Source organism: Aurantimicrobium minutum (genome assembly GCF_029892845.1).
In the GTDB taxonomy this organism is placed as follows: domain Bacteria; phylum Actinomycetota; class Actinomycetes; order Actinomycetales; family Microbacteriaceae; genus Aurantimicrobium; species Aurantimicrobium minutum_B.
Genome location: NZ_JARXVT010000001.1, coordinates 230,687 through 286,891 on the forward strand (window position 1 = coordinate 230,687; position 56,205 = coordinate 286,891).

Here is a 56,205-nt window from a genome sequence, read left to right on the forward strand (position 1 = left end):
CGGAGGCCGGCGAAGCTGGCCCTCTCGAGGATGACATGCTCGACGGTGCTGCTTCGGAGCGCACCAACTGCTCTCGCCTGAGCTGCCAGATCAAGATGAGCGACGCGCTCGATGGTCTCAAGGTGACCATCGCTCCCGAACAGGTCTAATTCCATGTCAGAGCACATACTCATCATTGGTGGCGGCCAGGCAGGAATGCAGATTGCCGTCACGCTCCGTGAGGAAGGCTTTGACGGCTCCGTCACCATTGTCGGAGAAGAACACCACGGTCCGTATCAGCGCCCGCCCCTCTCTAAGGCATACCTTGCTGGAGAGGCTGACGCTGAGACTCTGGAGCTGCGTAATCCCCAGTTCTATGTCGACAACAATATTGTCGTCATCCCTTCGGAGAAGGTTGTTTCACTCGCGTGGGGTGAAAAGCACGGTGTTGCCACGACCGAAACCGGTCGTGAGCTGCCCTTTGACAAGCTCGCACTTGCTACCGGCTCCGACCCCAAGCGGTTGACCTGCGAGGGTGCAGACCTCGATGGTGTGCTTTACATGCGTGGGCTGGATGACGCAAACGAGTTGAAAGCCCGCTGGGAGAAGATCCACAACATCGTGGTCATCGGTGGCGGCTTTATTGGTCTTGAAGTTGCTGCTGTAGCTCGCAAATATAACAAGCACGTCACTGTGGTTCACTCGCGCGACCGATTAATGTCTCGTGCTGTAGGTCCTGTGGTGAGTGAATTCTTCCTCGAAGCCCACATCAAGCGTGGTGCCGAGGTACTTCTTGACTCCAAGGTCACCAAGCTTCACGGTGAGAGCGGCACTGTCTCTGGAGTTGAACTCGCAGATGGCACCGTCATCCCCGCTGATGCAGTGATGGTTGGCATTGGTGTTTCCCCTCGCGGTGAACTTGCTACCCAGCTAGGCCTAGAAGTCAGCGATAACGGAGCCATTGTGGTCGACTCTCACGCTCGAACCTCAGACCCTCGTGTTGTTGCCTGCGGTGACGTTGCGTTGCTTCCTCACCCGTTGACTGGTGAGAACATGGTCATGCTCGAGTCCGTTCAGAACGCGGTGGACCAAGCAAAGCTTGCAGCAAAGTCATTACTCGGTGGCTCGGAGGAATATCACGCTGTTCCGTGGTTCTGGAGTGACCAGGCAGAGCTGAAGCTCCAGATGGCTGGCCTTTCGCAAGGATTTGACCAGCAGGTTGTCCGCGGAAACCCTGACGAAGACAAGTTCAGCGTTCTGTATTACAAGAATGGCCGCATCATCGCCGTTGATGCCGTCAACGACGTTCTCGACTATATGGCGGTGCGCCGTGCATTGACCGCCGGCCAGAACATCCCTGCCGATTTAGCAGCAGACTCCTCTGTTGCATTGAAGACACTCGTCACTGACTAACGAAGGCGCATGATGGAATTCACACACTCCCTGAAGGATGTTCCCACTTTGGGTAACGGGGCACTCCCCACTGGCACCTATGACAGCGTCGACAACATCTGGAAAGCCGTTGAGCCCTACACCCGCTCACGCATGAATGACATCCACTTGCCGCTGACACTCCTCTTTGCAGAGTTCTTGCTCGACGTTCACCCGGAGGCTGATCCACAGGTCACCCGCGTTGCAGCGATGCTGCATGACGCAGGTTGGGCTCGAGTCGATGAGGACAAGATTCTCTCCGAAGGTTTCCGCAGCGAAAACTTTATGACCAGCGATGTTCGTGTTCAGCACGAAATCTTTGGTTGTGACATTGCCCGTGAAATTCTTCCTGGCTGTGGCTATGACGATGAGTTCATCAAGAAAGTGACCGACATCATTGACGGTCACGACACTCGTCCCGTCAGCCACAGTATCGAGGACTCGATCATGCGCGACGCAGACCGCCTCTGGCGCTTCAACCCTGTCGGTCTGGGATTCTCGGCTGAATGGTTCGGTAAGACTCCTCAGCAGATTCGACTCAAGCTGGAACAAGACATCATGCCCGAGATGATTACCCCCACCGGCCGCGCCATGGCCGAAGCCGAGTTGCAGCACTCCATTCGTGTGCTCTGCCTCGACGTTCTCTAAAACTTCAGAAACACAATCGAAACGGATTCCCCATGACTGCATTAGAGATGTACACCGACGACCTGTTTTATGGTGGCCAATGGGTCAAGTCTGGTTCCGGTGTCTTCGTTGATGTGACCGACCCTGCGACGGAAGAAATCTGGGCACAGGTTCCCGCAGCAGACGAAGCCGACATCAACAAGGCAGTTGCTGCGGCATCTGCTGCATTCCGAGGTAAGGGATGGCGCGATATCAGCGCCGACGAGCGTGGAAACTACATGCGCAAGCTCGCTGATGAGTTCGAAGCTCGCGCAGAGGCACTCGCCAACATCATCACCAGCGAAAATGGAACACCCATTTCTGAGACCCGCTTGGCGGCTGGTCACGGTGCTGGTCTTCTTCGTTACTACGCAGGTCTGGGTGACTTTGTCGATAAGACAGACTCCCGCCCTTACCCTGACCGTCCAGGACACTACACGGAGGTTCACCGCCACCCACGTGGCGTTGCGGCACTTATTGCTCCCTGGAACTACCCCGTTGCTTTGGTCATGATCAAGCTGGCTCCCGCACTCATTGCTGGCTGCACCGTCGTGATTAAGCCTGCAAGTGAAACACCTCTCGATCTGCGCATCCTGATGGAAGCATCTGTTGCTGCAGGACTTCCAGAAGGTGTCATTAACCTGGTTACTTGTACTCGTCACACCGTGGGCGCTCTCGTGGAGCACCCTGACGTGGCAAAGGTTGCCTTCACCGGTTCAACCGAGGTCGGTCGCTTCCTGGCAGAGCAGTGCGGACGTCTCCTCAAGCCTGTGACCTTGGAACTTGGTGGCAAGTCGGCCAGCATCGTGCTGGAAGACGCTGACATGGAGTTCTTTGCCAAGTCGGTAACCCGTACCAGCCTTCGCAACACGGGCCAGACCTGTTACAACGCCACACGTATTCTTGCTCCCCAGTCTCGCTATGACGAGGTTGTGGACGCGGTTGCTAGTGCAGTCAAGAGTACTCAGCAGGGCGATCCTTTCGATGAAAAGACTGTCTTTGGTCCTTCTGCCTCCAAGAAGCAGTTCGACACGGTCACCAACTACATCAAGATTGGCCAAGAAGAGGGTGCCCGCGTGGCTACCGGAGGCTCAGGCCGCCCCGAGGGTCTCGACCGCGGTTACTTCGCTAAGCCCACTGTCTTTGCCAACGTGGATAACTCCATGCGTGTGGCACAGGAAGAAATCTTTGGTCCTGTTCTCGTTGTTGTTCCTTACAAGGATGAGCAGGATGCTGTGCGCATTGCGAATCAGTCGCCCTACGGCCTGGGTGGAAATATCTTCACCACCGACACTGACCACGGTGCTGAGCTTGCAGCTCAGATCGAGACTGGATCGATGGGAATTAACTTCTACGCATCTAACCTGGCAGCACCGTTCGGTGGTTGGAAGGATTCAGGTGTGGGTATGGAATACGGTCCCGAAGGCATCAATGCCTACACTCGCCTGCAGTCCATTCACCGCGTGGGTGAAGCCAAATAATTCTTAGCTGTTGTCAGCCTGTGTAAACAGATCAACCAGTTCTGTCATGCTGTTCACGATCAGTTCTGGCTGAACGGATGGGTCTGCATTCTCGGCATCTTCACGTGAGCTTGTGCCGGTAAGAACCAGGCCTGCCAAAGCGCCTGCATTGCGCGCCATGGTGGATTCGAGCTTGATGTCGTCACCGATAACCAGGATGTTCTCCTGAGGAGTACCCAAGACACGGCTGACCACATTCATCGAGTGCTGAGAAGGCTTACCTAGGATCTCGAAGTCCTTCTTGCCTGTGACGAACATGAGGCCAGAGGTAATAAAGCCAGAGACGCCCACGTTCAGGCGGTCAGCAGAAGCAAACATAGGCGCATAGCTGGTGCAGTAGAGCTCTGCACCATCACGGATAGCTTCAGCAGCGAGCTGGATCTTGTCCTTGCCGAAGTTGGTGTCCCACCCAATCACCACGGCAACTGCTCCGTGCTTGGCACCTCTGATGGCGGCAGGAACATCAACGACGTTCACGCCGCGCTCGCGGAAGTCTTCCAACATGCCTTCAGCGGCAAAGACAAGGATGGGCTGGTCGCCATACTTTTCCTTCATGACCTCGGCTGCGACAACTGCAGGGGTGAAGACGAGCTCATCTGGAATGTTAAAGCCCATGTCACGCAGGTGGTGAGCAATCTCCTTGGGACGCTGTGCTGTTCCGTTGGTGAACACACAATATGCACGGCCAGTGTCTTGGGCGAGCTTGATGGATTCAATGGCGCCCGGAAGCACACTTCCGCCAGCGCCGCTGGGGCCATCTGAGATGACAAGGCAGCCATCAATGTCGAACATGATGCCCTGGGTTGCCTTGAGGCGGGGGAGAAGGCTGCTGTTGGTCATGAGTATTCCTAGGTGTTATCGAGAGAGGGAAACAGTTGCGCCATCGCGCTGGACGGACAGGGATTTCCACGTTGGTAACGCATTTGCGGCATCGATGAACTCCTGAACGGAGTTCACAGAACCCGTTCCAGAAGACACACGAGCACCGGGTGACCACGCAGGAGCTGGTGCTGCGTTGATGGCAATCTCTGCTTGGTCGTGAGGCATCACGATGCGCAGAAGAAGATCTTCTTCGCTGAGCTTCTTGCCAAACTTACCGGTGTATTCGGTGTGAAGTTCTTCGAGGGTGCGCTCACGCTGTGCTGCCTTGAGCTCAGCAACGCGAGGGTTATCTGCCACGCGCTGCAAGATCTCAGGGATGATTTCGCCTTCGGGGGTGCCGAAGTCGCCAATGACAAACTTCACAACTTCGTCAGGGATGCGGCTGTATCGTTCCTGGCCGCTCTTTGCTGCCAAGACGTTCATCAGTGCCTGGCTTCCCACGAACTGGCTGAACGGGGTCACCATGATGGGATATCCCAAATCTGCACGCACCTGACCGGCTTCTTCAATCACGGCAGGAAGAGCATCGCTCATTCCGATTTCAGCCAGCTGGCGCTTGAGGGTTCCCATCATGCCGCCAGGAACCTGGTGACTGTGGAAGCTGAGGTCATACTCATTAGGGGTGCCAGGAAGAAGCTTTTGCTTCTTAGCGAAGTCCCAAAGCAGAGCAGAGCCTTCCGCGGCTGCATCGCGGTCGAGATCCACTTGAATACCGAGGGCATCGAGGTTAGCCAGAACATGCTCCAAGCTGGGCTGGGCAGTTCCGTTAGAGAGTGGCCCCATACCGGTGTGAAGAACATCCACGCCGAGCTCGGCTGCCACGAGGTAGAGATGCGGTGCGGCGCCGGTGGTGCAGTGGCTGTGGAGTTCGAAGGTCTTGGTGCCCAGTGCTGCACGCATTTTCGGAACGAGTTCCTTGGTGCGCTCTGCGGTCAGCAGGCCACCGGGGTCTTTGAGGTAGACCGAGTCAATGTCAGCGCAGTTCGCGTATGCCGTGGTCGCTGCCAAGAACTTCTCATCGGTGTGTACTGGGCTGGTTGTGTAAACCACACCGGCAAGCACATCAGTGATGCCCTCCTCTTTTGCCCAGCGAGCAACCTTCATGGTCTGCTCGATGTCATTTCCAGGCTCGGCAATCATGATGCGACTGAGGCCATGGCGAGCCATCACACGCAGCGACATTCGATACACCGACTCTTCAGCCTTCTCCCACGACATGAAGCGCATGCCGGTGGTGATGCAGGACAGGTGAGTGTTGGGGGCAGCTGCACGAACGCGACTAATGCGCTCCCACGGATTTTCACCGTGGAACTTGGTTCCCATCACCAGGTGAGTGGAGCTGGTGAAGTCCAGGGCGTGCAGACCCATGCGCTCATAGATAGGTGCCATGGCTTCGGCCATGCCGGTGGTGATGCCAGTGGCAGCCCAGAGGCTCTGGTTGCCGTCTCGAATACTGGTGTCAACGATCTTGACGGGACCCTGGCGACGCTTTTCGCCAGTCAAACTCATCTCAGTCATTGTTCGCTGCCTTTCGTTCTTCCCAAATCGGTCCAAACCAGCTGGTGGGGACTTCTCCGGCAATGAAATCATCGTGGGAGAGTACGTATTCGAGCATGGGGAGTGTTGTTTTGAGCCCTGCAATCGTCGTGTTTTGGGCTGCGGCAAGTGCGCCTGCGACGGCGGCCTTGCGGTCGTGTGCTCGCACAATCAACTTGGCCATCAGGCTGTCGTAATAGGGAGGGAAGCTGTAACCAGTCTCCACCTGAGTATCAATACGAATACCAGGACCCTTGGGCCAGGTGACTTCAGTCAAAACACCGGAGTTCGGCATGAAGTTGTTGTCAGGGTCTTCCGAGTTGATGCGCAGCTCAATCACGCTGACTGGTGGAACGGGGCCCACTGTTGGCAGCTCAGGATCCATGCCTAAAGCCAAACGAAGTTGAGCAGCAACCAAGTCCACGCCGAATGCTTCTTCGGTCACAGGGTGTTCAACCTGAATGCGGGCGTTGACCTCGAGGAAGACCACGTCTTCACTCTGGGTGTCGACGAGGAACTCCACGGTGCCTGCACCGCGATACTTCAATGCCTTCACCAAACGGCGTGAAGAGTCATGCAAAATCTTGCGGCGTGCTTCGCTGAGACCCGGGGCTGGGCATTCTTCAATGAGCTTTTGGTGGCGACGCTGCACAGAGCAGTCGCGGTCGCCGAAGATCCAGGCGTTGCCTTCACCGTCGCCGAAAACCTGTACTTCCACGTGACGTGCCAGACCGTAGTAGCGCTCGAGATAGAGAGCCCCATTGCCAAAGGCAACCTCTGCTTCTTGTGCGGCCTGCGGGGCAAGCTCTTCGAGCTCGTCGAGGTTAGTTACCAAGCGAATACCGCGACCGCCACCGCCGTGGATTGCTTTGATGAGCAGAGGGAAGCCGAGTTTCTCCCCCAGTGCGCGCACTTCGCTGGGGTCATTGATCTCAATACCCTGTGCAACAGGAACATCTGCATCAATGGCAACCAGTCGAGCACTTCCCTTATCTCCAACTGCACGCAATGTTTCAGGGCGAGGGCCTGCAAAGGCAATGCCTTCTTCTTCAAGAAGTTCACACAGCTTAGGTTGTTCACTCAAGAAGCCATAGCCCGGGTGAACAACGGCTGCGCCGGCGTTCACGGCGGCCTGCGCCACTTGCTCTGGGCGCAGGTAAGAGAGGTTGGCCTGAGCGGCACCAATCACGATGACCCGGTCAGCTGCCTTGGCGGCAGGGGAGTTGGCGTCAGCAACGCTGGCGGCAAGAACAGGAGATGCGCCAATGCGGCGAGCAGCCGCGATGATGCGCATCGCAATCTCGCCGCGGTTTGCGACGAGGACGACGGGCTTATCTGTGGTGGTCATGGCCGTGATTAGTTCAGTGTGATCTGAACGAGGGGCTGACCGAACTCCACAGCGTGGGAGTCTTCAACCAAGAACTCACCGAGTACTCCTGCCTTACCTGCCACGACGGGGTTCATCAGCTTCATAATCTCGATGATGCCGATGGTGGTCTCTGCGGTGACAGTGTCACCGGGCTTCACGAATTCGTCAGCACCAGGTGAAGGGCGGCGGTAGAAGACACCAATCATGGGTGCATCAACGGTGTCACCAGCAGGCGCAGCTGGCGCAGCGGTAACCACAACTGCAGGTGTGGCCGGAGCGGCAACAACCGGAGCTGCAACTGGTGCAACCGCAGTAGCGGGGGCCTCGGTGAAATTCTCATTCTTTGAGAGGCGAACTGAGACGCTCCCAAACTGAACGCTGGCGTTCTCGTAGTCGCTGTTGTTGAGCTGTTCAACCAGATCAAGTAGTTCTTGCCAGCTAGGAGTTTCAGACATGAGGACCTCGTATTCGGTGGTGTCGACGATGACAACGTTGTAAACCTGTCCTCAGTTTCCCCGGTATTACAGTGCAGTGCAACTAATTTTTTCATTCAGTGAAAAACTATTACTGACATTTCTTACTGTTCTGACTTAGAGTGAAACCACGATGTCCACCACGAGCTCAACTCCGCCCACTCCCTCGAAGTCCGTCACGGCGAGGGCGTTGAGTGTGCTTGGCGCTTTTAGTGCAGTGACGCCCAGGCTGAACCTGAGTCAGATCTCCCGAGCAACGGGTTTACCCGTGGCAACAGTTTTCCGTTTGGCGGGTGAGCTCGAAGACGGTGGCTTCCTGCAGCGTGACGGTTCTAACTTTTACAGCTTGGGTATCAAGCTGTGGGAGATGGGTTTACTCACTCCTGTGCACGGTCGTCTGCGCGAAATAGCAATGCCGTTCCTTCTGAACCTGCAGTACCGAACCAGAGAAACGGTGCAGCTTGCCGTGCTGGATGGTTTAGACGCTGTCTATGTGGAGAAGCTCACGAGCGAAGTTAGTGTTCCCATTCAAAGCAGGATTGGCTCGCGTATTCCTCTGCATGCCACCGCTGTGGGACAAGTTCTTTTGGCATATTCAGATTCAGGTCTCATCGATCAGGTCGTAGATTCACCCTTGACCAAATACACCGAGGAGACCATCACCTCGAAGCGGACACTTCTTCGTGAGCTTTCCAACGTTCGTGACCGCGGTTATGCCTACTCGGCAAGTGAATATCTCCCGGGAGCTGTTGCAATCGCGGCACCGGTCTTTGTCGGCGGCAAGATTGAAGCCGCCTGCGGTGTCGTCAACTACGACAACCGAGCAGATATCGAGGAGTGCTACTCCTCTCTTCAGGAAGCGTGCACGGGTTTTGCTGCGCGTTTAGAAGAACTCAAGAAGTCAGGCCAGAGCTACTAACGCTCTGGAGTTACTGGAAGGAACGTCAATGACGACAACACTGGGAACTGAACTTCGCCCTGCCCTGCCCCGTGATCTGTGGAACACCACTGAGATGGGTCGTTTCCTTGAACAGGTCGAGGCTCAACATGGCGTTCACTTCGACACCTACGACCAGGCATGGGCTTGGTCTGTGGCGAACCTTGAAGACTTCTGGCAGTCCATCTGGGACCACTTCGAGATTATTTCCCACGCTCCGCACACGGCAGTGTTGGGCAAGAAGACAATGCCGGGAGCCGAATGGTTCCCTGGTGCTCGGCTGAACTTTGCCGAGCACATCCACCGCGCACTGGTGCAGCACGCAGACGCCCCCATCTTGATCAACCGCAGCCAAACGACGGGCTCTTCCGAGTGGACGGGCCAACGTCTACTGGATGAGATTGCTGCGCAGCGAACTGGTTTGATCGCACAAGGAATCGGCGAAGGTGACCGCGTCGTGGGCTATTTGCCCAATATTCCCCAGACAGTGGCACTGTATTTCGCAACAGCATCTCTGGGAGCTATCTGGTGTTCTGTTCCCCCTGAGATGGGGCCACAGAGCGTGCTCGACCGTATTGAGCAGCTCGAACCCAGCCTGCTTATAGCCATTGATGGGTATAAGTGGGGCGCAAAGGAGGTTTCTCGCACAGAGGAGCTCTCACGTATTCGCACCGCCCTTCCCGCGATGAAGGTCGTACTGCTGCCATATCTGGATCAGGATTGTGAGATTCCTGCAGGCGTCACCTCCTATGCAGAGTTCACGTCGAAAACGTCCGCGCTCGAGTTCGCTGCTGTTGCATTTGATCACCCTCTCGTGATCCTCTTCTCCTCTGGCACCACCGGTAAGCCCAAAGCGATCGTGCACTGCCACGGAGGACTACTTCTGGAGCACTACAAAGACATTGCTCTCCAGTTCGATATTTCTAACCGTGACCGCACGTTCTGGTATTCCACCACTGGCTGGATGGTGTGGACACTCAGCGTCTCCTCCCTTCTCGTGGGTGCCGCGATGGTGATCATGGATGGCGATCCTGGCTGGCCGGCTCTTGATGGGGAATGGTCACAGTGGGCCGTGCTCGCAGAAACCAAGTCCACCTACCTCACCACTGGTTCTGCCTACCTGGCTGTGTGTGCGCACTCAGGTCTAACTCCCGGTAAGACATGGGACCTTTCTCGCCTTCGTGAGATTCAATGTTCTGGTTCGCCTCTGGCAGCAGATGTTGCCGGCTGGGTCTATGCCGAGGTGAAATCTGACCTCGAACTCGCCCCGGCTTCTGGCGGCACAGATATCTGCAGTGGATTTGTGTGTGGTTCGCCCCTTTCTCCCGTCAATGCAGGCGAAATGGCCGTGCGCCCTCTGGGCGCAGCGGTCTATAGCTGGGGACCTGACGGTCAAGAAGTATCTGGCGAACCCGGTGAACTTGTTTGTGTGGCACCGCTGCCGTCGATGCCTGCCTTCTTCTGGGGAGATAAAGACTTTGAGCGATATTCCGCCAGCTACTTCGATACCTGGCCTGGAGTGTGGCGTCACGGCGACTGGTTAATCCACACTGAGCGCAACACCTGGGCGATTACAGGCCGCAGTGATGCCACCCTCAATCGTGGTGGTGTTCGTTTGGGAACAGCTGAGTTCTATGCGATTCTCGATCCGAGACCTGAGCTTAAAGACACTCTCGTGCTCCACTTCGAAGATCCAGATGGTGGCATGGGCGTCCTTGCACTTTTAGCCGTTGCTGCAGGAGACCTGGACACCTCCGCGGCCGAGAAGGAACTTAAGGCCTTCATCCGCACTGAGCTCTCTCCACGTCACGTTCCCGATGTCATCGTGTGGGTTCCCAGCGTTCCTCGAACAGCCACGGGCAAGCGTCTCGAAATTCCTCTGAAACGCCTTGTTCAGGGCATCGACACCGGCAACACCATTGATCGAGGTGTCCTGGTTCACCCTGAGGATCTCGATGGCATTGTTGCCGCACTCAAAGACGTAGTGAAGTAGTTCCGCTCTGGCTAAGGTGAAGCTATGACTGTTCCTGCCCTCTTTACTGTTTCCGAGAAGCCTGTTGCCGAGCTCACCGGCGCAGACAATGTTTTGTTCCTCGGCAACGCCCTCGGCACAGACACCCACCTCTGGGATTTAGCGCTGCCCACACTGGCAGCGAAGTACTCCGTGGTGCGCTTCGATATGCCAGGACACGGACAGTCTCCAGTTCCTTCCGATTCCTACACGCTTGAAGAGATCGCAGATGCACTTGTTGCCAAGGCAGATGAGCTTGGGGTGGAGAAGTTTGACTATGCGGGCGTCTCGGTTTCCGGGGCAATCGCACTCGAATTGGCACACAAATACCCCGAGCGCATCAAGCACTCGATTGTGGTGTGTTCTGCTGCCTATATGGGTGGACCAGAAGGCTGGGCAGAGCGAATTGCTCAGGTGAGCAACTCAGGAACCGCTTCACTGGTTCCGATGCTTCCACCTCGCTGGTTCTCAGATGACTTCATCGCTAAGTCGCCAGAGGCAGTGAAGAAGGTTCTGAACATGGTGGTCGCCACAGATGACGCCAGCTATATCAAGACCTGTGAAGCACTCGGAAACTTCGATGCTCGCCCTTTCTTGACAGGCATTTCCGTGCCCGTGTTAGCTATCTCCGGTGAGATTGACCCGGGCGCACCCGTCTCAGCAGGAGCTTTCATTGCTGAACAAGTTCCCGGTGCGAGTTTGGTTGTGATTCCGGGCGCATCTCACATCGCTGTCGTGGAATCTCCCCTGGAAATGGCGAAGAACATTACTGACTTCCTCTCGAAGTAGGGTTGAGGAATGGTTTCCGCAGAAATTTCCCGCTCCTGGATGCTCGTCAACGGTTCACATTCCGAAGAGTTCGATGCAGCAGCTGCCACCAAGGCAGATCAGATCGTCCTCGACATCGAAGATGCCGTTGACCCCTCGCAGAAGGCTGCTTCTCGCGATGAGGTTGCAAAGTGGTTGGAAACCAATGAAGCGTGGGTTCGCATCAACGATCGCTCCTCCGACTTCTGGTCAGATGACATTGACCAGCTGCGTGATATCCCAGGTCTTCTCGGTGTGATGCTCGCTAAGACCGAAGACGGCTCACACGTCACAGAAACCTTTGACCGCTTAGGTGGCAAGACTCGCGTGCTTGCACTCGTGGAGTCGGCTCTGGGTATTGAGGAAGCAAGAGAGATTGCCTGCGCTCGCGGCGCATTCCGCCTCGCTTTCGGCAGCGGCGACTACCGCCGCGACACTGGCACCAGCGTGGAAGATATCGCCATGGCATACCCACGCTCACGCCTCGTTGTTGCAAGCCGTATTGGAAACCTGCCCGGGCCAATTGACGGACCAACTGTGGGAACTAGCTACGGCATCCTGCGTGAGAAGTCTGAGCACGCTGTCGCACTTGGCATGACGGGCAAGCTCTGCTTGAACCACGACCAGATCCCCGTCATCAACGAAGCCATTAGCCCCACACAGTCTGATGTTGCCTGGGCGCGGACCTTCTTGGCTGACTTCGAAGCACGCGGACGCGTGGTTCGTGACGGAAGTGACCTGCCTCGTTTGGGCCGTGCAGAGAAAATCGAGAAGTTGGCTGTTGCCTTCGGCATCAACCCTTCCTAGTTAGTTCTTCTGGCTCTTCTTGGAGCTGAGTTTCACGTAGAGGCCCAGAAGCCTGGGGACGATGACGTAAACCGCAAGGGGAACCACAATCAAGGTCAAGATCAGTGCTTTGAGGATCGGGTGCATGTCTCCCAAAGCTGGCATGAGGAACGTCAGCCCCAGTGCCACCAGGGGAAAGATTGTCAGCCACGTAATGAACGCACGAACGTGGACGGAAACTTGCTGGGGAGGGTGAGCCATTTCTCTAGGCTAGCTCTTATATTTCTCACAGCTGACGCATAGGTTCTCTGGATACCGTGGAAACACAACATCCCCTTATTGGAGAACATGATGGCTAAGTCCACCCCCACTACTTTTGATCCAGCTGAAGAGCCCGCAGCATCGAAGGCAGCAGCTGCAAAAGCAGCAGCGCCCAAGACTGAAGCACCCACCGTTACTGAAGTAGCTCACACCACTTACCCAGGTCAGACCCTCGGTATCGTTGCGCTCGTCTTCTCATTCTTCTTCCAAGTCCCTGCACTTGCCATGGGTATTGTCGCGTGGGTTTGGTCCCACAAATCAGGTAAGAATAACCTTCCTGCCAAGATCTCTGTTTATGTCAGCGGTGCGCTGATCATCATTGGCACTTTCTTCTTCGCCATCTGGATTGCCCTCGTGGGCAGCCTTGCTGGTGGCTTCGACCGCGGTCATGACGGTGGCTTCGAAGGTGGCCCAATGCCAGTTGAAATCATGCCCGGCCAGGACGGAATGTTGATGCCCGGTGACATGGACGACATGATGCGTGACCTCGAGCACAACATGGAAGACATGCAGGGCGGCAAGATGATGCCGACTCCTTCTGATCTGCCGTCTGATGCAACAGTGACCAACTAGTTCTCCTCAAAGACGAAGTGACCCTGGCCCCAAGGCCGGGGTCACTTTCGTTAACAAGAAAGAGTTACCGCCTACCCTAGAGATATGACTCACCACACGCATAAGCCGTTGATGGCTGCGTGGGTGGCGATTGCTTTAGCTGTTCTTGCCGGGGTTCTCCGCACGAGTCAAGCGCGTATCAACGGGGCTTTTGCACAAGAAATCCAAGATGCGTTTCTCTCTGGCGTGATTAGCTTCGGCTCAGGCTTCTTGATTTTGCTCGTCATCATTTCTTTCAACAAAAAGGGCCAACAAGGCTGGCGCCAACTCATTACCGCTCTTCGTGCCGGCGGAATCACCCCGTGGTTCACTCTGGCTGGCAGCGCAGGTGCCGCCTATGTGCTGTCTCAGACTTTGGTCGTCGGGATTACAGGTGTTGCGCTCTATACCGTTGCCTTTGTTGCTGGCTTGTCTATGGGCGGATTGTTCTTGGACGTGTGGGGGATTGGGCCGGCAGGGAAGAAACCACTGAGTATCAATCGTGTGGGTGGTGCTGTTCTCGGCATTGGCGCTGTTGCGCTGTCATTAGTTGGCCACTCCACCGCTGCAGAATCATTACTTCCCTTGCTACTTCCGCTTGTGTGTGGAGTTCTCGTGGCCTGGCAAGACGCAGCAAACGGTCGAATGACGGTTATTGCGGGCACACCCCTGACCTCCACCTTCCTCAACTTCATGGTGGGAACCGGTGTGCTGTTGATCGCCACAGCTTTCAATTCTTTCTCTGCTGGACTGCCTGCGGCTTTGCCTTCTCAGCCTTACTTCTATCTCGGTGGGGCTATTGGTGTGGTCTTCATCGGAATCACCGCTGTCGTGGTTCGGGAAATTGGTGTCCTGTTGATGGGCCTAGGTTCCATTGCGGGCCAGCTCTTCATGGCGTTGATCTTGGACTACTTCTTCCCCAGCGCCCAGGTCACCGGCGTGATGATCTTGATCGGCGCCAGCCTGGCCTTTGTGGCGGCAGCGTGGGCGGCCTGGCCGAAGAAGAAACCGCATGCTCATGCGGCAGTGCCACCCGTGGGCAACTGAACTAGCCAAACATCCAGAGGATAATGAAGACATGAGCTATGAATACGGTCTCGACGTCGAGAACCTCGTTGCCCTCGATATGCACGTCCACATCGAGGTTGACTCGCACGGTCACACGTCTCTCCCGCAGAAGCTCATCGAAGCAGCAACGGCCTACTTCCGCTCCGAGCCAGCACGTCCCACGCTGGACGAGGTCGCTGACTACTACCGAGAACGCAAGATGGCCGCTGTTGTCTTTACGGTGGATGCACAGACTGCTTTGGGTCACAACCCCATTGACAGCTTCGAAATCGCAGCAGGCGCAGCCAAGAACAATGACGTGCTCATTCCCTTTGGTTCAGTAGACCCTCTCCAGCCAAATAAGGCCGTGGAAACCGCTAAGAAGCTCATTGGTGACGCAGGGGTCAAGGGCTTCAAGTTCCACCCCACTGTGCAGAACTTTGCGCCCAATGACGAGTCTGTCTTTCCGATCTATGAAGTACTCCAAGAAGCAGGAGTCCCTGCTCTCTTTCACACCGGCCAGACAGGTATCGGAGCCGGAACCCCAGGTGGTTCAGGCATGGTTATTGGGCTGTCTAACCCCCTACTGCTCGATGAAGTTGCCGCAAAGTTTCCTGAACTCCAGATCATCATGGCTCACCCTTCCGTGCCGTGGCAGGACGAAGCAATTGCCGTTGCCACTCACAAGGCCAACACCTGGATAGACCTTTCTGGATGGTCACCCAAGTACTTCCCCGAGGCTCTCGTTCGTCAGGCAAACTCGTTGCTCCGGAACAAGGTTCTCTTCGGATCTGACTACCCTCTGCTCACCCCAGATCGCTGGATGAGTGATTTTGAGAATGCGCCATTCAAGGATGAAGTTCGTCCCTTGATTATGCGTGAAAATGCCCTGCGTTTATTGGGCTTGAGCTAAAACTCTTAAACAGTTCGAGGCCCCCAACCTGCTGGTGTGGGGGCCTCGAAGTTTATAGCTGTTCTTTAGCGCCAGTCGTCTGCGCTGTAGTCCCAACCCACATAGCCTTCGGCAATGTAGGTCTGGCCTGCCTCAGACTCAGTGAACGAGTAAAGGTCAGCAACCTGACGCTTCTTGTCGAACTCGGTAGCATCGGGTGCGATGTGAAGCATGGTGGTCATCATGTAGGAGTAGTTGGTGGCCTTCCAGATGCGCTTGAGAGCGTCTTCCTGGTAGGTGTCCAAGAACTTCTCGGAACCAGAGCGGTAGTACTCGCGCAGTGCGCGGTTGAGCCACAGAACATCGCTAAATGCGAGGTTGAGGCCCTTAGCTCCGGTGGGGGGAACAGTGTGTGCTGCGTCGCCCATGAGGAAGACTTTGTTCTTGCGCAGGCTGTCGTGGACGTAGCTGCGGAACTTGAGAACGTCCTTACGGAAGATGGGGCCGCGCTTGAGCTCAGCGTTGGAAACGCCTGCCTGGAGCTTGTCCCAGATCTGCTCGTCAGTAACAGCGTTGACATCCATGTTGGGATCGCACTGGAAGTACATGCGCTGGATGTTCTCATCACGGGTGGAGATGAGCACGAAGCCTTCTTCAGAGCGGCTGTAAATGAGTTCTTCGGAGCTTGGTGGTGCTTCCACGAGGATGCCGTACCAACCGAAGGGGTATTCACGGGCCATACCGCTGAAGCGGTCACCGGTGACGTATTCACGAGCAATGCTCATTGAACCGTCAGCACCAATAACGAAGTCTGCGGAGATTTCGAATGCTTCGCCGTTCACTGTTTTGCCCACGATCATGGGGCCATTGGGTCCATCCACGACCTTGTCAGCGAGGTGCTCGAACAAGGGAGTCACACCAGCAGCAACACGTGCCTTGATCTGGTCCTTCAGCACTTCGTGCTGGGGGTAGAGGTAGACACCCTTACCGGTGAGCTTGGGGAAGTCGAAGCGGTGTGCGTGACCATCAAAGTGGAACTCAACGCCGTCGTGACGCATGGTCTCGACATAGTCGCGAGAAACAACGCCGGTTTCGACCAACACCTCAACTGCGGGGGATTCCAGGATGCCGGCCTTGACGGTTCCTTCGATGTCTTCGCGGCTGCGGCCGTCGATCACGACAGAGTCGATGCCTGCGCGCTGGAGGAGGTGAGCGAGCTGCAAGCCTGCGGGGCCTGCGCCCAAAATGCCGACCTGAGTGCGGATTGTTGTGGTCATCATTGAACCTTTTCGATAGCGGTGAACGTCTAGGTCTATTCAGGCTTATGCGGAAGGCGCCAACAAGACTAAAGTTTCATGGGATGGAAGTTTCTGATTGGAGCAACTCATGAGCCCTGCACGAGTCGAAAGTGGTGCCCCCACGGCGCTGCTGGAGCGCGCCATGGAGATCCTCAGTTGCTTTGATCCCAAGCACAGTGCCTTGACGCTGACTCAAATCGCTGAGCTGACCAAGCTTCCTATGTCTACCTGCCACCGCATTGTCGGAACTCTTGAAGCTGGTGGGTTCTTGAGTAAGGGAAGTGACCGCAAGTTTCGGGTTGGCACCAAGCTCTGGACCATCGCGCAACACGCTCCCTTGAGTGAGCGCCTGCGCGAAAGCGCACTTCCTACTCTGGCTCGTCTCTATGAAGAGACTGGGGAGAACGTCACTCTGGCCGTGCTTGACCGCGGACAGGCACTTTATGTTGACCGCCTGGTGGGGGAGAGAAGCATCCCCACCATCAGCCGTGCTGGTGGCCACCTTCCTCTCCACACCACAGGTGTGGGAAAGGTGTTGTTGGCGTATCAATCAGAGAAAGCCATCGAGCAATACTTGGCCCAACCTCTCCCCAAGCCAACGCCTCAATCGATTACTCAACCTGATGCACTCCGTAGGGATCTAGCGGATGTGCGAAAGAACGGTTATTCCATTACTCGCCAAGAGATGACACGGGGAAGCGGTTCTATTGCGGTTCCCATCATGCGCAACGGGCGTTGTGTGGCAGCTGTAGGCGTGATTGTGCACTTGAACAGGCTTGATACCAACCGCTTGGTATCGACGCTGACAGATGCTGCAGCCTCGATTGCGGCCGAACTCGACGGTCACTAGTACCTCCGGAGTTCCATGTGGATAGTGCTCTATCTATGATTGTGTATAACTGATAGCATTTGCTATATGTCTACCGTTTCAACTGTCGAACAGCTGCAGGCTGAAGCCCGCGCTGCTGACCTGCTCTATGCCAGGTCGAGGAAGATCTTGGTGGATGCGGTTCGGGCGGGAATCAAGGCGGGCCTGAGTCAGCGAGACATTGCTACTGCTGTGGGCAGAAGTCAACCGGAGGTTTCGAGACTGGTTCGTTTCCATGGGCAAACGCCTTTGGGAAAGAAACTTCGCCAGCACCGCAGTGAGGTCATCAAGATTGCGAAGTCTCATGGGGCTCGGGACCTCAAAGTCTTCGGAAGTGTTGTGACTGGCAAGGAGCATGAAGGCTCAGATATTGACCTGTTAGTAACTTTCGATAAGGGTGTCACCCTTATGGGTATCGTTCGCCTGGAATTCGCACTCGGCGAATTGTTAGGAGTCGAAGTAGATGTTGTTGGAGAGAAAAGCCTCAGACCTTTTCTTCGTGATCGTGTGCTGGGGGAAGCGGTCCCTCTGTGAGTAGGACCGATGAGGAACTAGTCCTGGACGCATTGAATCATTTAGATATGTTGAAGTACCACCTGGCACAGGGGCCTTTTGAAGATCCGACCATATCTGATGCTGTGAATATGAGACTTGCTGCTGCGTTAGAGACAATTTCTCACACAAGCACTGTGCTTCGAGAAACATATTTCAGTGATGATTGGCGCCATATGAAATCAATGAGAAACAGAATTTCTCATGGGTATTCACTGCTCGATTTAGAACTCGTCCAAGGCACGATTGAATTAGATGTGCCGCACTTCGAGCTCCAACTCCGTAAGGCACTGGCCGAAATTTCAACCTAGGCTGGAATGGTGACCGAGAAGAGCGTTCCGACCCGCACCGTGACTGGTCGCGCGCTCGCTGTGTTGGACACATTCGATGTGAAGCATCGCAGACAGTCACTTGCCTCCATCTCGCGTCGTGCTGATCTCCCTCTGACCACCGTTCACCGTTTGGTGCACGAGTTGGAGAAGCAGAACGCTCTAGTTCGCGGCTCTGATGGGGACTATGAAATCGGCAGCAAGATTTGGCGCCTGGGCCTGTTGGCATCAGTTCACTCTGACCTCCGTGAAGTCGCGCTGCCCTATATGGAAGACGTCTACCAACTCCACAACGATGCCGTCCAGATTGCCGTGCTGGATGGGTTGCGCTGTTTGATTGTGGAGCGCATTGCGGGCTCTAGAACCCTAGAAGTCATGAGTAAGCCGGGTTCTAGGCTTGCTCTTCACGCCACAGGAGTGGGAAAAGTGTTGCTGGCGCATGGTGACGCGGAACTGCAGAAAGCAGTTCTGAATTCTCTTGATCGTTTCACCGACCAGACCATTACAGACCCAGGGGTTCTCGAAACTCAGTTGAAGACCATCAAGGTTCAGGGCTTTGCCAAGACCCAGGAAGAGCTCGCGGAAGGTGCGGTTTCCATTGCTGTGCCCTTGCGAGGCAAGGGCGGCAATGTCATCGCCGCACTGGGTATTGTGGCGCCCAGCGATGGTCGTGACCTGGGCAAGTTGGTGCCCGTCATGCAGGTCACGGGAGCGGCATTGTCCAAGAAGCTGGTTGAAGCCGGCCTGGGTGACGCTGCTCGCCTACAGGCGAGCACCTAAGCACCCGGATATTGCCCTTCCACTATCCGGAAGGCTCCTTGGTTTTCTCCTCTGAAATGCAGTTGTCTAGGAACAGGCATATTTGCGCAATTTCGAAGGAGAATCATGGCACGCGTCGTTCGAGGAACACCACGAACCCCACTTGAGATTGTGGACGGCCTTGCCGCTCTCGGATCTGCCACCGTGCACGAGGCTCAGGGCCGTATCGGTCTACTGAACCGTCGTCTTCGCCCTATCTTCCCCGCCATGATTGCGGGTAACGCTCTCACCTGTGAAGTTGCTCCTGGCGACAACTGGATGATCCACGTTGCTGTTGAACAAGCACAGCCTGGTGACATCCTCATCGTCACCCCCACCAGCCCCTGCGACGACGGTTACCTCGGTGACCTGCTCGCAGAAAGCTTGATGGCTCACGGTGTTCGTGGTCTAGTTATCGACGCTGGTGTTCGCGACGTCGCGACGTTGACCGAGATGGGATTCCCCGTCTGGTCAAAGACCATTAGCTCGCAGGGCACCGTCAAGGAAACCATTGCAAACGTGCAGACACCGATTCTGATGGCAGACCAGCTGGTTCGCCCCGGCGACGTGATTGTTGCTGACATTGATGGTGTGTGCTTGGTCAAGCGCGAAGACGCCGAAAAGGTTCTCAAGGCTGCTCAGGAGCGCGAAGCCATGGAAGCGGGCAAGCGCACACGCCTGGCAACTGGAGAACTCGGTCTCGACATTTACAACATGCGTGACAAGCTTTCTGTAAAGGGTCTCGTCTACGAGGACTACGCGGGTGAATAACTCTCAAGTAGCAGTTCCTTGCTCCGTTATGCGCGGAGGAACTTCGAAGGGGCTGTATTTTCTGGCAAGCGACTTGCCAGCAGATCGTGCTGCCCGGGACACTTTCTTGCTCGCAGCGATGGGTTCCCCTGATGTGCGCGAGATCGACGGCATGGGTGGCGGCCACCCGCTGACCTCCAAGGTTGCCGTGGTGAGCAAGTCAGAATGCGACGGCATCGACGTGGACTATCTATTCCTCCAGGTCTGGCCAGATCGTGCTGAAGTCAGCGACCAGCAGAACTGCGGCAACATCTTGGCCGGTGTGGGTCCCTTTGCCATTGAAAAGGGGCTTGTTCCCGCGGCAGACGGCGTGACCCCGGTCGCCATTTACATGGAGAACACCGACTCCAAGGCAACGGCGTTCGTGGAGACTCCTGGCGGAGTCGTCAACTACGCCGGTACTGCCCGCATTGACGGTGTTCCCGGAACCCACGCACCCATCAACATCAACTTCGAAGACGTTGCGGGATCCAGCTGTGGCGCACTGCTTCCCACCGGCAATGTCGTGGACGAAGTTCTGGGTGTGCAAGTGACCTGCATCGATAACGGCATGCCTGTTGTCTGCCTGAATGCCTCTGACTTGGGCATCACCGGTTACGAGACTCCTGCCGAGCTCGAAGCGAATGCGGAGCTCAAGGCTCGCGTGGAAGAGATTCGTTTGGCTGTAGGGCCACTGATGAACCTCGGGGATGTCACCAACAAGACCGTGCCCAAGATGAGCCTGCTGGCTCCAGCTCGAGACGGTGGCCTTCTCTCTACTCGCACCTTCATTCCTCACCGCGTGCACGAAAGCATCGGTGTTCTGGGTGCTGTCTCCGTTGCCACCGCTTGCATGCTGGAGGGCAGCGTTGCTGCCCAAATTGCTGGTCTGGATGCTGTGGGGTCCAGCCTCGAGGTTGAAGTGGAACACCCCACCGGGTTCTTCACTGTCCAGATGGAAGTCGATAACTCCTCTGGATCACCTGTAGTCACGAAGTCTGCGCTGTTGCGCACCGCCCGCATGCTTATGTCGGGTTCTATTTATGTCCTCGAATCTGCTTGGGAGAACAACGCATGATCATCGATATTCACGGCCACTACACAACGGCTCCCGAGCTTCACAACCAGTGGCGCATTGACCAGCTTGCAGCCTATGCAGCAGGTCAGCCCAGCCCTGAATACCCCGAAATCTCGGATGAGATCATTCGCGAGACCATTGAGCAGAACCAGCTCAAGCTCATCAAGGAGCGCGGCTCGGACCTCACTATCTTTTCCCCTCGTGCTTCTGCGATGGGTCACCACGAAGGAGACCAGCGCATCAGCCTCGAATGGACTGTGGCATGTAACAACTTGATCAAACGCGTCGTTGACCTGTTCCCCGAAGACTTCATTGGAGTTGCTCAGCTGCCCCAATCTCCCGGTGCTGACCTAACGGAAACCATCAAGGAAATGGAGCGTTGCGTCAATGAGCTCGGTTTCATTGGTGTGAACCTGAACCCTGATCCTTCTGGTGGCCAGTGGCAGACAGTTCCTTTGACTGACAAGTTCTGGTACCCGCTCTACGAGAAGATGGTCGAACTCGACGTTCCCGCCATGATTCACGTGTCTGCATCTTGCAACCACAACTTCCACGCCACCGGTGCTCACTACATGAACGCAGACACCACAGCGTTCATGCAGCTGCTTCAGGGCAACCTTTTCGGCGACTTCCCCACACTGCGATTTATCATTCCTCACGGTGGTGGAGCTGTTCCTTACCACTGGGGTCGTTACCGCGGACTGGCAGACATGCTCAAGCAGCCCAGCGTGGACACTCACCTCATGAACAACGTGTTCTTCGACACCTGCGTCTATCACCAGCCCGGTATTGACCTGTTGGTTGATGTCATTGACAACAAGAACGTACTTTTTGGTTCAGAAATGATCGGTGCTGTCCGCGGCATCGACCCTCAGACTGGCCAGTACTTCGATGACACCAAGCGTTACATCGACGCCGCGAAGATCTCGGAAGAAGAACGCACCAACATCTTCTCCAAGAACGCGCGCACCGTCTTTCCTCGCCTGGACGCCAAGCTGACGGAGCGTGGACTGTGAGCGCATTTGTGAAGGATGCCGACTGGCTCGACTGGCACCCCAACCCCAGCAAGCCAAAGTTCCATGTGCCAGCTGGTGCCGTAGATGCGCACTGTCACGTCTTTGGTCCTGGGGACACCTTCCCGTTCGCTCCAGAGCGCAAATACACTCCCTGCGATGCCAGCTGGGAACAGCTCTTTGCACTTCGTGACTTTCTCGGCTTTGAAAAGAACGTTGTTGTGCAGGCAACCTGCCACGGTTCGGATAACTCAGCTCTGCTCGATGTTCTCGAGCGAGCCAATGGCAAGGCTCGCGGTGTTGTCACCGTGAAGCCTGACGTCACAGCTGAAGAACTGCAGCGTATGCATGACTTGGGTGTGCGCGGAGTGCGCTTCAACTACGTCAAGCGCCTGGTTGATCCCAAACCTGATGACTACTACCGCGAGATCATTGAGAAGATCCGTCCTCTGGGATGGCACGTGGTGCTCTACTTCGAGCCTGCTGATCTGGGGGAGAAGATGGACTTCTTCAACTCGTTGAATATTCCTCTCGTGATTGACCACATGGGGCGTCCCGATGTGACTAAGCCCGTGGACAACGAAGAATTCGAGATGTTCCTGAACTTCATGCGTGGAAACACCGACGTCTGGTGCAAGGTCAGCTGCCCTGACCGTTTGACCAAGAGCGGTTCTCCTGAATACCTGGACGTGGTGCCCTTCGCCAAAAAGATCGTCGAAGAATTCCCTGACCGTGTTCTCTGGGGTACAGACTGGCCACACCCCAACATGAAGACGGAGATGCCGGACGACGGCATTCTGGTTGACTACGTTCCTTCCATTGCAGTCACCCCTGAACTGCAGACCAAATTACTTGTTACCAACCCCAACAACCTCTACTGGAGCTAATCATGAAGCCCGACTTTGAGCAGTTCAAGGACATTCCTGGCACGACCATCTTCACGATTGAGTCAGCCCGTGAAGGTTTTCACCTCAACCAGTTCTGCATGAGCCTGCGTGATGCCAAGAACCGTGAGCGTTTCCTCGCTGACGGTCCTGCTTATCTCGCTGAATGGGACATGACTGACGAGCAGAAGCAGGCTGTTATTGACCGCGATTTTCAGCGCATGCTGGACCTCGGAGGCAACGTCTACTTCCTCTCTAAGATTTTTGCTGCAGAAGGCCTCTCCTATGTTCAGGCCGTCAGCACCATGACAGATATGAACACTGAGGAATATCAGCAAATGATGATTAACGGCGGCCGCAACATCGAAGGCTGGCGCTCAAAGAAGGAACGAGGCGAAGCATAATGGCGAAGATTGTTGCGGGTATTGCAACCAGTCACGTTCCTGCAGTGGGTCACGCTTTGGACTCCGGCAAGACGCAGGACGCCTACTGGAAGCCCATGTTCGATGGCTACGAATTCTCCAAGCAGTGGGCAAAAGACAACCCCGCAGATGTCGCCATCATCGTTTACAACGACCACGCGTCCTACTTCGGCATGGAAATCATGCCCACCTTCGCACTCGGCATCGCAGACAGCTTCGCCATCTGCGACGAGGGCTATGGCCCACGTCCAGTGCCTGTTGTTGAAGGTGCACCTGAGCTAGCCACCCACCTGGGTGCCTCACTCATCATGGATGACTTCGATATGACCATCCTCAACGTGCTTGAGGTTGACCATGGTCTGACCGTGCCCATGTCTTTGATGTATGGCACGCCTGACAAGTGGCCCACCAAGGTCATTCCGTTGCCTGTCAACGTCGTAATGAACCCGCAGCCCTCTGGTGAGCGCTGCTTGGCGCTCGGTAAGGCCATCAAGCGTGCTGTTGAACAGTTTGAGGGTGACCTCAAGGTCGAGATCTGGGGAACTGGTGGCATGAGCCACCAGATCCAGGGTGCTCGTGCAGGTCTGATTAACCTGCCCTGGGACATCCAGTTCATGGATGACCTGATCAACCAGCCTGAAGTACTCCAATACAAGCCACACCTCGAATACATGATCGAAGCTGGCTCAGAAGGTGTGGAGCTCATTATGTGGCTCATCATGCGCGGTGCTCTCGGTGACCAGGTCAACGAGGTCTACCGTTTCAACCACGTCCCTGCTTCCAACACTTCTGTTGGCCACCTGATTCTCACCCCCAAGGAAGACTAAACATGACTGTCAATATCGCTGTTGTTGGCCTGGGTGCCTTCGGTCAGAAGCACTTAGATGCATTGGCCAACATTCCTGATGCCAACATCAAATACGTTGCTCACAGCCGCCAAAACGTGGCCGATGAAATCGCTGAGAAGTATGGCGCAGACAAGGGCTTCGACAGCTACACCGAGCTTTTGGCCCAGCCAGACCTTGATGGTGTGATTCTGGCCACCCCCACACAGATGCACCATGACCAGACCATCGAGGCTCTGCGTGCGGGCAAGCACGTGATGGTGGAAATCCCCATGGCAGATAACTTGCGTGGCGTTCAGGACATCGTGGACGTGCAGAAGGAAACCGGTTTGATTGCCATGGCTGGTCACACCCGCCGTTTCAACCCTTCTCACCAGTACGTTCACAACAAGATCACTGCCGGTGAATTCAACATCCAGCAGATGGACGTGCAGACCTACTTCTTCCGCCGCACCAACATGAACGCTCTCGGTCAGCCCCGCTCGTGGACTGACCACCTGCTCTGGCACCACGCAGCTCACACAGTGGACCTGTTCCAGTACCAGACCGGTGAAAAGATCGTGAAGGCTAATGCCATCCAGGGACCCAAGCACCCTGAGCTCGGCATTGCGATGGACATGTCCATCCAGCTGGCCACTGAAACGGGAAAGATCTGCACCCTCTCGCTCTCGTTCAACAACGACGGTCCTTTGGGAACCTTCTTCCGCTACATCGGTGACACCGACACCTACATCGCGCGCTATGACGACCTCGTCACCGGCAAGGAAGAAGTCATCGACGTCTCCAACGTGGACGTCTCCATGAACGGTATTGAGCTCCAGGACCGTGAGTTCGTAGCCGCCATCAAGGAAGGCCGTGAGCCCAACGCCAGCGTTGCTCAGGTCCTTCCCTGCTACATCGTGCTCGACGCGCTCCAGCAGCAGCTCGACTACTAGGAACTACCTCTCGCTTCCAGGCACGACAAAGAATCCCCGCACTTGTGCGGGGATTCTTTCTATTAGACCCAGAGAGGTAATTCTTTCCAGTCGACTGGCGCGCCTGTATCTTCGATTGTTCTACCGCTTTGACTCGGAAAGCTTTCTAAAACGGTCGGTAATAATCGAAGATTAGCTCCCTGGGTTTGAAGCGCTAGATGTTGAAGAATTGTCAACATCGCAAAAGTGCTGTCTTTCGTATCTGCAATCGAAGCGAACGTGGCTTGTGACCCATCCCTCGGTAACTTAGGGGTTAGCGAGTAGTAACGGTTGTAAAAACGACCATGATGGGCGCATGTGTTTCGTACGACGTTAAGCGCCCGAAGCCAAGTTTTCAATTGAGGTCCAGTAATTCCGAATGTTTCGGCAACTTTAGCCCTAACAGATGCCGGACTGAAGCTGTAGAGATATGAAAGCCCACCCCAATCCAGGACATCAACAGCTACCCAAATTGGAACTTTGGAATCTCGATTTTCACGGTGGTGAACAATAAAGCTTTCTCGCGAATCTCTAATTTGACGATTGAGCTTCTCAATCCAACGATTGTATTCAGATACTGAATCGATGTTGAGAAGACTGGGCTTCTTGTAAACGAGAGGGTCTATTTCACCAAGCCAATGGCCAAGTAATGCTCGAATATAAGTTTCGACATTCTGAAGTAATGCGAATGTTGCGCTTCTCAGTCTGTTATCGAATTCCCATAATGCTTTGACCTGGTCGAGGTTAGTGCCATTTTGGAAGTTATTGGTCTCATTGCCTTCGCCATTCTTAGCAAGGAAAACGCGAGAGTACCCGCTAAGTGAGTAATAGCCGACTCTCGCCAGAAAGCCCTCGGCAGACTCAGCATCGCCAATTTGCATTCCACGTTCAATGAGAATTTGGGCTAACTCTGAGTACGACTTAAAAGGTTTAGTTTCTGACACATTCATTCCGAATTTTTGTAAAAAGACCGGCCCTGGACTTCTTTTCAGAAGCGGAACCGGTCGTGATAAAAATCATGTTATCACGATGGGCTGACATTCATCCTTTAGGTCGACTGAACGGAATCTTCTTGCCGTGCATGATGCGGCCATGGGTGAACTGGATAGGTGCAATCATGGTGCTGTCATAGCCACTACCTGCCAGTAGTTCAACAACGTCCTGCATTGCCATCTGGTGGCGCTTGAAGTTGTGAGCGGTGTCGTCAATCAGTGCTTGAGCGGCATCGCCGTTGAGGGCAGTGAACTGGTCCTTGATGTCCTGCCATGCCCAGTCTTCAATACCGAGGCTCTCGGCAGCCCACAAAGTGTCCGCAACAACTTCAGCCACACCATTGATCATGAGGGTTCTGATCAGAGTGCGGGCAGCAGCGTCTCCGGGAACAGCGGAAACTACAGAAACATTCGTCCCGAGTGGTGCCAGAACATCAGACAGGGCCTGAGCGCCAGTTCCAGCTGCTTCTAGTGCGCCAGTTGGCGAAAGAGCCACGTCTGCATAAACGCCATTAGCAAACAGGCCAGAGATTCTATTCTTCTGCTCGGGGGTTCCGGCTGAATGATCTGCATAAATTGCTCCCGCTTTCAGCAGGGGAGCAATTTCTTGTGAAGTCTTTTCGGCAAGCTGTGGTGCACTGAAGTTCAGCACCACATCAGCTGCGGCTGCCTCCTCGAGGCTGGTGGCCAGTGGGATGGGAAGGAACTCTGCGGGGGCCAGATCGAAACCCACTACCTCAGCACCTGCACTCTGGAGTGCGACGCCGAGACGTAAGCCAGCGTCGCTGGCTCCGATAACTGCAATACGAGTCATGACTAAACCTCGCGATCCAGTGTCTTCATTTGCGCATCAGAATGGTGTCCGCCAATGGGCTGTGTCACCTTGTCGAGTCGTGCAACTTGTTCAGAGGTAAGCACCACGTCGACCGAGGCAATGTCTTCCTCGAGGTGGCTGATGCGCACAGTTCCAGGAATCGGAGACCAGTCGGCACCCTTGGCGAGGAGCCAAGCCAGTGCCAACTGTGCTGGGGTGCAGCCCACTTCGGAAGCAATGGTCTCAACTTCTCGCAAGATATCGAGGTTCTTCTCGAAAGCGTCGGGCTGGAAGCGAGGGTTGGTCAGGCGCCAGTCATCGTCATCAAATTTGTCGAGTGTGGTGATCTTGCCACTGAGCATGCCTCGGCTGAGTGGCGAATAGGGAACAAAGCCAATACCGAGTTCTGCAAGCAGGTCCAGAGTCCCATCTTCGCCGTCTCTGGTCCACAGGGAATATTCCGACTGCAGAGCAGTGATGGGGTGGACTGCGTTTGCCTTGCGAATGTTGGCTTGACCAGCTTCGGAGAGGCCAATGTGGCCTATCTTGCCTTCGTCGATGAGTTCCTTGAGTGTGCCAATGACGTCTTCGATGGGCACATTCTTGTCAATGCGGTGTTGGTAGTAGAGATCGATGTAGTCCATGTCGAGACGCTTAAGTGACTGTTCAACTGCGTATCGAATGTTGGCGGGGGTGCTGTCAAAGCCAAGCTTGCGTTCAGTACCCTCGCCGGTCATCATGCCGAACTTGGTTGCCACGACAACGTCGTCACGGCGACCCTTCAAAGCTTTACCCACAAGGATTTCATTCTTCATGGGGCCATAAATCTCAGCTGTGTCGAAGAACGTCACTCCGAGCTCGAGAGCGCGGTGAATGGTGGCGATGTGAACCTCATCGGGCTGGTCCTTACCCGTGAAGAGGTGAGACATGCCCATGCAGCCGAGACCAATACGAGAGACGGTGAGGTCGCGGAGGTTGGTGTATTTCATGAGAATCCTGAGTCTTAGGGGTGAGTCATCGACAGCACATCAAGTGCAGTGTCGAGCTGTTCAAGGGTGAGCTTCTTGCCATCGACGTAACCCAGCTCAATGGTGGCTTCTCGGATGGTCTTGCCGGTGGCGACCGCATGCTTGGCAATCTTGGCGGCAGCTTCGTAGCCAATGTATTTGTTGAGCGGCGTCACGATGGACGGGCTGGACTCTGCCATGGCACGAGCCCGCTTCACATTTGCTTCAAGACCGTTGATGGTCTTGTCGGCCAGGATGCGCGAAGACGAGGAAAGCAAGCGGATGGACTCCAGCACGGAGCTGCCCATCACAGGGATCGCCACGTTGAGCTCGAACAAACCAGAAGCTCCACCCATCACCACAGCAGCATCGTTGCCGATGACCTTCATGCAGACCATGAGGACAGCTTCAGGAACAACAGGGTTGACCTTGCCGGGCATAATCGATGAACCTGGCTGCAGGTCCGGGATGTGAATCTCTGCCAAGCCCGTGTTGGGGCCAGAACCCATCCAGCGAATGTCATTACAGATCTTGGTGAGTGACACCGCGATGGTGCGCAGGACACCCGATGCTTCAACCAAACCATCCCGGTTGGCCTGCGCCTCAAAGTGGTCGCGGGCTTCAGTGATGGGCAGCTTGGTTTCTTTAGCCAGCTTCTTGATCACGAGTTGGGGGAATCCCTTGGGGGTGTTGATTCCTGTTCCCACGGCCGTGCCACCCAGAGGAACCTCGGCAATACGAGGCAATGCAGCCTTGATGCGTTCAATACCGAGACGAATCTGGGCTGCATAGCCACCGAATTCCTGACCCAGGGTGACCGGGGTGGCATCCATGAGGTGGGTGCGACCGGACTTCACCACGGTGGCCCACTTCTTCGCCTTCTTCTCGAGTGATTTCGCGAGATAGTCGAGAGAAGGAATGAGATCTTTCAGTAGCGCACTGGTCACAGCCACGTGAACAGAGGTGGGGAACACGTCGTTCGAGGACTGTGAGCAGTTCACGTGGTCGTTGGGGTGAACGGGTTTCTTGAGCTTGCCTGAGGCGAGGGTGGCCAACACCTCGTTCATGTTCATGTTCGAGCTGGTGCCTGAACCTGTTTGATAGATATCAATGGGGAACTGGTCGTCATACTTACCCGTAATGACCTGATCTGCAGCCCAGGCGATGGAGTCCGCAATCTTCTGATTGAGAACACCCAGCTCTGCATTAGCGAGAGCCGCCGACTTCTTGATTTGGGCTAGTGCAGCGATATGGGCAGGCTCAAGAGTTGTTCCCGAAATGGGGAAGTTCTCGACTGCGCGCTGGGTTTGAGCGCCGTAGAGCGCGTTGATAGGCACCAGCACCTCACCCATCGTGTCGTGCTCAATGCGGAAATCTGTGTTCTGAGCCATGAGCGTCCTTGCTGTGGTGGTGAGATGGAGCGAAGGTTCTTAGATGCCGATGTCGCCGACCACGACGTCAGGCTGCACACGACCCTGACCGAGTCGGTAGTTCGCGCCCACGATGGCGAGGTTTCCCTCGGCAATGGCCTGTGTGATGAGTTCTGAACTTTCCATGAGCTCCGCGATGGTGTCGCGCAGGTGTTCGCGACCAACCTCGAGAGCATCAACTGCTTGGGGATCTAGCGAGCCATCAGGTGCAAAGAGTCCTGCTTTGCCCGCAACGCGTCGGATGGCCGGAACGATGCGAGAAACAAGGGATTCAATGTGGGGTGGAAGCGGATTGGCATCCGGTCCCAACATGTTGATGGCACCGTTGACCGCACCACAGTTGTCGTGACCGAGGACAACGATGAGGGGAACCTCTAGAACGCTGACGGCATATTCCAACGAACCAACCACTGAATCAGAGATGATCTGACCTGCGTTACGAACCACGAACAGGTCGCCGAGTCCCTTATCGAAGATGATTTCAGCAGCGAGACGGGAGTCAGAGCATCCAAAAAGTGCTGACATGGGGCGCTGGGCGGCTACGAGTTCTGCGCGACGGTCAACGTCCTGACGAGGGTGAGCGGGAGCGCCTGTAACGAAGCGTTCGTTACCACGGGTCATCTCTTCCCAGGCCTTAGCGGGGGTGGTCTTGGTCATTGCGCGCTCCTCAGGTCTGCCGTGATCGAAGTAGCTAGTTGGAGAAATTCTGCGTTGTCTGCGGTGCCAAAGAGAACAACAGTCGAACGCCCAGAAGAAGTTACCAATGCATACTGGACGTTTCCTGCGTCATTCATGGAGCGATTGTCATACTCGGTCCAGACCTGGCCATCAATGGTGATTTCACCGGTGGCGGGGTAATCCTTAAGTTCGTTCGAAACCCAGGTTTCGTTCGCGTCGAAAGCTTCGTTGAACGCAATGAACTTATCGCTGGGGGTAATGAAGCCGATATACCAGCTGGTGACCTGACCGTTGGTGGCGTTACGCAGCTCCGCTGCGTTCGCACGCCACTGCTCAGGCATGGCGGGAACCAGAAGTTCTTCACCCAGAGATTTTGAGGCGATCTCAGACTGTGAAACGTAGTCGACTTGCCAGTTGGGTTCACCCTCTGCGCGGGGGACCGCGAAGTAAATCACTGCGACCAAACCAACCGTCACCAAAAGTGAATAGACCAGGTTGTTGATGGTCTTGCGAGATTTATAGAGCCTGGAGTTTTCTGCCCTGCGAGCAGCAGTTTCTGCTGGTGTCTCAGGACGACCTAGCTCGGCAACAATCTTGGGCTTTTTGCTCATTCGGCGGCAGCGCCTGTGTCTAGTCCGGCACGCGCAGCGTTAAGGCGCTCTTTGGCGCCAACAAGCCATTCTTCACAGCGCTTGGCTAGTGCTTCGCCACGTTCCCAGAGAGCCAGAGTCTCTTCCAGAGTGGGGCTTCCCTGCTCTAGCTGAGAAACAACAGCAACGAGTTCATTACGTGCGTCTTCGTAGCTGAGCTTCGAGACATCTACTGGTGCTGCCATAGTTACGATTCTACCTTCCGTGGACCGGCCGAAACCGCGTCGATAGTGCCCTTCGCGAGGGTGAGAGCAAATTCTGTTTTCGCAGGCGCATCCTTGGCGGAGCGTGCAACCTTGCCATTTGGCAATACAGCAATCGCATAGCCTCGATCGAGGGTCTGCTGGGGTGAGAGCGCTCGCAGTTGGGTCTTCAGCGACAAGGTTTCCTGAGCTGCGTTGTGCAGGGCGCGTTCAACCAGGTCAGAGCCTCGTTGAACGTTCCGCACGATCTCTTCAGCACGAGTTGTGATGATCCAGTCCGCATCTGCCAGGACGGGCCTTGAACGCAATGTCTCGAGGCGGTCGAGCTCGCCGGTGAGGAATGACGTCACGCGGTTGTTGATGCGACTGCGCGCATCGGCAACGCGTGCCAACTCTTCTCCCACATCAGGGACTACTCGCTTGGCGGCATCGGTCGGCGTGGAGGCACGAAGGTCGGCCACGTTATCCAGAAGCGGTGCATCGGCCTCATGGCCGATGGCACTGACCAGGGGAGTGACACAGGCTGCGGCAACGCGAACCAGCTTTTCATCGCTGAAGGGGAGCAGGTTCTGGAAGTCACCACCACCACGGGCCACGATGATGACATCCACTTCAGGGTCTGCATCGAGCTTCTGAATAGCGGCAATGACCTCTGGGACGGTTTGGTCCCCCTGCACCTTGGTGTGGATGACCTTGAACTCAACCTGAGGCCAGCGCAAATGCGCGTTCTTGAGAACGTCCTTCTCGGCGTCCGAGTCTTGCCCGGTAATCAGACCAATGCACTGGGGGAGGAACGGGAGCGGAACCTTGCGATCCGCATCGAAGAGACCTTCTTTGGCGAGCTGCGCGCGCAAGCGCTCCAGTTTCTCAAGAAGGTCACCCAGACCAACATGACGCAGCTCCAAGATGTTGAGGCCAAGGTTTCCGTTCTTCTTCCAGAAGTCGACCTTTACCAGCGCGATGACGCGGTCACCCTGCTTGATGTCATCTGGCATCTTGGTGCGGGCATTGGACCAGATAGTGAAGCCCATGGTGGAGTCTTCAGTGAGGTCTTTGAGCTTGCCAAAGATGCCAGAGGAGCGTTGATCCCACTGAGTAATTTCACCCTCAACCCAGACCAAACCGAGGCGATCTAGATACGCCTTGAGCTTGCTGGTGAGGGCAGCAATGGGCCACGGATCTTCCGGGGTCGATGCCTCTTCACTCATACCTTCTACGGTAGTCGAGACTCCGGACAAACCTCACCTTCAGTCGCCTACACTTGAAGCTGTGAGCGCAACGAATATTGGTCTGGGCATGCCCCGCGTCCCCCGCCCCAAGATGACTCTGGTGGAACTTCCTTCCCCCGAGCCCAAGCGCGTCCTTCTCGCTTCTCCTCGCGGCTACTGCGCTGGTGTTGACCGCGCGGTCATCACCGTGGAAAAGGCTCTCGAGTCTTTTGGTGCACCTGTGTATGTGCGCAAGGAAATTGTTCACAACAAGCACGTCGTGACCACCCTCGAAGAAGCAGGTGCGATCTTCGTCGACGAGGTTGACGAAGTCCCCGAAGGTTCACACCTCGTTTTCTCTGCTCACGGTGTTTCACCAGCGGTGGTGGCCGAAGCTGAAGCTCGCAACATGCAGGCCATCGATGCCACCTGTCCGCTGGTGACCAAGGTTCACCGTGAAGCCGTGCGTTTTGCTCGTGACGACTTTGAAATTTTGCTCATTGGGCACGAAGGCCACGAAGAAGTCGAAGGAACCGCGGGCGAAGCCCCGGACCACGTCACCATCGTGGATGGTCCTCACGCCGTTCCTCACATCGAGGTCAAGGACCCCAACAAGGTTGTCTGGTTGTCTCAGACCACGCTCAGCGTGGACGAGACCATGGAAACCGTTCGCCTGCTGCGTGAGCGCTTCCCCAACCTGCAAGATCCCCCCAGCGATGACATTTGCTATGCCACTCAGAACCGCCAGGTTGCTATCAAGAAGGTCGCTGCTGATTCGGATCTCGTGATTGTGGTCGGATCTGCGAACTCCTCGAACTCGGTGCGCTTGGTTGAAGTTGCCCTCGAATACGGCGCCAAGGCTTCTTACCGCGTGGATTTCGCTGATGAAATCAAGCAGGAATGGTTCGAAGGCGTCTCTTCGGTTGGAGTCACCAGCGGCGCTTCTGTTCCGGAAGAACTCGTTCAGGACGTGCTTGAAGTACTTGCTTCTGGTGGATTCACGGACATCCAAGAAGTGAAGACCGCTGAAGAAGACCTCATCTTCTCGCTGCCGAAAGAACTGCGCCCGAAGCGCGCTTCTTAGTAAGAAGTCGGAGCTTTTGTTCCCAGGCTCAACACCTTGGCTCCGGGACGATCGGCTTCATCGAGGTTGCGATATTCACGCGGAGTCATGCCGACTTCAGTTAAGAACTGCTTGTTGAAATTTGCCAAGTTGGTATAGCCGGAGTCTTCCGCTATGGCAGAGACAGCCTTGTCTGTCTGTTCGAGCAGGCGACAGGCGTGGGCAATTCTAAGCTTTTTCACCATGTCACTAAAAGTCAGGCCGCTGACTTTGCGGAAGTATTTCGAAAAAGTTGGCTCTGACATTGAAGCAAGTCGCGCCGCCTCAGACATGCGGATATTCGAACGCAAGTTCTCGAAGATGTAGGCGATGCCGGCATCTGCTGCTGTTGCTTCGTCGCGGCTACTGGGTTCGGTATACCACTCGTTAGCGATGAGTTCTTTTTCCTCCGAGGGGGCGTTTGCCATCAAAGCCAAGATATTCATGAGGTGTGCGATGCGGGCAATGCCCTCGGTCTCACCCACAGCTTCAATCTCTACGGCAGCCTTTTCGGCGGTTTCGCCCTTGAAGAGAATTCCGCGGCTGGACTCTTGCAACAGATGGCGGGTGTCGGCAATTTCGGGGATGGTTTCGGCGCACTTTGCAAGCCATTCACGTTCGAATTGGATCACTGCATCACGATTGCGGATGACTTGGCCAGGTTCAAGGTCACTCATCCAGTCGTGGGGGAGACCTGATCCCATCAAATAAACCTGACCAGCGGTGAAGGCGCCAACCGTATCTCCGATGATGAAGCTTCCTGTGCCCTCACGGATGAGGTGGATTTCAAACTCTGGGTGATATTGCCAGCGAGCAATTTCGCTGGGGTAGTCATGATTGAGGAATCGAAAAGACTCGTTTGGCTGACGCGGTATGACTTCGCGATAAGGGCTGAGGGTGAGGATTTCCTCAGCGATTGTGGCTGGACGAGTGTCTCCAGAAAGTAACGGTTTTATAACACGCTCACTCAAGGGGGCCTCCATTGGCTTCTCGTTGACAACCAATCTACCCCCGTTTTGCCCAGTAAACAAGCGGAAGTTCGACGGTGCGCTGTGGGGGCATAGCTGGGGTGCAAAAAAGCATTAGTTCGTTTTGGCAAAAAAGTATCAGAAGTCCATGTCAGTGGGGGTGGATTTCGGTTTGCGTTCAGCTCTTTGTTACGTACATTCAAGACAGGAAAATTTGTCTTCACTCTTTCACTTCTTTGGTGTGATGGCTTCCAACTCTCTCCCTTTCGGGGTGAAGGCAACTTTTCTTAGCCGGGACGGTCCGGCGAACACCAAGTAAGTAATAAGCAACGACAACAAAGGAGTATCAATGCTTTTGACTAAAAAGCGTGCACTTGCTTTGAGCGCGATCCTCGCCACCTCGGCACTCGCACTCACAGGCTGTTCAGGTGCTGGTGGAGCTAAGCAGGACGTCACTCTGACGCTCGCAACTGTAAGCAACCCACAGATGAAGGACATGGAAGAGCTCAAGGGCGAATTCGAGTCTGCTAACCCAAGCATCAAGGTTAACTTCGTTCAGATGGAAGAGGGCGACCTTCGTGCCGCTGTCACCGCTGACGTCGCTTCCGGTGCTGGTCAGTACGACATCGTCACCGTTGGTGCATACGAAGTTCCACAGTGGGGCGCAAACGGCTGGCTGCAGGACCTCACTCCTGCGCTCAAGGCTGACGCGACTTATGACGTAGAGGACATTCTTCCTCCCGTTCGTGACGCTCTCTCGGTAGATGGCAAGCAGTACGCAGTGCCTTTCTACGGTGAGTCCTCCATCCTGATGTATAACAAGGAAATGCTTGCTGCTGCAGGCGTAACCATCTCTAACAACCCAACCTGGCAGGAAGTTGCAACCGCAGCTCAGGCTGTCAAGGATCAGGGCATCGCTGACTCGGGCATCTGCCTCCGCGGCAAGCCCGGCTGGGGTGACCTGTTCGCTCCACTGACCACTGTCGTCCAGACCTTCGGTGGTTCTTGGTATGACATGGACTGGAACGCACAAGTTAACTCTCCTGAGTTCACCGAGGCAGTTACCTTCTACAAGGACCTCCTCGCAAACGCAGGTCAGGCTGACCCTGTTTCCTACTCGTTCACTGAGTGCCTGAACCTCCTCCAGGAGGGTAAGACCGCTATGTGGTACGACGCATCTGTAGCTGCATCGATCCTCGAGGACGCTAAGACCTCGAAGGTTGCCGGCAAGATGGGTTACGCTCACGCTCCTACCTACAAGACCGCTGAGTCCGGATGGCTTTGGTCGTGGAACCTCGCAGTTCCCGAGTCCTCCAAGAACAAGGAAGCTGCAGACAAGTTCGTTCTGTGGGCAACTTCTAAGGACTACCAGCAGCTCGTTGGTAAGACTCTCGGCTGGACCCGCGTACCTCCAGGGGCTCGTATCTCAACCTACGAAATCCCTGAGTACAAGGAAGCTGCTGCTGCATTCGCGCCCATTACCCTTGAGGTCATGAGCTCGGTCAACCCATCGCAGCCTGGTGTTAACCCACAGCCATGGGTTGGTATCCAGTACGTAACCATTCCTGAGTTCCAGGATGTTGGAAACCAGGTTGCTCAGCTTGTAGCTGACGCAATCGCAGGCCGCATCTCGGTCGCTGACGCTCTGAACAAGGGCCAGGAGATCGCTCAGAAGGCTGGAGACGCGCACAAGAAGTAATACTTCTTAGGCAACTCAGCCCGGGGTCGGTCTACTTGTAGGCCGGCCCTGGGTTCCCACCACTCAACGACGAGAAAGAAAATCCATGACGACCATCGTTCAGAAGCCAGGCGCACAAGCAGTGCCACCGGTTGGACAAGCAGAGAAGAAGAAAGTTCGACTTTCGCGTTCGCTCATCCTCCCCGCACTGATCTTCGCCTTGGTCCTGACCCAGATCCCCTTCTTGGTCACGATCTACTTCTCGATGCTCAATTGGAACCAGCTCTACCCCAACGAGGTTGGCTTCAACTGGTTCGCCAACTACGTGACGGTGTTCACTGGCCCAGACTTCCTCTCTTCCCTTGGCGCAACAGTGCTCATTACAGGATCCTCTGTCGTCCTGTCACTGTTGTTTGGTCTGGGATTCGCCATTCTTCTCGACCGCAAATTCCCCGGTCAGGCAATTGCCCGCACACTTCTCATTACCCCCTTCTTGATCATGCCTGCCGCGGCAGCGCTGATCTGGAAGTGGTCCATGCTGGATGCCAACGTCGGTATGGTCAACTTCGCGTTGACAACCCTCGGCCTTCCTCCAGTGGCATGGAACACAGATCTTCCTGCCGTCACCATCATCATGCTGTTGACCTGGCAGTTCACCCCCTTCATGATGCTGATTCTGTTGGCTGGTCTGCAGAGCCAGAGTAAAGATGTCCTCGAAGCAGCTTCAGTTGATGGCTCAGGCCCCATTCGCACCTTCCAGTGGATTACCTTGCCCCACATGCGCCAATACATCGAGATTGCAACCCTGTTGGGCTCCATCATGTTGCTTCAAGTCTTCGACCCCATTGCGATTATGACTAAGGGAACAGGTGGAACAAAGACGCTGTCCTACCTGCTCTATGAACGCGCTTTTATTGGTCTAGATGTGGGCCAGGCGGCTGCCTTCGGTGTTGTTACCGTGTTCATCACGATTCTTGTTGCCACAATCGCCCTTCGAACTCTGTTCAAGGTATTCATGAACGGAGGAGACCGCTGATGCGTCGTTTCAAGAGTGGGCTGACTACCACCATCACCTGGATCTTGGTCCTGCTGTTCTTCTTCCCCATTGCGTGGATGTTTATGACGGCATTCAAGTCTGAAGCTGATGCAGCATCGATTCCGCCGAAGTTCTTTTTCACGCCCACACTGGATCAGTTTCAGATTGTGTTTGACCGTGGCATGGGTTCCTTCCTTCTGAACTCCTTTACTTCCAGCATCGCTTCGACACTCATTGTCTTGTTACTAGCTATCCCCGCGGCATATGCCTTGAGTATTCGCCCGGTGAAAAAGGTTCAAGACTCCCTGTTCTTCTTTATCTCCACACGCTTCATGCCTGTGGCAGCATCGATTCTTCCTATCTTCTTTATTCTGAAGTTCATGGGTCTGCTGGATAACATCACAGCTCTCACCTTCCTCTATGCCGCAATGAACCTCCCCATTGCTGTCTGGATGATGCGTTCCTTCTTCAATGAAGTACCCATGGAAATAATTGAAGCGGCACAGATTGATGGTGCGAACTTCCGCACTGAGTTGGTTAAGGTTGTCTTGCCCATCGTGGTCCCCGGTATTGCGGCAGTGGCCCTGATTTGTTTCATCTTCTCCTGGAACGAATACTTCATGGCACTGCTGTTGACCACGGACACTGCTCGCACAACCCCACCATTCTTGGCCAGCTTCGTAGATGGTCGCGGACAGTTCCTCGCTGTTCTTTCCGCGGCTTCCACCATCGCTGTTCTCCCCGTGATCATCGCTGGATGGGCTGCTCAAAAGCAGCTCGTTCGCGGTCTTGCTATGGGCGCTGTGAAGTAACACGAGACTAGAAAACACGAACAGATCATGACGACCCTCAATAAGCGAACCCTCTCCTTAATTAAGGCAGGGGTCCCAATTCCTGGATACGACCTTGATGCTGTCAAGACTGGAATCGTTCACTTTGGTGTGGGTGGATTCCATCGCTCACACATGGCGATGACACTCGATCGGTTGATGAATGAGAACAAGGCGCTTGACTGGGGCATTTGCGGGGTCGGCCTACTTGATGGAGACAAGAAACTCCGCGATGTCTTCGCCGAACAAGATTGCCTCTACACACTCGTTCTCAAGCACCCTGATGGTGTCCGAGAGCCCTCCATTATTGGCTCCATTCGTGAGTACATGTTTGCTCCCGATGACCCAGAAGCCGTTATCGAAAAGATGGCAGACCCTGAGACGCGAATCGTCTCACTGACCATCACCGAGGGTGGATACAACTTTGATCGCGTAACGGGCGAATTTATGGCCTCCACGCCTGCCGTTGCATCCGATCTCCTCGATGGCGCAATTCCCTCCACCGCATTCGGTTTTGTGACCGAAGCTCTGCGTCGTCGGCGTGAACGTGGGATACCCGCGTTCACCGTTCTTTCCTGTGACAACATCCAGGGCAATGGTCATGTGGCTCAAGAGATGTTCGTTGCTTTTGCCAAGCTCAAAGACGCTGAATTGGGTGAGTGGATCGAGCAAAATGTCGCATTCCCCAACTCCATGGTCGACCGCATTACTCCAGTAACTGCTCCGGAGGACATTGCTGAAGTGGCAGAACTCACCGGTCTGAGTGACTCCTGGCCTGTTGTCGCTGAGCCTTTCTTCCAGTGGGTTATTGAAGACCACTTCACCATGGGCCGACCACCATTTGAGGATGCGGGCGTTCAGCTCGTCGAAGATGTTGAGCCCTACGAGCTGATGAAGCTACGTTTACTCAATGCCAGCCACCAAGGCCTCACCTATTTTGGATACCTCAGTGGTTATCGCTTTGCTCATGAAGCGCTTGCCGACCCTGCCATTGCAAAATTCCTCCTGGCCTACATGGATAACGAAGCGACTCCAACCCTTCGCCCTGTACCCGGGATCGACCTCACTGCCTACAAGCACATGCTCATTGAGCGCTTCTCAAACCCTGAGGTGCGCGACACATTAGTTCGCTTGTGTGCTGAGTCTTCTGACCGCATCCCTAAGTGGCTTGTTCCTGTGATCCACGATCAGCTTGCTCAGGACGGAGACGTCACTCTCTCTGCTGCCATTGTGGCCAGCTGGGCTCGCTATGCCGAAGGTGTTGACGAACAGGGGGAGCCCATCAACGTGGTTGACCCACTCAAGGACGAGCTCATCCCTATTGCGCTCTCGCAGCGTGAGAATCCACTTGCATTCATCCAGAACAAACACCTCTTTGGCAACTTGAGCGAGAACGAGAAGTTCACTGTTCCCTATCTCGCAGCACTTGAATCGCTCTTCACTCGCGGGGCACACGAGACCGTTTCCAGCTACACCCGCTAATTCAGTTCGACCTCACCATCCACACCAACAAGTAAGAGAACATCATGACTACCCAGATGAAGGCATCGTTTCTGAAGAAGCAGGGCGAATTAGCTGTTGAGACGATTCCGGTGCCTGAGGTTCGTGCTGATGAAGTACTTGTTCGGGTGGAAGCAGTCGGCGTCTGCGGGAGCGATGTTCACTACTACGCTCACGGCAAGATTGGCCCCTACGTTGTCGAGAAGCCTCTGATCTTGGGACACGAGCTTTCCGGTGTCATCGCAGCTGTGGGCTCAGATGTAAATCCTTCTCGTGTTGGCCAGCGAGTAGCTGTTGAACCACAGCGACCCTGCGGCGACTGCTTCCAGTGCAACGCTGGCCGTTACAACCTCTGCCCCGATATCGAGTTCTATGCAACCCCTCCCATCGATGGCGCTTTCTGTGAATACGTCACTATCCAGTCGAAGTTTGCCTTCGAGATCCCTGACAGCGTCTCCTTTGAGGCAGCTGCGTTGATGGAGCCCCTCTCGGTGGGTATTTGGGCGTGTGAACGTGCTGAAGTAGGCAAGGGTAGCCGAGTTCTTATTGCCGGTGCTGGTCCTATCGGTGTCATTGTTGCTCAGACTGCTCGTGCACTCGGCGCTGCAGAAGTCATCATCACTGATGTGGCAGAAGACCGTCGTGAGTTTGCGCTTCAGCACGGTGCAACGCAGGCATTAGATCCTCGTGTCGATGAGCTCGCTGGGCTTGAAGTAGATGCTTTCATTGATGCTTCCGGTGCTCCTGCTGCCGTACAGGGTGGCATCTTGGCAGTGCGCCCAGCAGGTCGTGTCATCTTGGTCGGTGGCGGACACGACGAATACAGCCTCCCCATCTCCTTCATTCAAAACCGCGAGATCTGGATCAGCGGTGTCTTCCGTTACACCAACACCTGGCCGACCGCTATTGAGATGGTGTCCAGTGGCAAGGTGGACTTGGACATTCTCGTCACAGGTAAGTTCGGGCTCGACGAAGTTGAGGAAGCCCTGAATGCAGGCAAGACAGCCGGTCAGCTCAAAGCGATTGTCTACCCAGGAAAGTAAGTACCTTTTCTGCGAACGACGCTGAATTACTTTCCGGCGTTGATGAGGGAATTGATTCCCTCTTGGAAGCCAGGGTCTGAGAACAGCGCAATAAAGATGCAGGCTGTGGACAGTGCGTTAGAGATAACGGCACCCAATACTGGAATCCACCAGGAGAACTTCTTCGCCTTCATGCGCTGACGAGAAACCCAGACCACCATAGCCAGAACAATGGCTTGAATGGTGACGGCAACCCAGCCCATTTGAACAGCAAAGGTGATGTTCTCGAACGTGCCCAGGTTGAAGTCAGGGTTCAGGGTGTTCAGCTCGTCATAGAGCAGGTTCATCGAGGCGCGAGGGTTGATGTAGTCGCCAAGGCCGGAGAAGACCGAGAACACAGCAACAAAGATCAAACCCCAGGTGATGAAACGATCGAGAGCAAGGCTCCGCTCCTTCTTCTCCTCAGGAGTGAGGGGAGTCGGAGCCTGCTTCGATTCGTTGTTGTCGTTCTTGTTCTTTGCGGCAGGGGACACCGAAGTCGCCTTGTCTTCCTTGTCGGAAGCAGGCGTGGTCTCAGGTGTTTCTGCCATGGAGAGGGTTCTTACTTTCCGGAGTGACCAGCAGAACCGAGCTGCTGAGTAGCCTGGCCAACGCGAGCTGCCATAGCGGTCTCAGCGAGCTTGCCCCATGCGCGGGGGTCATAGATCTTCTTGTTACCCATTTCGCCATCAACCTTGAGCACACCGTCGTAGTTGCGGAACATGGTGTCTGCAACAGAACGGGTGAAGGCGTACTGGGTGTCGGTGTCGACGTTCATCTTGATAACACCATTGGCAACAGCTTCAGCGATCTCTGCGTCAGTTGAACCAGAACCACCGTGGAATACGAGGTCGAAAGGCTTTGCTGCGGTACCGAACTTAGCTGCAACGCCTTCCTGGATCTCCTTGAGGAGTTCGGGGCGAAGCTTGACGTTACCGGGCTTGTAAACACCGTGCACGTTACCGAAGGTCATGGCTGCCATGTAGCGGCCGTTCTCGCCGAGGCCCAGAGCCTCCACGGTCTTGATGCCGTCTTCGATGGTGGTGTACAGGCTGTCGTTGATGTCGTGAGAGACGCCGTCTTCCTCGCCACCGACAACACCGATTTCAACCTCGAGGATGGCGTTGATGTTCTTGGTCTTGGCCAACATCATCTGAGCGATCTCAAGGTTCTCAGCCAGAGGAACAGCAGAACCGTCCCACATGTGTGACTGGAAGATGGGGTTGCGGCCGGCCTTGACCTCTTCTTCGCTTGCGGCGATGAGGGGAAGAACGAAGTCATCGAGAGCGTTCTTGGGGCAGTGGTCGGTGTGAAGTGCCACGGTGATGGGGTAGCTCTTTGCTACTTCGTGAGCAAACTTCGCGAATGCGAGTGCACCGGTTGCACGTGCCTTGACGGTGTGACCTGCAAAGTAGTCAGCACCACCAGTGGTGACCTGGATGATGCCGTCAGAACCGGCCTCGGTCAGTCCCTGAAGAACAGCGTTGAGCGTCTGTGAGCTCGAAACGTTGAACGCGGGGTATGCAAAGCCCTTGGCCTTTGCCTTGTCGAGCATTTCTGCATACTGTTCCGGGGTTGCGACGGGCATGACATCTCCTAGATTTGTGGCGCGAATGTAAAGGGAAAGCGCTCTTCTAGTCTAACCAGCCCTCTGGTGAGCGTGATTCGGGTATGAACGAAACGAATACGTGAGTATTACGCCCGTCGACTGGGGAGTGACGCGCGTCGACGCCTAGGCTGAGAGCGTGACTACGACAAACACCGGAATCCTGAACCTTCACCCTGATCGCAACCTTGGTATGGAGCTGGTGCGTGCCACCGAAGCTGCTGCTATCCGCGCAGTGCCTTTCATCGGCCATGGCGACAAGAACGCAGCTGACAAGGCTGCTGTTGACGCCATGCGCGCATTCCTTGCCACCGTGAACTTTGACGGCGTCATCGTCATCGGTGAGGGCGAGAAGGACGAAGCTCCCATGCTGTTCAACGGGGAGCACGTTGGTAACGGTCGTGGCCCTGCCTGTGACATCGCCGTAGACCCCATCGACGGCACCAGCCTGACGGCTGCAGGCCGCCAGAATGCGGTCTCCGTCATTGCGGTCTCGGACCGCGGCACCATGCTGGATGCCTCCTCTGTCTTTTACATGAACAAGATTGCCACCGGCCCTGAGGGCATCGGTGTTGTCGACATCCGTAAGCCCATTGGTGAGAACATCCGTGCGCTCGCCAAGGCAACCGGTCGCAATGTCGGAGATATCCGCGTTGCCGTGCTGGACCGTCCCCGTCACATGGACCTGATCCAGGAGATCCGTGACGCCGGTGCTGGTACTCGTCTTCTTCTCGATGGTGACGTCGCAGGTGGCATCAACGCTGCACGTTACGAATCACGCATCGACATGTGTGTGGGAATCGGTGGCAGCCCTGAAGGTGTGGTCACCGCGTGTGCCATGAAGGCACTCGGCGGCATGATCCAGACCATCTTGGCTCCTAAGGATGATGACGAGAAGCAGAAGGGTCTCGACGCAGGCCTCAAGTTTGACCACGTTTATGACCAGGACTCACTCGTCACCAGCGACAACACCTTCTTTGTTGCCACCGGTGTGACTGATGGCGGTCTGGTGGAGGGTGTTCGCCGCAAGGGTCCGATCATCCGCACCGACAGCATCATTCTTCGTGGCCGCTCCGGCACCATCCGCCGCGTTCAGGCCGACTACCGCGCTGACCGCTGGCTCGAGGTCTAAGACTTCAGAGCAAGTTCTGCGTCAACCATGCGGTTTCGACGCAGAATCAGTGCGGCAGGAATATTTGCTGCAACAGAGACGATCATGAGGGTCGTCAGAACGACGGTCCAGTCATTGGTGCTGCTGTAAAGCATGCCCATCAGGGGCGGTGCCATTGCTGCGCACAGATACGCCACGATCTGAGCAAATCCACTGAGCGCCATGGAGCTCCGCACGCTTTCGGTGCGCAGGTTCACCAAAACCAGCGCCAGTGGGAATTCCAAACATCCCGTTCCCACGATGGCAACCCAAATCCAGGTGCCGTGTGTGGGGGAAAGCAAAAGCCCGAGATAGCCCACAACAAAAAAGGCACTGCCCAAGGTGACAAGCCAGTGCACATGCTTTCCCATGCGCTTAGCTAAGCCTGGGGTCACGAAGGCCAGCGGCAAACCAATGCCGGCAAAGAGCGCCAATAGGGCTCCACTTTGTGCCGGGGTAACCCCGGCAATATCAATGAGAATGACCGGCATCCATGCATACATGGCATAGCCGGTGATGGAAGAGACCGCGAGGACGGTTCCCACTGCCCAGGCAGTGGGGGAGCGCCAGGGATGAATCTTGCGCACCTGCGGAGATTCCTCGGGGGCATCAAACGAGGAGTCCTTGCGATGAGAACGGTATTCCAGAATCCAGGGAATCAGAGCGATGGTGGCAATGACGGCCCATTGCAAGAGGGAACCTCGCCAACCAATGGCATCCGCCACAGGAACAGCCACCAGCGCCGGAAGGAAAGCGCTGATCGACATGATGGACATGTATACCGAGGTCATCATGCTGACGCGATCTGGGAAGTATTTGCGCACAACCGGAGGCATGGCCACATTGGCAAAGCCCATGCCCACCAGCGCTGAAAGCGTTCCCACAGCCAAGGTCTGCCAGTTGACTGATGCAGCACGAATGACGTGCCCCAGAATCATGAGAACTAAAGCCAAGATCAGTGTGCGCTCAAGGCCTATGCGCTTCTCAATGCGTGGGGTGAAGACCCCGCCAGCGGCGAAGCTCAAGGGGGCAATGGATCCCAGCAACGCAATGGCGGCCGTGTTTAGCTCGTAGGTCTGGCCAATGATCGGAATCAGCGGGGACAGACCAGCAACAGCGGCACGCATGCTGAAGGCCACGAGTGCGATACCCGCAAACGCTAAAACGCGCCCTGCCAATAAGGCACGGGGCGCGTTAGCTGATGGTGAACTCACGTTCCCATCATGTCATTAGCTGGAGAGGGTGTTGTTCTCAGGATCAACGAGTTCCCCGGCAGTGAGTGGTTTGGGGGCATCGTGAACTTCAATTCCTTCAGGAAGGATCTTGGTGGGGTCAATACCAGGGAACTTACGAGCCGTGGAGAGCACACGCGTCTCGAGCGAGGAGATGAAACCGTTGTAGTGCTTGACGGTGTTCTCTATCGCCTTACGCAGGTCCTCGGTGTGCTTGGTCATGGTGCTGAGGCGTGAGTAGAGCTCGATTCCCAAGTCGAAGAGCTTCTTAGCTTCGTCAGTAACGACCTGCTGTTGCCAGGTGTAGGACACGGTCTTGAGCACTGCCCACAGGTTCACAGGAGAGGCCAGCGCAACGCGCTTGCCAAAGGCATAGTCCAGAAGAGTGGGGTCTGCCTCGAGTGCGGAAGCAAGGAGCGATTCGCTGGGAATGAAAGCCAGAACAAATTCTGGGCTGAAATCGAAGCCGCTCCAGTAGCTCTTGGAGCTCAGAGCGTCCACGTGGGAGCGGACAGCTTTCACGTGAGCGTCCATCAGGGTCTTGCGACGAGCTGCCTCTTCACCAGTTGCGGTGATAGGGATCTGGCTTGCCTCGAGATAGGAGTTGAAGGGCACCTTGGCGTCAATGACAATGGTCTTGCCGCCGGGAAGGTTTATCACCATGTCAGGGCGGATGGTTCCACCATCTGTCTTCATAGTGGTTTGAGTATCAAAGTCCACGTGGGCGGTCAGGCCGGCAACTTCGACCAAGCGGCGAAGCTGTGCTTCACCCCAGGTGCCACGAACACTGTTGGAGCTCAGAGCTGAGGCGAGTGACTGGGTGGTTGCGCGCAATTCTTCGCCAAACTGGCGTGACTGGGTTAGCTGCTGGGCAATCTGGCCATACTGTTCCTGGCGCTGATTTTCTAGGTCGTTGACCTTGGTTTGCATCGCCTGCAGGGTTTCTTTGACAGGGGCTAGGGCTTCAAGAACTTTGTGCTCTTCTCGAGCACGTGCTGCTTCGTCTTCCTGCTTGCGCTCGCTGACTTCGCGCAGTTCGCTGAGCATGCGCTCCAGAGTCTGGATCTGCTCCTCTTTACCGGTGACGCGAGCTTCGGCAGTAGCAGCGCGCACAGCGAGGTCACCTGCATCGCTGGGGAGAGATTTGCGTGCACGCAAGCCCCAGCCAATTGCAATTCCGGCAACAATTCCGGCAATCAAACCGAGGATGAGAAACAGTGAAGACTCCATCCTCACAGTGTCTCAGTACCGGGGGACATTTCTGTGTTGCGCTCGCGTTTAAGCCCGCGTAATGTCAGACTTGTCAATATGTCCTAACATATGTACGTTAGAGCTAACAGATTTATTTCCAGCCCTCTTGAGAAAGTTGTACATCGCAGTATGACCGCCGCATCTAAAACCCCGTTCGATGTCATCACCATCGGTCGCGTAGGTATTGACATATACCCACTCCAAGATGGCGTTGGCCTCGAGAAGGTTGAAACCTTCGGCAAATACCTCGGTGGCTCTGCTACCAACGTTGCTGTAGCTGCTGCTCGTCACGGCCTCAAGTCTGCTGTGATTACCCGCACCGGTAACGACCCCTTTGGTAAGTACGTTCACGAAGAGCTGCGCCGCCTTGGCGTGAGTGACGAATTCGTCTCTGGCGTTGAGGGTCTCAACACCCCCGTTGTGTTCTGCGAAATCTTCCCACCAGATGACTTCCCCCTTTACTTCTACCGCGATCCCATCGCTCCTGACCTCGTGATCAAGGCCAATGAGCTGGACCTGGACGCTATTGCGAACGCCAAGATCTACTGGTCTACAGTGACTGGTCTGTCTGAAGAGCCCAGCCGCACGGCACACTTTGCTGCCTGGGAGGCACGTGGCCGCAAGCCATTGACCATCCTCGACTTGGACTACCGGCCCATGTTCTGGAAAAACCCCGAAAACGCATCCGTTCAGGTCGCTAAGGCACTTGAGAACGTCACAGTTGCTGTGGGCAACAAGGAAGAGTGCGAAGTTGCTGTCGGCGAGACCGAGCCACACCGCGCTGCAGATGCTCTGCTTGAGCGCGGCATTGAGCTCGCCATTGTGAAGCAAGGCCCCAAGGGTGTACTGGCTAAGACCAAGGATGAGACGGTAGAGGTTCCTCCCTATTTCGTTGACGTGATCAACGGTCTCGGTGCTGGGGACAGCTTCGGTGGTGCACTCTGTTACGGCCTGCTCCAAGGTTGGGGCCTCGAGAAGATCTTGCGCTTTGCCAACGTGGCAGGCGCTGTGGTGGCGAGCCGCCGCGAATGTTCAACCGCCATGCCAACGACGGCAGAGGTGGAAGCAATTCTGAAGGAGATTGGCGCATGAGCACCATCGATTTAGACTCACTGCGCAAGGTTCGTGCAGAAAACCCTGGCAAAATTGCCGAAGTTCTGGCTAACCGTCAGCGTCGTGAACTCCTGCGTGGCGACGGAAAGCTCTTCATTGTTGCTGCTGACCACCCTGCACGTGGTGCCCTCGGTGTTGGCAAGAATGACACCGCCATGGCAGACCGCAACGTTTTGCTCGAGCGCTTGGCACTCGCACTTTCTCGCCCAGGTGTAGACGGAGTTCTTGGCACCCCCGACATCATTGAAGACCTCGCTCTGCTGGGCCTTCTTGATGACAAGATCGTGGTCGGTTCCATGAACCGTGGTGGGCTCAAGGGCGCATCCTTCGAGATGGATGACCGTTACACCGCCTATGACGTGGACGGCATTGTTGAATCTGGTCTCGACTTCGCAAAGAACCTAGTTCGAATCAATCTCCAGGATTCTGGTTCTGTCGACACACTCGAAGCAACTGCATTAGCAGTGTCTGATGCTGCAGACGCAGAGCTCCCCATCATGCTCGAACCCTTTATGAGCGAGTGGGTAGATGGCAAGATTGTGAATGACCTCTCACCCGATGCGGTCATCCTGTCGATTGCCATTGCGTCAGGTCTGGGTAACTCCAGCGCTTACTCATGGCTCAAGCTTCCCGTTGTTCCGGAAATGGAACGCGTGATGGCTTCGACAACACTTCCAACACTCCTTCTCGGAGGAGATCCCAATGGCGATGCAGAAGAAACCTTCGCCGCATGGGCGGCAGCCCTTGCACTCCCCGGAGTGCGCGGACTGGTTGTTGGTCGTAGCCTGCTTTACCCCGCCGACGGAGACGTAGCCTCCGCCATCGACACCGCTGCCGCACTGGTTCACGGTTCTTAAGTTCTTTTAGAAAACCCCTCACGAAAGAAGATCAATGTCTACTCTTCCCGTAGTTGGCCACTGGATTGATGGCGCTGAAGTTGTCAGCACCTCTGGTCGCACCGCACCTGTTTATGACCCCGCTCTTGGTGAAATCACCAAGGAGGTAGCCCTCGCTAACCAAGCAGAAATCAAGGCAGCAATTGAATCTGCTGCTGCGGCTTTCCCCGCATGGCGTGACCAGTCACTGGCAAAGCGACAGCAGATCATCTTCAAGTTCCGTGAGCTGCTCAATGAGCGCAAGGGTGAACTTGCAGAGATCATCACCTCCGAGCACGGCAAGGTTCTCTCTGACGCAATGGGTGAAATCACTCGTGGCCAGGAAGTTGTTGAATTTGCCTGTGGTTTGAACCAGATGCTCAAGGGTGAGTATTCCGAAAACGCCTCCACCGGTGTTGACGTCTACTCCACTCGCCAGCCTCTGGGCGTTGTTGGTGTGATTTCTCCCTTCAACTTCCCCGCCATGGTTCCTATGTGGTTCTTCCCTGTTGCGATTGCTGCAGGTAACACTGTTGTGCTGAAGCCTTCGGAGAAGGACCCCACTGCCGCGATCTGGATGGCCAAGCTGTTCAAGGAAGCCGGTCTTCCTGATGGTGTCTTCAACGTTTTGAACGGTGACAAGGAATCCGTTGACGGTCTGCTCGAGCACTCTGCAGTTCAGGCGATCTCCTTCGTGGGGTCGACTCCTATTGCTCAGTACATTTACGAAACCGCAGCCAAGAACGGCAAGCGCGTTCAGGCTCTTGGTGGAGCGAAGAACCACATGTTGGTTCTGCCCGATGCTGACCTCGAGCTGGTTGCTGACTCCGCTATCAACGCAGGTTTCGGTTCTGCTGGTGAGCGTTGCATGGCCATCTCCGTAATTGTCGCTGTGGAGCCTGTGGCTGATGCACTGATTGAGAAGATCATGGCTCGTATGGGCAAGCTCACCACCGGTGATGGCCGTCGCAACTGTGACATGGGTCCCTTGGTTACCAAGGTTCACCGTGACAAGGTCGCTTCCTACATCGATATCGCTATCGAAGATGGTGCAACTGTTGTTCACGACGGCCGCAACGACACTTTCGATGGTGCTGACAACGGTTTCTGGCTCGGCCCCACCCTGATCGACAACGTTCCTACCTCGTCCAAGGTTTACACCGAGGAAATCTTCGGACCCGTCCTCTCTGTCGTTCGCGTCAAGAGCTACGACGAGGGTGTTGAACTGATCAACAACGGTGCTTTCGGTAATGGAACCGCGATCTTCACAAACGATGGTGGTGCTGCTCGTCGCTTCCAGAACGAAATCGAAGTCGGCATGATCGGCATCAACGTGCCCATCCCCGTTCCTGTGGCGTACTTCTCCTTCGGTGGGTGGAAGAACTCACTGTTTGGAGACACTAAGGCTCACGGTGCTGAAGGCGTTCACTTCTTCACTCGTGGCAAGGCCATCACTAGTCGCTGGCTTGACCCCAGCCACGGTGGCATCAACCTGGGCTTCCCCCAGAACTAGTTAGACAACCCTGGCCGGGCGTCGTCTCCGCCCGGCCAGGAACTTTACTCAACGAGGAGCTTGAAGAACATGACACACACAAACAGTGGTGACTGGTTCTTTGAGCGCACCTCGCTGGCCCGCGATGGCTGGGAATCAGTCGTCGACAAGACTATTGACGGTTGGAAATACACCGGCATTCGCGTGGCAGAACTTGCCAGTACTTCCGTTCCGTTGGAAGCAGCTGCAGTGGAACGCATCATCGTTCCACTGTCTGGTTCCTTTACCGTGACCTACCAGCTCTCTGATGACCCTGGTTCTCACACCCAGGTCCTCGCTGGACGAAAGTCCGTATTCCACGGTCCAACTGACGTTCTTTACCTGCCTACGGGCACTGATGCTGAAATCTCCGGCACTGGCCGCGTCGCCGTTGCTGAAGCGCCCACAGAGAAGTATTTTCCTGTGGCCTACATCTCTGCTGAGGGGGTGCCAGTTGAACTCCGTGGGGCCGGTCGGTCGAGTCGCCAGGTTCACAACTTTGGCACCCCCCAAGCATTGGCAGCTGACCGCCTGATTGTCTGCGAAGTCATTACTCCCGCAGAGAACTGGTCCAGCTACCCTCCTCACAAGCACGACGAGCACATCCCCGGTCACGAGTCTCACCTCGAAGAGATCTACTACTTCGAAACGGCAACTGCCAAGGGACTGGATGCACCTGCCGCCGCAGAGCCTTTCGGTTACATGCGCACCTATGCTTCCGCAGCTGGTCCCATCGACACTCTCGAAGAGGTTCACTCAGGCGACATTGCTTTGGTTCCCCACGGTTGGCACGGACCTTGCGTGGCAGCACCGGGATATGACCTCTACTACCTCAACGTGATGGCTGGCCCAGACCCTGATCGGGTCTGGCAGATCAGGGATGACCCCGCTCATGCGTGGATCCGCGAGACCTGGAACGGTCAAGAGATCGACACCCGACTTCCCTACACGGCTTAAAGCACCACCCGAAAGGAACCGCAATGACTACCCGTCGCATGACCGTCAGCCAGGCACTGGTTGAATTCTTAGGTCACCAGTTCACCGTTGATGGTGACTACCGTGAGCGCACCATCGCGGGCACTTTTGGCATCTTCGGTCACGGCAACGTGGCAGGTATTGGCCAGGCACTCAAGCAGTTCTCCGTCGACGAGCCAGAACTCATGCCCTATTACCAAGCTCGTAACGAGCAGGGCATGGTTCACGAATCTATTGCCTACTCGCGTATGACTCGTCGTCGTTCTACCTTCGCGTGTGCAGCCTCTGTGGGCCCCGGTGCCACCAACATGCTCACCGGCGCTGCCGTGGCAACGACCAACCGACTTCCTGTGCTCTTGCTTCCTTCGGACACCTTCGCCACACGCGTCTCTGACCCTGTACTGCAGCAGCTTGAGCTTCCTCACGACGCCAGCATGAGTGTGAACGATGCGTTCAAGCCGCTCTCTCGTTTCTTTGACCGTGTTCACCGTCCCGAGCAGCTGTTCTCTGCTGCCCTCGGCGCGATGCGTGTGCTGACAGACCCTGTGGAGACCGGTGCGGTCACCATTGCTCTTCCTGAGGATGTTCAGGCTGAAGTCATCGATGTTCCTGCCGAGTTCTTGGCAGACCGTGAATGGCACATTCGCCGTCCACGTCCAGATGCAGGTCTGATGGCAGAAGTTGCACGTCAGATTGCGTCTGCCCAGCGTCCATTCATCGTTGCCGGTGGTGGTGTCATCTACTCCAGCGCTGCAGATGCTCTGCGTGAATTCGTCGAAGCAACCGGTATTCCTGTGGGCATGAGCCAGGCAGGCGTAGGTTCGCTCAACTGGGATCACCCCCAGAACATGGGTGCTGTGGGGGCAACAGGCACCACCGCAGCCAACCGCCTTGCGGCAGAGGCCGACCTCATCATCGGTATTGGTACGCGCTACAGCGACTTCACTGCTGCCAGCCGCACCGCATTCCAGAACCCTGATGTTCGCTTCATCAACATCAACGTGGCTTCCTTCGATGCCTTCAAGCACGGTAGTGTTCTTCCCGTTGTGGCAGATGCTCGTGAATCTCTGATTGAGCTCTCTTCTGTTATTTCTGGCTTCCACATTTCCGCTGACTACGCAGCTGAGGCTGCACGTCAGAAGGAAACATGGGACTTTGAGGTCGACAAGGCCTTCGTAGACCGCGGTTTGGTGCTTCCAAGTCAGACCGAGATCATTGGCGCCGTTCAGGAAGCCTCTGATCCACGCGACGTCGTGGTTTGTGCAGCTGGTTCGCTTCCGGGCGACCTGCACAAACTATGGCGCGTGCGTGACGACCTGGGTTACCACGTCGAATATGCCTTCTCCTGCATGGGCTATGAAATCGCTGGTGGTATCGGTGTTGCCCGAGCAGACAAGACTCGTGACTCCATCGTCATGGTCGGTGACGGTTCTTACCTCATGATGAACTCTGAGATCGTCTCTGCTGTTGCCGAAGGCATCAAGTTCATCATCGTTCTGATTCAGAACCACGGTTACGCCTCTATTGGTCACCTTTCCGAAGACGTGGGTTCACAGCGTTATGGAACGCTGTACCGCACCCACGACAAGGACGGTAACAACTTTGAGCAGGGCGAAATTCTCCCCATTGACCTCGCAACCAACGCAGAGTCCTACGGCATGAACGTGATTCGCGTTGAGCCCACGACCAATGCCATTGCTGACCTCTCCGCTGCCGTGAAGGCAGCTAAGGCCAGCAATGTCGCCACCTTGATTCACATCAACAGTGATCCACTTTTGTACGCACCCGACGGTGAAGGTTGGTGGGATGTTCCTGTTGCAGCTACCTCCACCCTGGCTTCAACCAAGAAGGCACGTGCTGAGTACGAAGAAATCCAAAAAACCCAGAAGCACTACCTTGGTCGTGGCGCATCCGAGAGGAACTAGCAATAATGGCAAATGATCAAATCCGTATCGGAACAGCACCTGATTCATGGGGCGTCTGGTTCCCCGATGACCCCAACCAGGTTCCCTGGGAGCGTTTCCTCGATGAGGTTCAGGCTTCTGGCTACCACTGGATCGAACTCGGACCCTTCGGTTACCTTCCCACTGACCCCAACCAACTTCAGGATGAGCTCGCAAAGCGCGACCTCAAGCTCTCTGCGGGTACCGTCTTCACCGGATTCCACAAGGGCGATGACCAGTGGAAACGTGCCTGGGATCAAGCACTCGATGTTGCTGGTTTGGTATCCAAGTTGGGGGCAGAGCACTTGGTTGTTATCCCTGACCTGTGGCGCTCAGATGCAACCTCAGAAGTTCTTGAGTCTCGTGTTCTCGATAATGACCAATGGAAGAAGCTCGCTGCCGGCCACGACAAGCTTGGCAAGGCGTTGCTTGAGGAATACGGCATCAAGCAGCAGTTCCACTCCCACGCAGATAGCCACATTGGTACCTATCAGGAAGTAGAACGCTTCCTGCAGGAGACCAACAAGGAATACACAAACCTGTGCCTCGACACCGGCCACTTCGCGTACTACCTCGGTGACAACGTCAAGCTGATGAACGCTTACCCAGACCGCATCGGTTACCTCCACCTCAAGCAGGTTGAGCCCGACATCCTGGCCGAGACCCTCAAGAACGACCTTCCCTTCGCTGAGGCTGTTGCCAAGGGCGTGATGACCGAGCCTGGTGGCAAGGGTGTTCCTGAGTTCGCTCCCATCATTGAGAATGCAGCAGAAATCAACCCTGAGATGTTCGCCATCGTTGAACAGGACATGTATGGCTGTTCGGTGGACTTCCCCTTCCCGATTGCCAAGCGCACGCGCGACCACATCCACAGCTGCACTCACGCAGCACGTTTTCAGTAAGAATCTTTAGGTAAAGGAGTCATCTCATGGTGAAAATTGCCCTCGACCCCACCCCGTTCCACCACTCGCACGGGCTCATGGAGTTCCCGCGGGTAGCTGCGGACTTGGGCTATGAATGGTTGCAGCTCACCCCGCACCCCGACATGATTCCTTTCTTCAACCACCCCAAAGCAGACGACGACTACGTCAAGGCGTTTTCCAAGGCGTGCAAGGACGCAGGAGTGGGAATTGCCTCCACACTTCCCGTGCTTCGCTGGTCTGGCCCCGATGAAGATGCGCGTGAAGCAGCAGTTCGCTACTGGAAGCGCGTCATCCGCATCACCGCTGAGCTAGGCGTGGACACCATCGGTACCGAGTTCTCGGGTCGCCCCGAGAAGGCTGAAGAGTCTGAGCGCATGTTCTACCGCTCGATGGAGGAAATCGTTCCTCTCGTCGAGAAAGAGGGAATCAAGATCTTCATCGATCCTCACCCAGATGACTTCGTTGAGAACGGTCTTGCTGCCTGGCGCGTGATTCGCGGAATCAACTCCAAGAACTTTGGAATGGTTTACGTGGCCTCACACACCTTCCACATGCAAGAGGCTCCTCTGGAGATCATGCGTGCGGCGGGCGACCGTCTAGGTATCGTTCACGTCTCAGACACCATGGATCACAACCGCTCACACGGCCTGCGTTACATCTCGAACCCTCCTGGGAACGCTGTGCGCGTTCACCAGCACCTCAAGATGGGCGATGGCGACGTGAACTTCGATGAGTTCTTCGGTGGGCTCAAGGAGATTGGCTTCCTCGACAACCCCAACTCGGTGGTCTGCTCGAGTGTCTTTGCAGAGAACGAAAACGCAGCTGAGGTGGCCAAGTTCCAGCTCGAGACCATCAAGAGCTACATCGCCAAGCAGAACTCGTAGTTCGCTACTTCTTCACTTTTGACGTGCTGCCTCGCGCAATCAGCGTGGGGACGAGATCCAGATCATGAGGTGCAGTTTGCGCTGCTTTGATGCGGCGCAACAGCAGCTTTGCTGCTTGGCGTCCAATTTCGGCACCTGAGTCACTGACGGTGGTCAGGTCTAGAAACTTTGGACCTGCAATCACCGTGTCGTCATATCCTGCGACAGAAACGTCCTGAGGGACACGTTTCTTGAGCTTCTTGAGAGCAGCAATAGCCCCAGCTGCCATGAAGTCGTTCGCAGCAAAGATAGCGGTGATCTCGGGGTGGACTTTCATTAATTCCAGTGTGCAGTCGTACCCGGTTTCTTCATCAGTTGCCCTGCCTTCACCAGCAAAATAACCGTGACACCCGCGTGCTTTGGTTTGCGAAAGGAAACCATCAAGACGTTTGTGGGCAGCTCCATCACGTCCGGTGATGTGACCAATGTATTTGTGGCCTAAGTCTGCGAGATGATCGACAACAAGTTCTGCGCCAAGCTCATCGCTTCCGGTGACCACGTCAGCGCGTTGAGGGCGGGTTTGACGGCTCCCAATGATGACGTAGGGGATTTCCTTTGAGCGATCGCTCAGGTTAGAAGGTTCTGCTGCAACGACGAGACCGTCCACCTTCATCGCCAACAGGGCGGAGGCGGCGTCGGAGTGCCTGCTGCGCACTTCATGCAGGTCGCTCACAGCGAGGTGGTAGCCCGCTTCATCGAAGATTTCACGAAGTCCTTTGAGTGTCTCAATAAACCAGGTGTTGCTGTAGTCATCTATGACCACACCAATCAGACCGGAACTTTTTCCGGCCAAGTTAGAGGCTGCAGCATTGGGCTCGTAGTTGAGCTTCTTAATCGCGGTGAGAACTGCTTCGCGCCGGGCGGGGCTGACTTGCGGGGAGTCGCGCAGGACGAGAGAGACCAGTGATTTAGAAACACCAGCTAACGCCGCCACTTCATAAATGGTGGGGCGTTTGGTGGATTTCTGAGCGGTCACTTGTTAACTCTCTCACTTTAGGAAATGATTGGCGAAGAGAAGTTACTTTCTCATATTGACTTAACAAAGTCTGAGCGTATAGTTTGTATCCAGGATCAGTTGGAGCGGTCCATGCCTCCAGGCCGACGCTCAACTTATATCCGCAAGTTCCAACGGAGTTTTGAGTCAAAACTCCTGAGGGAGGGAACAACAAAACCCGAGCATTTGCTCGGGTTTTGTTGCTTAATCCCCTTATCTTTCGCGTGCTCTTGCCTGGGTGGAAACATTAAGACTTTGAGAGTATGTTGTAACAAACATCTTCATGACAGGAACTCAACGATGACTTCTCCCATCCGCATTGGTTTGATTGGCACCGGCCGTATTGGCCAGGTCCACGCAGCAACAATTGATCGCTCGAATGATTTTGAGTTGACCTACACGTGTGACACCTTCATTGCGGGTGCAGAGAACATCCAGAGCCTTTATGGTGGCAAGATCACCGATGACCCCGAAGTTCTCCTCAACAGTGGGGAAGTGGATGCCATTCTGGTCGCCGCTCCCACTCCGACTCACTTGGGTTTGATTGAGCGTGCTATCGACCTGGGACTCCACGTTCTGTGCGAGAAGCCCATTGACCTCGACATCGAGCGCGTCGATGCGCTTCGCGAGAAAGCATCCAAAGCCAAAACTCTTATTGCCATCGGTTTCAACCGTCGTTTCGACCCCGGTTTCAACCAAATCCAAGCCCGTGTTGCTGCAGGCGAAATCGGTACCCTCGAGCAGCTCATCATCATCAGCCGCGACCCAGCACCCGCGCCTCAGGAATACATCCATGTCAGTGGCGGTATTTTCCGCGATATGACCATTCACGACTTCGACATGGCCCGTTTCTTCGTCCCCAACATTGTTGAGGTCAGTGCAACGGGCACGAACGCCTTCTGCGACTACATCGCTGAAGAAGGCGACTACGACAGCGTTGCCGTTACGCTTCGTGGGGCTAACAACGAGCTGGTCACTATTGTGAACTCACGTCACGCATCCTTCGGCTATGACCAGCGTCTTGAAGCTTTCGGAAGCCTCGGCATGCTCACGGCTTCCAACCTCACCCCCACCTCAGTTCAACTTCACACAGCAGAGGCCGTTGAGGTGCGCGAGCCCTACTTCAACTTCTTCCTGGAGCGTTATGCGTTGAGCTACCAGAACGAGTTAGCAGACTTCGCCACCAGCATTCGTTCAGGTAAGGCCATTAACCCGAACTATGAAGACGGCCGCGCCGCTCTCGTGCTGGCTAACGCTGCTCTGGAATCAGCTCAGACAGGTAAAGCAGTCAAGCTCTAAATCACGCGAAGAAATCAGCGAAAGCATCGAGGGCCGCGTCAGAATCTCCTGACGACCAGCCCTCGAGGCCGACAACGCCGGTGTAGCCCAGAGCCTTGAGTTCTGCAGCTATGCGGCGGTAGTTGATTTCGCCTGTGCCAGGTTCGCAACGTCCAG

At 55.4% G+C, this 56,205-nt stretch carries 58 protein-coding genes (2 of these 58 only partly in view); 37 read left to right on the forward strand and 21 right to left on the reverse strand.

From position 1 onward, the window contains the following. The 4 genes in view from M2118_RS01035 to M2118_RS01050 are tightly spaced (at most 32 nt apart) and all read left to right on the forward strand, a layout consistent with a single transcriptional unit that may run on beyond the window. On the forward strand, positions 1–149 hold the end of the coding sequence (locus M2118_RS01035; protein WP_280794105.1) for a 2Fe-2S iron-sulfur cluster-binding protein. The gene continues 175 nt to the left of window position 1, outside the view; 149 of the gene's 324 nt are visible here — the last part of the coding sequence; its start codon lies beyond the left edge, outside the window; its stop codon occupies positions 147–149. Between the two features lie 4 nt (positions 150–153). Beyond that, positions 154–1,392, forward strand: a complete 1,239-nt coding sequence (locus tag M2118_RS01040; RefSeq protein ID WP_280794106.1) for an NAD(P)/FAD-dependent oxidoreductase — start codon at positions 154–156, stop codon at positions 1,390–1,392. 9 nt (positions 1,393–1,401) lie between these two features. Further along, positions 1,402–2,058, forward strand: a complete 657-nt coding sequence (locus M2118_RS01045) for an HD domain-containing protein (protein ID WP_280794107.1) — start codon at positions 1,402–1,404, stop codon at positions 2,056–2,058. Between the two features lie 32 nt (positions 2,059–2,090). Beyond that, positions 2,091–3,557 (forward strand): aldehyde dehydrogenase, encoded by a 1,467-nt coding sequence (locus M2118_RS01050; protein ID WP_280794108.1) that lies wholly within the window; start codon positions 2,091–2,093, stop codon positions 3,555–3,557. A gap of 3 nt (positions 3,558–3,560) precedes the next feature. Here M2118_RS01050 and M2118_RS01055 read toward each other — a convergent pair whose 3' ends face one another. The 4 genes from M2118_RS01055 to accB are packed head-to-tail and all read right to left on the reverse strand — an operon-like array spanning position 3,561 to position 7,838. Further along, positions 3,561–4,436 (reverse strand): HAD-IIA family hydrolase, encoded by an 876-nt coding sequence (locus tag M2118_RS01055; protein WP_280794109.1) that lies wholly within the window; start codon positions 4,434–4,436, stop codon positions 3,561–3,563. A 15-nt stretch (positions 4,437–4,451) separates the two neighbouring features. Next, complete coding sequence (locus M2118_RS01060; protein WP_280794110.1) at positions 4,452–5,996, reverse strand: pyruvate/oxaloacetate carboxyltransferase; 1,545 nt, start codon at positions 5,994–5,996, stop codon at positions 4,452–4,454. Beyond that, entirely contained in the window at positions 5,989–7,362 is a 1,374-nt protein-coding gene (locus M2118_RS01065) for a biotin carboxylase N-terminal domain-containing protein (RefSeq protein WP_280794111.1), read from the reverse strand. The genes M2118_RS01060 and M2118_RS01065 overlap by 8 nt, the downstream gene beginning before the upstream one ends. Before the next feature lie 8 nt (positions 7,363–7,370). Next, positions 7,371–7,838, reverse strand: a complete 468-nt coding sequence (gene accB / locus M2118_RS01070; RefSeq protein WP_280794112.1) for an acetyl-CoA carboxylase biotin carboxyl carrier protein — start codon at positions 7,836–7,838, stop codon at positions 7,371–7,373. Positions 7,839–7,989: 151 nt separating this feature from the next. On the opposite strand from accB, the gene M2118_RS01075 reads away from it, so the two are divergent. From M2118_RS01075 to M2118_RS01090, 4 genes are read left to right on the forward strand one after another with little or no spacing between them, the layout of a single operon-like run. Next, the gene (locus M2118_RS01075; protein ID WP_280794113.1) at positions 7,990–8,775 is read left to right on the forward strand and encodes an IclR family transcriptional regulator; all 786 of its coding nucleotides are present in this window, start codon (positions 7,990–7,992) and stop codon (positions 8,773–8,775) included. Between the two features lie 28 nt (positions 8,776–8,803). Then, a complete protein-coding gene (locus M2118_RS01080; RefSeq protein ID WP_280794114.1) occupies positions 8,804–10,786 on the forward strand; it encodes an acetoacetate--CoA ligase in 1,983 nt (660 codons plus the stop codon). Between the two features lie 24 nt (positions 10,787–10,810). Then, complete coding sequence (locus tag M2118_RS01085; protein ID WP_280794115.1) at positions 10,811–11,593, forward strand: alpha/beta fold hydrolase; 783 nt, start codon at positions 10,811–10,813, stop codon at positions 11,591–11,593. 9 nt (positions 11,594–11,602) lie between these two features. Continuing rightward, complete coding sequence (locus M2118_RS01090; protein WP_280794116.1) at positions 11,603–12,418, forward strand: HpcH/HpaI aldolase/citrate lyase family protein; 816 nt, start codon at positions 11,603–11,605, stop codon at positions 12,416–12,418. On the opposite strand, the gene M2118_RS01095 is transcribed toward M2118_RS01090, so the two are convergent. Then, positions 12,419–12,658, reverse strand: a complete 240-nt coding sequence (locus tag M2118_RS01095; RefSeq protein ID WP_280794117.1) for a hypothetical protein — start codon at positions 12,656–12,658, stop codon at positions 12,419–12,421. It abuts the gene before it with no gap. Positions 12,659–12,748: 90 nt separating this feature from the next. Here M2118_RS01095 and M2118_RS01100 point away from each other — a divergent pair, with 90 nt between their 5' ends. From M2118_RS01100 to M2118_RS01110, 3 genes are all read left to right on the forward strand, one after another. Further along, positions 12,749–13,291 carry a hypothetical protein gene (locus M2118_RS01100; RefSeq protein ID WP_280794118.1) on the forward strand — a complete coding sequence of 181 codons (543 nt, stop codon included), beginning with the start codon at positions 12,749–12,751 and terminating at the stop codon, positions 13,289–13,291. Positions 13,292–13,375: 84 nt separating this feature from the next. Further along, the gene (locus M2118_RS01105) at positions 13,376–14,356 is read left to right on the forward strand and encodes a DMT family transporter (RefSeq protein WP_280794119.1); all 981 of its coding nucleotides are present in this window, start codon (positions 13,376–13,378) and stop codon (positions 14,354–14,356) included. A gap of 31 nt (positions 14,357–14,387) precedes the next feature. Further along, on the forward strand, positions 14,388–15,269 hold the full coding sequence (locus M2118_RS01110) for an amidohydrolase family protein (protein WP_280794120.1): 882 nt from the start codon (positions 14,388–14,390) through the stop codon (positions 15,267–15,269). 65 nt (positions 15,270–15,334) lie between these two features. On the opposite strand, the gene M2118_RS01115 is transcribed toward M2118_RS01110, so the two are convergent. After that, positions 15,335–16,528: a 4-hydroxybenzoate 3-monooxygenase gene (locus M2118_RS01115; RefSeq protein WP_280794121.1), complete on the reverse strand. Its 1,194-nt coding sequence runs from the start codon at positions 16,526–16,528 to the stop codon at positions 15,335–15,337. A 106-nt stretch (positions 16,529–16,634) separates the two neighbouring features. Between M2118_RS01115 and M2118_RS01120 the strand changes: the two genes are divergently transcribed. The 11 genes from M2118_RS01120 (at position 16,635) to M2118_RS01170 (ending at position 25,059) form a co-directional block, all read left to right on the forward strand. Further along, positions 16,635–17,396, forward strand: coding sequence for an IclR family transcriptional regulator (locus tag M2118_RS01120; protein WP_280794122.1), 762 nt, complete (start codon positions 16,635–16,637; stop codon positions 17,394–17,396). 66 nt (positions 17,397–17,462) lie between these two features. Beyond that, on the forward strand, positions 17,463–17,948 hold the full coding sequence (locus tag M2118_RS01125; RefSeq protein WP_280794123.1) for a nucleotidyltransferase family protein: 486 nt from the start codon (positions 17,463–17,465) through the stop codon (positions 17,946–17,948). 47 nt (positions 17,949–17,995) lie between these two features. Then, a complete protein-coding gene (locus M2118_RS01130; protein ID WP_280794124.1) occupies positions 17,996–18,277 on the forward strand; it encodes a HepT-like ribonuclease domain-containing protein in 282 nt (93 codons plus the stop codon). A 9-nt stretch (positions 18,278–18,286) separates the two neighbouring features. Beyond that, entirely contained in the window at positions 18,287–19,075 is a 789-nt protein-coding gene (locus M2118_RS01135) for an IclR family transcriptional regulator (protein WP_280794125.1), read from the forward strand. Between the two features lie 105 nt (positions 19,076–19,180). After that, positions 19,181–19,864: a 4-carboxy-4-hydroxy-2-oxoadipate aldolase/oxaloacetate decarboxylase gene (locus tag M2118_RS01140; RefSeq protein WP_280794126.1), complete on the forward strand. Its 684-nt coding sequence runs from the start codon at positions 19,181–19,183 to the stop codon at positions 19,862–19,864. Next, complete coding sequence (locus M2118_RS01145) at positions 19,857–20,960, forward strand: 4-oxalomesaconate tautomerase (RefSeq protein WP_280794127.1); 1,104 nt, start codon at positions 19,857–19,859, stop codon at positions 20,958–20,960. The genes M2118_RS01140 and M2118_RS01145 overlap by 8 nt, the downstream gene beginning before the upstream one ends. Continuing rightward, positions 20,957–21,976, forward strand: coding sequence for an amidohydrolase family protein (locus M2118_RS01150; protein ID WP_280794128.1), 1,020 nt, complete (start codon positions 20,957–20,959; stop codon positions 21,974–21,976). The genes M2118_RS01145 and M2118_RS01150 overlap by 4 nt, the downstream gene beginning before the upstream one ends. Further along, positions 21,973–22,860 carry an amidohydrolase family protein gene (locus tag M2118_RS01155; protein ID WP_280794129.1) on the forward strand — a complete coding sequence of 296 codons (888 nt, stop codon included), beginning with the start codon at positions 21,973–21,975 and terminating at the stop codon, positions 22,858–22,860. Before M2118_RS01150 ends, M2118_RS01155 begins: the two co-directional genes overlap by 4 nt. A 2-nt stretch (positions 22,861–22,862) precedes the next feature. Next, positions 22,863–23,261 carry a protocatechuate 4,5-dioxygenase subunit alpha gene (gene ligA / locus M2118_RS01160; RefSeq protein WP_280794130.1) on the forward strand — a complete coding sequence of 133 codons (399 nt, stop codon included), beginning with the start codon at positions 22,863–22,865 and terminating at the stop codon, positions 23,259–23,261. Beyond that, on the forward strand, positions 23,261–24,106 hold the full coding sequence (locus tag M2118_RS01165) for a class III extradiol dioxygenase subunit beta (protein ID WP_280794131.1): 846 nt from the start codon (positions 23,261–23,263) through the stop codon (positions 24,104–24,106). Before ligA ends, M2118_RS01165 begins: the two co-directional genes overlap by 1 nt. A 2-nt stretch (positions 24,107–24,108) precedes the next feature. Beyond that, positions 24,109–25,059, forward strand: coding sequence for a Gfo/Idh/MocA family oxidoreductase (locus M2118_RS01170; RefSeq protein WP_280794132.1), 951 nt, complete (start codon positions 24,109–24,111; stop codon positions 25,057–25,059). A gap of 62 nt (positions 25,060–25,121) precedes the next feature. Here the strand turns inward: M2118_RS01170 and M2118_RS01175 are convergent, their stop codons facing one another. From M2118_RS01175 to xseA, 8 genes are all read right to left on the reverse strand, one after another. Beyond that, entirely contained in the window at positions 25,122–26,027 is a 906-nt protein-coding gene (locus M2118_RS01175; RefSeq protein ID WP_280794133.1) for an Abi family protein, read from the reverse strand. A gap of 91 nt (positions 26,028–26,118) precedes the next feature. Further along, a complete protein-coding gene (locus M2118_RS01180) occupies positions 26,119–26,883 on the reverse strand; it encodes an NAD(P)-binding domain-containing protein (RefSeq protein WP_280794134.1) in 765 nt (254 codons plus the stop codon). 2 nt (positions 26,884–26,885) lie between these two features. Further along, positions 26,886–27,872: an aldo/keto reductase gene (locus M2118_RS01185; protein ID WP_280794135.1), complete on the reverse strand. Its 987-nt coding sequence runs from the start codon at positions 27,870–27,872 to the stop codon at positions 26,886–26,888. A gap of 14 nt (positions 27,873–27,886) precedes the next feature. Further along, complete coding sequence (locus tag M2118_RS01190; RefSeq protein WP_280794136.1) at positions 27,887–29,281, reverse strand: class II fumarate hydratase; 1,395 nt, start codon at positions 29,279–29,281, stop codon at positions 27,887–27,889. A gap of 39 nt (positions 29,282–29,320) precedes the next feature. Next, the gene (locus M2118_RS01195; protein WP_280794137.1) at positions 29,321–29,977 is read right to left on the reverse strand and encodes a carbonic anhydrase; all 657 of its coding nucleotides are present in this window, start codon (positions 29,975–29,977) and stop codon (positions 29,321–29,323) included. Continuing rightward, the gene (locus M2118_RS01200) at positions 29,974–30,609 is read right to left on the reverse strand and encodes a DUF4245 domain-containing protein (protein ID WP_280794138.1); all 636 of its coding nucleotides are present in this window, start codon (positions 30,607–30,609) and stop codon (positions 29,974–29,976) included. Before M2118_RS01200 ends, M2118_RS01195 begins: the two co-directional genes overlap by 4 nt. Beyond that, on the reverse strand, positions 30,606–30,833 hold the full coding sequence (locus M2118_RS01205; RefSeq protein WP_280794139.1) for an exodeoxyribonuclease VII small subunit: 228 nt from the start codon (positions 30,831–30,833) through the stop codon (positions 30,606–30,608). Before M2118_RS01205 ends, M2118_RS01200 begins: the two co-directional genes overlap by 4 nt. A 2-nt stretch (positions 30,834–30,835) precedes the next feature. Continuing rightward, entirely contained in the window at positions 30,836–32,059 is a 1,224-nt protein-coding gene (gene xseA / locus M2118_RS01210; RefSeq protein WP_280794140.1) for an exodeoxyribonuclease VII large subunit, read from the reverse strand. Between the two features lie 88 nt (positions 32,060–32,147). On the opposite strand from xseA, the gene M2118_RS01215 reads away from it, so the two are divergent. Then, entirely contained in the window at positions 32,148–33,143 is a 996-nt protein-coding gene (locus M2118_RS01215; RefSeq protein ID WP_280794384.1) for a 4-hydroxy-3-methylbut-2-enyl diphosphate reductase, read from the forward strand. Here the strand turns inward: M2118_RS01215 and M2118_RS01220 are convergent. After that, positions 33,140–34,132: an AraC family transcriptional regulator gene (locus M2118_RS01220; protein WP_280794141.1), complete on the reverse strand. Its 993-nt coding sequence runs from the start codon at positions 34,130–34,132 to the stop codon at positions 33,140–33,142. The genes M2118_RS01215 and M2118_RS01220 overlap by 4 nt on opposite strands. Before the next feature lie 346 nt (positions 34,133–34,478). On the opposite strand from M2118_RS01220, the gene M2118_RS01225 reads away from it, so the two are divergent. From M2118_RS01225 to M2118_RS01245, 5 genes are all read left to right on the forward strand, one after another. Next, positions 34,479–35,828 (forward strand): ABC transporter substrate-binding protein, encoded by a 1,350-nt coding sequence (locus tag M2118_RS01225; RefSeq protein ID WP_280794142.1) that lies wholly within the window; start codon positions 34,479–34,481, stop codon positions 35,826–35,828. Between the two features lie 85 nt (positions 35,829–35,913). After that, positions 35,914–36,843 carry a carbohydrate ABC transporter permease gene (locus M2118_RS01230; protein ID WP_280794143.1) on the forward strand — a complete coding sequence of 310 codons (930 nt, stop codon included), beginning with the start codon at positions 35,914–35,916 and terminating at the stop codon, positions 36,841–36,843. Beyond that, positions 36,843–37,655: a carbohydrate ABC transporter permease gene (locus tag M2118_RS01235; RefSeq protein WP_280794144.1), complete on the forward strand. Its 813-nt coding sequence runs from the start codon at positions 36,843–36,845 to the stop codon at positions 37,653–37,655. Before M2118_RS01230 ends, M2118_RS01235 begins: the two co-directional genes overlap by 1 nt. A gap of 27 nt (positions 37,656–37,682) precedes the next feature. Then, a complete protein-coding gene (locus M2118_RS01240) occupies positions 37,683–39,155 on the forward strand; it encodes a mannitol dehydrogenase family protein (protein WP_280794145.1) in 1,473 nt (490 codons plus the stop codon). A 44-nt stretch (positions 39,156–39,199) separates the two neighbouring features. Then, the gene (locus M2118_RS01245) at positions 39,200–40,216 is read left to right on the forward strand and encodes an NAD(P)-dependent alcohol dehydrogenase (RefSeq protein ID WP_280794146.1); all 1,017 of its coding nucleotides are present in this window, start codon (positions 39,200–39,202) and stop codon (positions 40,214–40,216) included. A gap of 26 nt (positions 40,217–40,242) precedes the next feature. Here the strand turns inward: M2118_RS01245 and M2118_RS01250 are convergent, their stop codons facing one another. Continuing rightward, the gene (locus M2118_RS01250) at positions 40,243–40,785 is read right to left on the reverse strand and encodes a DUF6264 family protein (protein ID WP_280794147.1); all 543 of its coding nucleotides are present in this window, start codon (positions 40,783–40,785) and stop codon (positions 40,243–40,245) included. A gap of 11 nt (positions 40,786–40,796) precedes the next feature. Beyond that, a complete protein-coding gene (gene fbaA / locus M2118_RS01255) occupies positions 40,797–41,822 on the reverse strand; it encodes a class II fructose-bisphosphate aldolase (RefSeq protein ID WP_280794148.1) in 1,026 nt (341 codons plus the stop codon). A 211-nt stretch (positions 41,823–42,033) separates the two neighbouring features. On the opposite strand from fbaA, the gene glpX reads away from it, so the two are divergent. After that, positions 42,034–42,972, forward strand: coding sequence for a class II fructose-bisphosphatase (glpX, locus tag M2118_RS01260; RefSeq protein ID WP_280794385.1), 939 nt, complete (start codon positions 42,034–42,036; stop codon positions 42,970–42,972). Here the strand turns inward: glpX and M2118_RS01265 are convergent. Further along, a complete protein-coding gene (locus M2118_RS01265) occupies positions 42,969–44,204 on the reverse strand; it encodes an MFS transporter (protein ID WP_280794149.1) in 1,236 nt (411 codons plus the stop codon). The two genes, glpX and M2118_RS01265, sit on opposite strands and share 4 nt — an antisense overlap. 15 nt (positions 44,205–44,219) lie before the next feature. After that, complete coding sequence (gene rmuC / locus M2118_RS01270; RefSeq protein WP_280794150.1) at positions 44,220–45,452, reverse strand: DNA recombination protein RmuC; 1,233 nt, start codon at positions 45,450–45,452, stop codon at positions 44,220–44,222. 150 nt (positions 45,453–45,602) lie between these two features. Here rmuC and iolC point away from each other — a divergent pair, with 150 nt between their 5' ends. The 7 genes from iolC (at position 45,603) to M2118_RS01305 (ending at position 53,717) form a co-directional block, all read left to right on the forward strand. Next, positions 45,603–46,565 (forward strand): 5-dehydro-2-deoxygluconokinase, encoded by a 963-nt coding sequence (gene iolC / locus M2118_RS01275; protein ID WP_277495229.1) that lies wholly within the window; start codon positions 45,603–45,605, stop codon positions 46,563–46,565. Continuing rightward, entirely contained in the window at positions 46,562–47,443 is an 882-nt protein-coding gene (locus M2118_RS01280) for a Cgl0159 family (beta/alpha)8-fold protein (protein ID WP_280794151.1), read from the forward strand. Before iolC ends, M2118_RS01280 begins: the two co-directional genes overlap by 4 nt. Positions 47,444–47,477: 34 nt before the next feature. After that, the gene (locus M2118_RS01285; protein ID WP_280794152.1) at positions 47,478–48,974 is read left to right on the forward strand and encodes a CoA-acylating methylmalonate-semialdehyde dehydrogenase; all 1,497 of its coding nucleotides are present in this window, start codon (positions 47,478–47,480) and stop codon (positions 48,972–48,974) included. A gap of 69 nt (positions 48,975–49,043) precedes the next feature. Continuing rightward, positions 49,044–49,949, forward strand: coding sequence for a 5-deoxy-glucuronate isomerase (iolB, locus tag M2118_RS01290; RefSeq protein ID WP_280794153.1), 906 nt, complete (start codon positions 49,044–49,046; stop codon positions 49,947–49,949). A gap of 23 nt (positions 49,950–49,972) precedes the next feature. Then, on the forward strand, positions 49,973–51,892 hold the full coding sequence (iolD, locus tag M2118_RS01295; protein ID WP_280794154.1) for a 3D-(3,5/4)-trihydroxycyclohexane-1,2-dione acylhydrolase (decyclizing): 1,920 nt from the start codon (positions 49,973–49,975) through the stop codon (positions 51,890–51,892). Positions 51,893–51,897: 5 nt separating this feature from the next. Continuing rightward, positions 51,898–52,812, forward strand: coding sequence for a sugar phosphate isomerase/epimerase family protein (locus M2118_RS01300; RefSeq protein ID WP_280794155.1), 915 nt, complete (start codon positions 51,898–51,900; stop codon positions 52,810–52,812). A 29-nt stretch (positions 52,813–52,841) separates the two neighbouring features. Next, the gene (locus tag M2118_RS01305) at positions 52,842–53,717 is read left to right on the forward strand and encodes a sugar phosphate isomerase/epimerase family protein (RefSeq protein ID WP_280794386.1); all 876 of its coding nucleotides are present in this window, start codon (positions 52,842–52,844) and stop codon (positions 53,715–53,717) included. Positions 53,718–53,721: 4 nt separating this feature from the next. Here M2118_RS01305 and M2118_RS01310 read toward each other — a convergent pair whose 3' ends face one another. After that, entirely contained in the window at positions 53,722–54,732 is a 1,011-nt protein-coding gene (locus M2118_RS01310; protein WP_280794156.1) for a LacI family DNA-binding transcriptional regulator, read from the reverse strand. Positions 54,733–55,050: 318 nt separating this feature from the next. On the opposite strand from M2118_RS01310, the gene iolG reads away from it, so the two are divergent. Next, on the forward strand, positions 55,051–56,049 hold the full coding sequence (gene iolG, locus M2118_RS01315) for an inositol 2-dehydrogenase (protein WP_280794157.1): 999 nt from the start codon (positions 55,051–55,053) through the stop codon (positions 56,047–56,049). A gap of 1 nt (position 56,050) precedes the next feature. Here the strand turns inward: iolG and M2118_RS01320 are convergent, their stop codons facing one another. Further along, positions 56,051–56,205 carry the end of a TIM barrel protein gene (locus tag M2118_RS01320; RefSeq protein ID WP_280794158.1) on the reverse strand. It continues 622 nt past the right edge of the window, so 155 of the gene's 777 nt are visible here — the last part of the coding sequence; its start codon lies beyond the right edge, outside the window; its stop codon occupies positions 56,051–56,053.

Bases quoted from the DNA above. Each gene is read 5' to 3' on its own strand.
- M2118_RS01040 (WP_280794106.1), top strand. From the start codon at position 154: ATGTCAGAGCACATACTCATCATTGGTGGCGGCCAGGCAGGAATGCAG.
- M2118_RS01045 (WP_280794107.1), top strand. From the start codon at position 1,402: ATGATGGAATTCACACACTCCCTGAAGGATGTTCCCACTTTGGGTAAC.
- M2118_RS01050 (WP_280794108.1), top strand. From the start codon at position 2,091: ATGACTGCATTAGAGATGTACACCGACGACCTGTTTTATGGTGGCCAA.
- M2118_RS01055 (WP_280794109.1), bottom strand. From the start codon at position 4,436: ATGACCAACAGCAGCCTTCTCCCCCGCCTCAAGGCAACCCAGGGCATC.
- M2118_RS01060 (WP_280794110.1), bottom strand. From the start codon at position 5,996: ATGACTGAGATGAGTTTGACTGGCGAAAAGCGTCGCCAGGGTCCCGTC.
- M2118_RS01065 (WP_280794111.1), bottom strand. From the start codon at position 7,362: ATGACCACCACAGATAAGCCCGTCGTCCTCGTCGCAAACCGCGGCGAG.
- accB (WP_280794112.1), bottom strand. From the start codon at position 7,838: ATGTCTGAAACTCCTAGCTGGCAAGAACTACTTGATCTGGTTGAACAG.
- M2118_RS01075 (WP_280794113.1), top strand. From the start codon at position 7,990: ATGTCCACCACGAGCTCAACTCCGCCCACTCCCTCGAAGTCCGTCACG.
- M2118_RS01080 (WP_280794114.1), top strand. From the start codon at position 8,804: ATGACGACAACACTGGGAACTGAACTTCGCCCTGCCCTGCCCCGTGAT.
- M2118_RS01085 (WP_280794115.1), top strand. From the start codon at position 10,811: ATGACTGTTCCTGCCCTCTTTACTGTTTCCGAGAAGCCTGTTGCCGAG.
- M2118_RS01090 (WP_280794116.1), top strand. From the start codon at position 11,603: ATGGTTTCCGCAGAAATTTCCCGCTCCTGGATGCTCGTCAACGGTTCA.
- M2118_RS01095 (WP_280794117.1), bottom strand. From the start codon at position 12,658: ATGGCTCACCCTCCCCAGCAAGTTTCCGTCCACGTTCGTGCGTTCATT.
- M2118_RS01100 (WP_280794118.1), top strand. From the start codon at position 12,749: ATGGCTAAGTCCACCCCCACTACTTTTGATCCAGCTGAAGAGCCCGCA.
- M2118_RS01105 (WP_280794119.1), top strand. From the start codon at position 13,376: ATGACTCACCACACGCATAAGCCGTTGATGGCTGCGTGGGTGGCGATT.
- M2118_RS01110 (WP_280794120.1), top strand. From the start codon at position 14,388: ATGAGCTATGAATACGGTCTCGACGTCGAGAACCTCGTTGCCCTCGAT.
- M2118_RS01115 (WP_280794121.1), bottom strand. From the start codon at position 16,528: ATGATGACCACAACAATCCGCACTCAGGTCGGCATTTTGGGCGCAGGC.
- M2118_RS01120 (WP_280794122.1), top strand. From the start codon at position 16,635: ATGAGCCCTGCACGAGTCGAAAGTGGTGCCCCCACGGCGCTGCTGGAG.
- M2118_RS01125 (WP_280794123.1), top strand. From the start codon at position 17,463: ATGTCTACCGTTTCAACTGTCGAACAGCTGCAGGCTGAAGCCCGCGCT.
- M2118_RS01130 (WP_280794124.1), top strand. From the start codon at position 17,996: ATGTTGAAGTACCACCTGGCACAGGGGCCTTTTGAAGATCCGACCATA.
- M2118_RS01140 (WP_280794126.1), top strand. From the start codon at position 19,181: ATGGCACGCGTCGTTCGAGGAACACCACGAACCCCACTTGAGATTGTG.
- M2118_RS01150 (WP_280794128.1), top strand. From the start codon at position 20,957: ATGATCATCGATATTCACGGCCACTACACAACGGCTCCCGAGCTTCAC.
- ligA (WP_280794130.1), top strand. From the start codon at position 22,863: ATGAAGCCCGACTTTGAGCAGTTCAAGGACATTCCTGGCACGACCATC.
- M2118_RS01165 (WP_280794131.1), top strand. From the start codon at position 23,261: ATGGCGAAGATTGTTGCGGGTATTGCAACCAGTCACGTTCCTGCAGTG.
- M2118_RS01170 (WP_280794132.1), top strand. From the start codon at position 24,109: ATGACTGTCAATATCGCTGTTGTTGGCCTGGGTGCCTTCGGTCAGAAG.
- M2118_RS01175 (WP_280794133.1), bottom strand. From the start codon at position 26,027: ATGAATGTGTCAGAAACTAAACCTTTTAAGTCGTACTCAGAGTTAGCC.
- M2118_RS01180 (WP_280794134.1), bottom strand. From the start codon at position 26,883: ATGACTCGTATTGCAGTTATCGGAGCCAGCGACGCTGGCTTACGTCTC.
- M2118_RS01185 (WP_280794135.1), bottom strand. From the start codon at position 27,872: ATGAAATACACCAACCTCCGCGACCTCACCGTCTCTCGTATTGGTCTC.
- M2118_RS01190 (WP_280794136.1), bottom strand. From the start codon at position 29,281: ATGGCTCAGAACACAGATTTCCGCATTGAGCACGACACGATGGGTGAG.
- M2118_RS01195 (WP_280794137.1), bottom strand. From the start codon at position 29,977: ATGACCAAGACCACCCCCGCTAAGGCCTGGGAAGAGATGACCCGTGGT.
- M2118_RS01200 (WP_280794138.1), bottom strand. From the start codon at position 30,609: ATGAGCAAAAAGCCCAAGATTGTTGCCGAGCTAGGTCGTCCTGAGACA.
- M2118_RS01205 (WP_280794139.1), bottom strand. From the start codon at position 30,833: ATGGCAGCACCAGTAGATGTCTCGAAGCTCAGCTACGAAGACGCACGT.
- xseA (WP_280794140.1), bottom strand. From the start codon at position 32,059: ATGAGTGAAGAGGCATCGACCCCGGAAGATCCGTGGCCCATTGCTGCC.
- M2118_RS01215 (WP_280794384.1), top strand. From the start codon at position 32,148: ATGCCCCGCGTCCCCCGCCCCAAGATGACTCTGGTGGAACTTCCTTCC.
- M2118_RS01225 (WP_280794142.1), top strand. From the start codon at position 34,479: ATGCTTTTGACTAAAAAGCGTGCACTTGCTTTGAGCGCGATCCTCGCC.
- M2118_RS01230 (WP_280794143.1), top strand. From the start codon at position 35,914: ATGACGACCATCGTTCAGAAGCCAGGCGCACAAGCAGTGCCACCGGTT.
- M2118_RS01235 (WP_280794144.1), top strand. From the start codon at position 36,843: ATGCGTCGTTTCAAGAGTGGGCTGACTACCACCATCACCTGGATCTTG.
- M2118_RS01240 (WP_280794145.1), top strand. From the start codon at position 37,683: ATGACGACCCTCAATAAGCGAACCCTCTCCTTAATTAAGGCAGGGGTC.
- M2118_RS01245 (WP_280794146.1), top strand. From the start codon at position 39,200: ATGACTACCCAGATGAAGGCATCGTTTCTGAAGAAGCAGGGCGAATTA.
- M2118_RS01250 (WP_280794147.1), bottom strand. From the start codon at position 40,785: ATGGCAGAAACACCTGAGACCACGCCTGCTTCCGACAAGGAAGACAAG.
- fbaA (WP_280794148.1), bottom strand. From the start codon at position 41,822: ATGCCCGTCGCAACCCCGGAACAGTATGCAGAAATGCTCGACAAGGCA.
- glpX (WP_280794385.1), top strand. From the start codon at position 42,034: ATGGAGCTGGTGCGTGCCACCGAAGCTGCTGCTATCCGCGCAGTGCCT.
- rmuC (WP_280794150.1), bottom strand. From the start codon at position 45,452: ATGGAGTCTTCACTGTTTCTCATCCTCGGTTTGATTGCCGGAATTGTT.
- iolC (WP_277495229.1), top strand. From the start codon at position 45,603: ATGACCGCCGCATCTAAAACCCCGTTCGATGTCATCACCATCGGTCGC.
- M2118_RS01280 (WP_280794151.1), top strand. From the start codon at position 46,562: ATGAGCACCATCGATTTAGACTCACTGCGCAAGGTTCGTGCAGAAAAC.
- M2118_RS01285 (WP_280794152.1), top strand. From the start codon at position 47,478: ATGTCTACTCTTCCCGTAGTTGGCCACTGGATTGATGGCGCTGAAGTT.
- iolB (WP_280794153.1), top strand. From the start codon at position 49,044: ATGACACACACAAACAGTGGTGACTGGTTCTTTGAGCGCACCTCGCTG.
- iolD (WP_280794154.1), top strand. From the start codon at position 49,973: ATGACTACCCGTCGCATGACCGTCAGCCAGGCACTGGTTGAATTCTTA.
- M2118_RS01300 (WP_280794155.1), top strand. From the start codon at position 51,898: ATGGCAAATGATCAAATCCGTATCGGAACAGCACCTGATTCATGGGGC.
- iolG (WP_280794157.1), top strand. From the start codon at position 55,051: ATGACTTCTCCCATCCGCATTGGTTTGATTGGCACCGGCCGTATTGGC.